General features: G+C 37.3%; 49 protein-coding genes and 3 pseudogenes (2 of these 52 running past the window's edge). 40 read left to right on the top strand and 12 right to left on the bottom strand.

Features of this window, described 5'->3' with window-relative positions; translation table 11 throughout:
* Positions 1 to 2,295 carry the 3' portion of an S-layer homology domain-containing protein gene (locus BAQ49_RS28105; RefSeq protein ID WP_071747971.1) on the top strand. It extends 291 nt beyond the left edge of the window, so the window shows 2,295 of its 2,586 coding nt (coding positions 292-2,586); its start codon lies off the left edge, out of view; the stop codon is at positions 2,293 to 2,295.
* A gap of 106 nt (positions 2,296 to 2,401) precedes the next feature.
* Here BAQ49_RS28105 and patB1 read toward each other — a convergent pair whose 3' ends face one another.
* Together patB1 and BAQ49_RS28095 are read right to left on the bottom strand one after the other, a co-directional pair.
* Positions 2,402 to 3,592, bottom strand: coding sequence for a secondary cell wall polysaccharide O-acetyltransferase PatB1 (gene patB1 / locus BAQ49_RS28100; protein ID WP_071747970.1), 1,191 nt, complete (start codon positions 3,590 to 3,592; stop codon positions 2,402 to 2,404).
* Positions 3,593 to 3,704: 112 nt separating this feature from the next.
* Complete coding sequence (locus BAQ49_RS28095) at positions 3,705 to 5,120, bottom strand: MBOAT family O-acyltransferase (protein WP_071747969.1); 1,416 nt, start codon at positions 5,118 to 5,120, stop codon at positions 3,705 to 3,707.
* Between the two features lie 227 nt (positions 5,121 to 5,347).
* On the opposite strand from BAQ49_RS28095, the gene BAQ49_RS28090 reads away from it, so the two are divergent.
* Complete coding sequence (locus BAQ49_RS28090; protein ID WP_071747968.1) at positions 5,348 to 6,805, top strand: MBOAT family O-acyltransferase; 1,458 nt, start codon at positions 5,348 to 5,350, stop codon at positions 6,803 to 6,805.
* 9 nt (positions 6,806 to 6,814) lie between these two features.
* Entirely contained in the window at positions 6,815 to 7,846 is a 1,032-nt protein-coding gene (locus BAQ49_RS28085) for a hypothetical protein (RefSeq protein WP_071747967.1), read from the top strand.
* A gap of 88 nt (positions 7,847 to 7,934) precedes the next feature.
* Here BAQ49_RS28085 and BAQ49_RS28080 read toward each other — a convergent pair whose 3' ends face one another.
* Positions 7,935 to 9,329 carry an O-antigen ligase family protein gene (locus BAQ49_RS28080; protein WP_071747966.1) on the bottom strand — a complete coding sequence of 465 codons (1,395 nt, stop codon included), beginning with the start codon at positions 9,327 to 9,329 and terminating at the stop codon, positions 7,935 to 7,937.
* 330 nt (positions 9,330 to 9,659) lie between these two features.
* Between BAQ49_RS28080 and BAQ49_RS28075 the strand changes: the two genes are divergently transcribed.
* From BAQ49_RS28075 to BAQ49_RS28065, 3 genes and pseudogenes are all read left to right on the top strand, one after another.
* A complete protein-coding gene (locus tag BAQ49_RS28075) occupies positions 9,660 to 10,448 on the top strand; it encodes an enoyl-CoA hydratase (RefSeq protein ID WP_071747965.1) in 789 nt (262 codons plus the stop codon).
* Positions 10,449 to 10,585: 137 nt separating this feature from the next.
* Positions 10,586 to 10,904, top strand: a pseudogene (locus tag BAQ49_RS28070) (hypothetical protein).
* Between the two features lie 17 nt (positions 10,905 to 10,921).
* Positions 10,922 to 11,248 (top strand): nucleoside triphosphate pyrophosphohydrolase, encoded by a 327-nt coding sequence (locus tag BAQ49_RS28065; RefSeq protein ID WP_002159106.1) that lies wholly within the window; start codon positions 10,922 to 10,924, stop codon positions 11,246 to 11,248.
* 20 nt (positions 11,249 to 11,268) lie between these two features.
* On the opposite strand, the gene BAQ49_RS28060 is transcribed toward BAQ49_RS28065, so the two are convergent.
* Positions 11,269 to 11,448, bottom strand: a complete 180-nt coding sequence (locus BAQ49_RS28060) for a hypothetical protein (protein WP_071747964.1) — start codon at positions 11,446 to 11,448, stop codon at positions 11,269 to 11,271.
* 127 nt (positions 11,449 to 11,575) lie between these two features.
* Between BAQ49_RS28060 and BAQ49_RS28055 the strand changes: the two genes are divergently transcribed.
* From BAQ49_RS28055 to BAQ49_RS28045, 3 genes are all read left to right on the top strand, one after another.
* Positions 11,576 to 12,625, top strand: coding sequence for a M42 family metallopeptidase (locus tag BAQ49_RS28055; protein WP_071747963.1), 1,050 nt, complete (start codon positions 11,576 to 11,578; stop codon positions 12,623 to 12,625).
* Between the two features lie 217 nt (positions 12,626 to 12,842).
* The gene (locus BAQ49_RS28050; RefSeq protein WP_071747962.1) at positions 12,843 to 14,432 is read left to right on the top strand and encodes an N-acetylmuramoyl-L-alanine amidase; all 1,590 of its coding nucleotides are present in this window, start codon (positions 12,843 to 12,845) and stop codon (positions 14,430 to 14,432) included.
* 160 nt (positions 14,433 to 14,592) lie between these two features.
* The gene (locus BAQ49_RS28045) at positions 14,593 to 15,546 is read left to right on the top strand and encodes a TRM11 family SAM-dependent methyltransferase (protein ID WP_002116583.1); all 954 of its coding nucleotides are present in this window, start codon (positions 14,593 to 14,595) and stop codon (positions 15,544 to 15,546) included.
* Positions 15,547 to 15,688: 142 nt separating this feature from the next.
* On the opposite strand, the pseudogene BAQ49_RS28040 reads toward BAQ49_RS28045, so the two are convergent.
* A pseudogene (locus BAQ49_RS28040) lies at positions 15,689 to 15,876 on the bottom strand (YflJ family protein); the annotation flags it as partial.
* Between the two features lie 313 nt (positions 15,877 to 16,189).
* On the opposite strand from BAQ49_RS28040, the gene BAQ49_RS28035 reads away from it, so the two are divergent.
* The 6 genes from BAQ49_RS28035 (at position 16,190) to lhgO (ending at position 23,655) form a co-directional block, all read left to right on the top strand.
* Complete coding sequence (locus tag BAQ49_RS28035) at positions 16,190 to 17,614, top strand: amino acid permease (protein WP_083596147.1); 1,425 nt, start codon at positions 16,190 to 16,192, stop codon at positions 17,612 to 17,614.
* Between the two features lie 17 nt (positions 17,615 to 17,631).
* Positions 17,632 to 18,960 (top strand): 4-aminobutyrate--2-oxoglutarate transaminase, encoded by a 1,329-nt coding sequence (gene gabT / locus BAQ49_RS28030; RefSeq protein WP_071747960.1) that lies wholly within the window; start codon positions 17,632 to 17,634, stop codon positions 18,958 to 18,960.
* Positions 18,961 to 18,979: 19 nt separating this feature from the next.
* Positions 18,980 to 20,422 carry an aldehyde dehydrogenase family protein gene (locus BAQ49_RS28025; RefSeq protein WP_071747959.1) on the top strand — a complete coding sequence of 481 codons (1,443 nt, stop codon included), beginning with the start codon at positions 18,980 to 18,982 and terminating at the stop codon, positions 20,420 to 20,422.
* Between the two features lie 32 nt (positions 20,423 to 20,454).
* Positions 20,455 to 20,808 carry a DUF3870 domain-containing protein gene (locus BAQ49_RS28020; protein WP_001225454.1) on the top strand — a complete coding sequence of 118 codons (354 nt, stop codon included), beginning with the start codon at positions 20,455 to 20,457 and terminating at the stop codon, positions 20,806 to 20,808.
* Positions 20,809 to 21,455: 647 nt separating this feature from the next.
* Complete coding sequence (gene glaH / locus BAQ49_RS28015) at positions 21,456 to 22,394, top strand: glutarate dioxygenase GlaH (protein WP_071747958.1); 939 nt, start codon at positions 21,456 to 21,458, stop codon at positions 22,392 to 22,394.
* 58 nt (positions 22,395 to 22,452) lie between these two features.
* A complete protein-coding gene (gene lhgO / locus BAQ49_RS28010) occupies positions 22,453 to 23,655 on the top strand; it encodes an L-2-hydroxyglutarate dehydrogenase (protein WP_071747957.1) in 1,203 nt (400 codons plus the stop codon).
* A gap of 73 nt (positions 23,656 to 23,728) precedes the next feature.
* On the opposite strand, the gene BAQ49_RS28005 is transcribed toward lhgO, so the two are convergent.
* Positions 23,729 to 25,108, bottom strand: coding sequence for a sigma-54 interaction domain-containing protein (locus BAQ49_RS28005; RefSeq protein WP_071747956.1), 1,380 nt, complete (start codon positions 25,106 to 25,108; stop codon positions 23,729 to 23,731).
* A 161-nt stretch (positions 25,109 to 25,269) separates the two neighbouring features.
* Between BAQ49_RS28005 and BAQ49_RS28000 the strand changes: the two genes are divergently transcribed.
* From BAQ49_RS28000 to BAQ49_RS27990, 3 genes are read left to right on the top strand one after another with little or no spacing between them, the layout of a single operon-like run.
* Positions 25,270 to 26,274, top strand: coding sequence for a proline racemase family protein (locus BAQ49_RS28000; RefSeq protein ID WP_071747955.1), 1,005 nt, complete (start codon positions 25,270 to 25,272; stop codon positions 26,272 to 26,274).
* 26 nt (positions 26,275 to 26,300) lie between these two features.
* On the top strand, positions 26,301 to 27,536 hold the full coding sequence (locus BAQ49_RS27995; protein ID WP_071747954.1) for a dicarboxylate/amino acid:cation symporter: 1,236 nt from the start codon (positions 26,301 to 26,303) through the stop codon (positions 27,534 to 27,536).
* A complete protein-coding gene (locus tag BAQ49_RS27990) occupies positions 27,530 to 28,507 on the top strand; it encodes an ornithine cyclodeaminase family protein (protein ID WP_071747953.1) in 978 nt (325 codons plus the stop codon). The genes BAQ49_RS27995 and BAQ49_RS27990 overlap by 7 nt, the downstream gene beginning before the upstream one ends.
* Before the next feature lie 139 nt (positions 28,508 to 28,646).
* Here the strand turns inward: BAQ49_RS27990 and BAQ49_RS27985 are convergent, their stop codons facing one another.
* Positions 28,647 to 29,405: an SDR family NAD(P)-dependent oxidoreductase gene (locus BAQ49_RS27985; RefSeq protein WP_071747952.1), complete on the bottom strand. Its 759-nt coding sequence runs from the start codon at positions 29,403 to 29,405 to the stop codon at positions 28,647 to 28,649.
* Between the two features lie 24 nt (positions 29,406 to 29,429).
* Complete coding sequence (locus BAQ49_RS27980) at positions 29,430 to 30,797, bottom strand: APC family permease (protein ID WP_071747951.1); 1,368 nt, start codon at positions 30,795 to 30,797, stop codon at positions 29,430 to 29,432.
* A 472-nt stretch (positions 30,798 to 31,269) separates the two neighbouring features.
* Between BAQ49_RS27980 and BAQ49_RS27975 the strand changes: the two genes are divergently transcribed.
* On the top strand, positions 31,270 to 31,524 hold the full coding sequence (locus tag BAQ49_RS27975) for a hypothetical protein (protein ID WP_071747950.1): 255 nt from the start codon (positions 31,270 to 31,272) through the stop codon (positions 31,522 to 31,524).
* A gap of 167 nt (positions 31,525 to 31,691) precedes the next feature.
* Here BAQ49_RS27975 and BAQ49_RS27970 read toward each other — a convergent pair whose 3' ends face one another.
* On the bottom strand, positions 31,692 to 32,030 hold the full coding sequence (locus BAQ49_RS27970; RefSeq protein ID WP_071747949.1) for a hypothetical protein: 339 nt from the start codon (positions 32,028 to 32,030) through the stop codon (positions 31,692 to 31,694).
* Positions 32,031 to 32,348: 318 nt separating this feature from the next.
* Here BAQ49_RS27970 and BAQ49_RS27965 point away from each other — a divergent pair, with 318 nt between their 5' ends.
* The 8 genes from BAQ49_RS27965 to BAQ49_RS33180 all read left to right on the top strand — a co-directional run bounded on the left by BAQ49_RS27965 (position 32,349) and on the right by BAQ49_RS33180 (position 39,807).
* Positions 32,349 to 33,938, top strand: a complete 1,590-nt coding sequence (locus BAQ49_RS27965) for an ABC transporter substrate-binding protein (RefSeq protein WP_071747948.1) — start codon at positions 32,349 to 32,351, stop codon at positions 33,936 to 33,938.
* A gap of 147 nt (positions 33,939 to 34,085) precedes the next feature.
* Entirely contained in the window at positions 34,086 to 35,036 is a 951-nt protein-coding gene (locus tag BAQ49_RS27960) for an ABC transporter permease (protein WP_071747947.1), read from the top strand.
* 6 nt (positions 35,037 to 35,042) lie between these two features.
* On the top strand, positions 35,043 to 35,894 hold the full coding sequence (locus BAQ49_RS27955; protein WP_071747946.1) for an ABC transporter permease: 852 nt from the start codon (positions 35,043 to 35,045) through the stop codon (positions 35,892 to 35,894).
* A gap of 26 nt (positions 35,895 to 35,920) precedes the next feature.
* Complete coding sequence (locus tag BAQ49_RS27950) at positions 35,921 to 36,913, top strand: ABC transporter ATP-binding protein (RefSeq protein WP_071747945.1); 993 nt, start codon at positions 35,921 to 35,923, stop codon at positions 36,911 to 36,913.
* Complete coding sequence (locus BAQ49_RS27945) at positions 36,906 to 37,877, top strand: ABC transporter ATP-binding protein (RefSeq protein ID WP_071747944.1); 972 nt, start codon at positions 36,906 to 36,908, stop codon at positions 37,875 to 37,877. The genes BAQ49_RS27950 and BAQ49_RS27945 overlap by 8 nt, the downstream gene beginning before the upstream one ends.
* A 646-nt stretch (positions 37,878 to 38,523) precedes the next feature.
* The gene (locus BAQ49_RS27940; protein WP_071747943.1) at positions 38,524 to 39,048 is read left to right on the top strand and encodes a hypothetical protein; all 525 of its coding nucleotides are present in this window, start codon (positions 38,524 to 38,526) and stop codon (positions 39,046 to 39,048) included.
* Positions 39,049 to 39,336: 288 nt separating this feature from the next.
* Entirely contained in the window at positions 39,337 to 39,498 is a 162-nt protein-coding gene (locus BAQ49_RS33185; RefSeq protein ID WP_165616085.1) for a hypothetical protein, read from the top strand.
* Between the two features lie 150 nt (positions 39,499 to 39,648).
* On the top strand, positions 39,649 to 39,807 hold the full coding sequence (locus BAQ49_RS33180) for a hypothetical protein (RefSeq protein ID WP_002087303.1): 159 nt from the start codon (positions 39,649 to 39,651) through the stop codon (positions 39,805 to 39,807).
* 217 nt (positions 39,808 to 40,024) lie between these two features.
* On the opposite strand, the gene blaIII is transcribed toward BAQ49_RS33180, so the two are convergent.
* Together blaIII and BAQ49_RS27920 are read right to left on the bottom strand one after the other, a co-directional pair.
* Positions 40,025 to 40,972 (bottom strand): class A beta-lactamase BlaIII, encoded by a 948-nt coding sequence (gene blaIII, locus BAQ49_RS27930; protein WP_071747941.1) that lies wholly within the window; start codon positions 40,970 to 40,972, stop codon positions 40,025 to 40,027.
* 716 nt (positions 40,973 to 41,688) lie between these two features.
* Entirely contained in the window at positions 41,689 to 43,011 is a 1,323-nt protein-coding gene (locus BAQ49_RS27920) for an MFS transporter (RefSeq protein WP_071747939.1), read from the bottom strand.
* Between the two features lie 225 nt (positions 43,012 to 43,236).
* On the opposite strand from BAQ49_RS27920, the gene BAQ49_RS27915 reads away from it, so the two are divergent.
* The 12 genes and pseudogenes from BAQ49_RS27915 to BAQ49_RS33175 all read left to right on the top strand — a co-directional run bounded on the left by BAQ49_RS27915 (position 43,237) and on the right by BAQ49_RS33175 (position 56,100).
* Positions 43,237 to 44,826 carry an ATP-binding protein gene (locus BAQ49_RS27915; RefSeq protein ID WP_071747938.1) on the top strand — a complete coding sequence of 530 codons (1,590 nt, stop codon included), beginning with the start codon at positions 43,237 to 43,239 and terminating at the stop codon, positions 44,824 to 44,826.
* 19 nt (positions 44,827 to 44,845) lie between these two features.
* On the top strand, positions 44,846 to 45,523 hold the full coding sequence (locus BAQ49_RS27910; protein ID WP_071747937.1) for a response regulator: 678 nt from the start codon (positions 44,846 to 44,848) through the stop codon (positions 45,521 to 45,523).
* Positions 45,520 to 46,491 carry a tripartite tricarboxylate transporter substrate binding protein gene (locus tag BAQ49_RS27905; RefSeq protein ID WP_071747936.1) on the top strand — a complete coding sequence of 324 codons (972 nt, stop codon included), beginning with the start codon at positions 45,520 to 45,522 and terminating at the stop codon, positions 46,489 to 46,491. The genes BAQ49_RS27910 and BAQ49_RS27905 overlap by 4 nt, the downstream gene beginning before the upstream one ends.
* Positions 46,492 to 46,582: 91 nt before the next feature.
* Positions 46,583 to 49,120 (top strand): MrcB family domain-containing protein, encoded by a 2,538-nt coding sequence (locus tag BAQ49_RS27900; RefSeq protein WP_071747935.1) that lies wholly within the window; start codon positions 46,583 to 46,585, stop codon positions 49,118 to 49,120.
* The gene (locus BAQ49_RS27895) at positions 49,095 to 51,539 is read left to right on the top strand and encodes a restriction endonuclease-like protein (protein ID WP_071747987.1); all 2,445 of its coding nucleotides are present in this window, start codon (positions 49,095 to 49,097) and stop codon (positions 51,537 to 51,539) included. Before BAQ49_RS27900 ends, BAQ49_RS27895 begins: the two co-directional genes overlap by 26 nt.
* Positions 51,540 to 51,836: 297 nt before the next feature.
* Positions 51,837 to 52,175 carry a magnetosome magnetite crystal formation protein family gene (locus tag BAQ49_RS27890; RefSeq protein ID WP_071747934.1) on the top strand — a complete coding sequence of 113 codons (339 nt, stop codon included), beginning with the start codon at positions 51,837 to 51,839 and terminating at the stop codon, positions 52,173 to 52,175.
* Positions 52,176 to 52,430 carry a hypothetical protein gene (locus BAQ49_RS27885; protein WP_071747933.1) on the top strand — a complete coding sequence of 85 codons (255 nt, stop codon included), beginning with the start codon at positions 52,176 to 52,178 and terminating at the stop codon, positions 52,428 to 52,430. It abuts the gene before it with no gap.
* Between the two features lie 8 nt (positions 52,431 to 52,438).
* Positions 52,439 to 53,182 carry a MerR family transcriptional regulator gene (locus BAQ49_RS27880; RefSeq protein WP_071747932.1) on the top strand — a complete coding sequence of 248 codons (744 nt, stop codon included), beginning with the start codon at positions 52,439 to 52,441 and terminating at the stop codon, positions 53,180 to 53,182.
* A 52-nt stretch (positions 53,183 to 53,234) separates the two neighbouring features.
* Positions 53,235 to 53,561 (top strand): nucleoside triphosphate pyrophosphohydrolase, encoded by a 327-nt coding sequence (locus tag BAQ49_RS27875; protein WP_071747931.1) that lies wholly within the window; start codon positions 53,235 to 53,237, stop codon positions 53,559 to 53,561.
* 185 nt (positions 53,562 to 53,746) lie between these two features.
* Positions 53,747 to 54,605: pseudogene (locus BAQ49_RS27870) on the top strand (DnaD domain-containing protein).
* Positions 54,602 to 55,888 (top strand): replicative DNA helicase, encoded by a 1,287-nt coding sequence (dnaB, locus tag BAQ49_RS27865; RefSeq protein WP_071747930.1) that lies wholly within the window; start codon positions 54,602 to 54,604, stop codon positions 55,886 to 55,888. The pseudogene BAQ49_RS27870 and the gene dnaB overlap by 4 nt, the downstream one beginning before the upstream one ends.
* Before the next feature lie 44 nt (positions 55,889 to 55,932).
* Entirely contained in the window at positions 55,933 to 56,100 is a 168-nt protein-coding gene (locus BAQ49_RS33175; RefSeq protein ID WP_084667595.1) for a hypothetical protein, read from the top strand.
* A gap of 195 nt (positions 56,101 to 56,295) precedes the next feature.
* On the opposite strand, the gene BAQ49_RS27860 is transcribed toward BAQ49_RS33175, so the two are convergent.
* A complete protein-coding gene (locus tag BAQ49_RS27860) occupies positions 56,296 to 57,081 on the bottom strand; it encodes a TrmB family transcriptional regulator (RefSeq protein WP_071747929.1) in 786 nt (261 codons plus the stop codon).
* Between the two features lie 110 nt (positions 57,082 to 57,191).
* Here BAQ49_RS27860 and BAQ49_RS27855 point away from each other — a divergent pair, with 110 nt between their 5' ends.
* Positions 57,192 to 57,671 carry the 5' portion of a TSUP family transporter gene (locus BAQ49_RS27855; protein WP_071747928.1) on the top strand. 288 nt of this gene lie beyond the right edge of the window, so 480 of the gene's 768 nt are visible here — the first part of the coding sequence; its start codon is at positions 57,192 to 57,194; its stop codon lies beyond the right edge, outside the window.

The following is a 57,671-nucleotide window of genomic DNA, read 5'->3' as shown; positions in this document are numbered from 1 at the left end:
GCTAAAAATATTTGGTCTTCAAAATATATCGCAGCAGTTGAAAAAGCAGGTATTGTTAAAGGTGATGGAAAAGAAAACTTCTATCCAAACGGCAAAATCGATCGTGCTTCTTTCGCTTCTATGCTAGTAAATGCTTATAACTTAAAAGATAAAGTTAACGGCGAGTTAGTTACAACATTTGATGACATAAGAGATCATTGGGGTGAAGAAAAAGCTAACATCCTAATTAATCTTGGAATCTCTGTAGGTACTGGCAGCAAATGGGAGCCAGATAAAGCTGTATCTCGTGCAGAAGCAGCTCAATTTATTGCATTAACAGATAAAAAATATGGAAAAAAAGATAATTCACAAGCATATGTAACTGATGTGAAAATTTCTGAACCAACGAAATTAACATTAACAGGAACTGGCTTAGATAAACTTTCTGCTGATGATGTAACTCTTGAAGGGGACAAAGCTGTTGCGATTGAAGCAAGTGCTGACGGTACTTCTGCAACTGTAACACTTGGTGGTAAAGTAGCTCCAAATAAAGATCTTACTGTAAAAGTGAAAAATCAATCATTCGTAGCGAAATTCGTATACGAAGTTAAAAAATTAGCTGTAGAAAAATTAACATTTGATGATGATCGTTCTGGTCAAGCAGTTGCCTTTAAATTAAATGACGAAAAAGGTAACGCTGATGTTGAATACTTAAACTTAGCAAATCATGACGTCAAATTTGTAGCAAATAACTTAGATGGTTCACCAGCATACATTTTTGAGAATGGAAAGGCAACTTCTTCTACAGGTAAACTTGGTGTTGGTCTTTCACACGGTGACTATAAAGTAGAAGTACAAGTTACAAAACGCGGTGGTTTAACAGTGTCTAACACTGGTATTATTACAGTGAAAAACCTTGATACACCAGCTTCTGCAATTAAAAATACTGCATTTGCGGTAGATGCGGATAAAAACGGTGTCGTATACGGTAATACACTTACTGGAAAAGACTTCAAGCTAAACAGCCAAACGTTAGTAGTTGGTGAAAAAGCACAAATCCATAATGTAGTTGCTACAATTGCTGGAGAAGATAAAGTAGTTGATCCAAACTCAATTAGCATTAAGTCTTCAAATCACGGTATTATCTCTGTAGTAAACAACTACATTACAGCTGAGGCTGCTGGTGAAGCTACACTTACTATTAAAGTAGGCGACGTTACGAAAGATGTTAAATTTAAAGTAACGACTGATTCTCGTAAATTAGTATCAGTAAAAGCTAATCCAGACAAATTACAAGTTGTTCAAAATAAAACATTACCTGTTACATTCGTAACAACTGACCAATATGGCGATCCATTTGGTGCTAACACAGCTGCAATTAAAGAAGCTCTTCCGAAAACAGGTGTAGTTGCAGAAGGTGGATTAGATGTAGTAACAACTGACTCTGGTTCAATCGGTACAAAAACTATTGGTGTTACAGGTAACGAAGTTGGCGAAGGCACAGTTCACTTCCAAAATGCTAACGGTGACACTTTAGGTTCATTATATGTGAACGTAACAGAAGGTAACGTTGCATTCAAAAACTTTGAACTTGTATCTAAAGTAGGTAACTACGGTGCATCACCTGACACAAAACTTGACCTAAATGTTTCTAACAAAGTTGAATATCAATTATCTAAGTACACTTCAGATCGCGTATACTCTGATCCTGAAAACTTAGAAGGTTATGTAGTTGAGTCTAAAAATTCAGCAGTAGCTGAAGCTAAAATTGTTGGAAATAAAGTTGTTGTTACGGGTAAAACTCCAGGTAAAGTTGATATCCACTTAACGAAAAATGGTGCAACTGCTGGTAAAGCGACAATCGAAATCGTTCAAGAGAAAATCGCTATTAAATCTGTAAACTTCAAACCAGTTCAAACAGTAAACTTCGTTGAGAAGAAAATTAACATCGGTACTGTGTTAGAACTTGAAGGAAGTAACTATGATGATATCGTTAAAGGTATTAACTTAACGAAAGAAACACAACATAAAGTACGTGTTGTAAAATCTGGTAACGACCAAGGTAAACTTTACCTTGATACAAATGGCAATGCTCACTTCGATATATTCGATCAAGAGCTTGGTCATGTAACAGTATCTCAAACAAGTGATTCTGCACTTCCAAACTTCAGTGCAGACATCTACAACACTTTAACTACTAAGTACACTGACAAAGGTACATTAGTATTCAAAGTATTAGGTGATAAAGACGTTGTAACAAGCGAAATCGGTTCACAAGCTGTACACGTGAACGTGCTTAACAACCCAAATCTATAATTCGATTATAGATAGAATGAAAAATCAGTGGGGATTCATCTCCACTGATTTTTTTATCATCTGTTTAATACAAAGAAGCCTCTTGTACATGTACAAGAGGCTTCTTTTAATTCTTAAACTTAAACATCTCACCACTCAAATTCGAATCACTATACACAAACAATACCATGTTAATGTTGTTGTCTTTAATGTATTGATATACATCCTTTTCGTGATAGTGACGAAGGTCGAGAATGGATGTGTGATTGAAGTTTTGTGCTAAATGAGGCACGATTGCGTTTGCGAATGAGTCTTTTAGGACTAAAGCTCGTACATCATTTGGTGCATTGTTATTTTCGATGACGATTTCTGGATAGTCGTTTGCGTAATAGCCGGCGTATGATGTTGTGTCTTTTTGTTTTTCTATGCCATATAGTTCATCTAATGTGCGATATACGGTGCCGTTTACATCTTTTGCGGCTACGCTTGTAAAGTTGAAGCCGTCTTTTGGTGTGTAGTAGCATAGTTTTTCTCCAGTTGCATCGATTAGTTGGTATAGCTGGTTGTTAAAGCTTCCGACTAGATGTTTATTTGGAGCGCACGTACGAGTATAATCTTCTTTTTTTATTTCTTTTCCTTTATATATAGAAGATTGTTGCGTGATTGTGTTCATTATATATTGATAGCCTAAGAATGCACCATCCATATTCCAGTGATGGTCTGTTTTGAAGTACATACTTTGTATTTCTTCATTTGTATAGTTTTGTTTAAAATAATCCATGAGTTTAATTGGTTTTACGTCCGCTGGAAGTTTCGTTAGAAAATAATTTAAATTTTCCTGTGCATATGTGTGAATATGGGAAGGTAATTTAAATGATAATGCATTCGTTTTTGACGGTGGTAAAGCAAAGTAAAACTCAACGTTTTGTTCTTTTAAAAACTGAGATAAGTCTGTTACAGCTGGCATAGCTTGGTCAATCTCATTATATTTTGTAGTCCAAGCAGGGTTTTTTAGAAGCCATTTATCATCAGTTAGAATAATATCGTTAATGAGAGACTTGCCCATTTTAATTTGGGTAAGTGTATAGTTTTTTATGAGATCATCTCTTCCGATTAATTGATCGTTTGTATATGTCTCAAAGTCTTTGAAGAAACTACCATTTGCTAGAGCTTCTTTTGTAAGAGCTGGTTTTTGAGCGAGCGGACGATTTTCAACGGGCGAAACTGCTCGGTCAGTTTTGAGAAGCGATAATATGCCAAATGAAAAGATAATGGTGAGAAAACCGATAAATAGGACGATGTTCCCCAATTTTTTCATAATAACTTTTCCTTCCTATATAAAGTGAAACTTTAATGAGTGGGGGTTTTGTTCATCCCCCACTCATTATCAGCCTTAACCAATCGGGTGGCCCGGCGAATAGCGGGATAAGTTAAAACCTGAAATAAATAAATGGATTATATGTCGAATTAATTAAATACATAATCGAAAGCATAAATAATGTTAGTAATAATATTGGACGTACAACTTGCATCCAGAACGTATATGTTTTTGGCGCGAGCTCTAATATGTTTTTAGCACGTGTCAAAATTGGTGTTGCTGCGATAAAGGCAATGATAAATATGACAATGTATTCATGTATATATAGCATTGTGTTATCATCGATGAAAGATTGCCCCCCTATGCCAAACATCGCCTTTAAATATTGGAACGAGTAAGCGAAGTTATCAGCCCGGAAGAAGACCCAACCGATCATAACGATAATTAGTACATATGCATGTTGCAATGGCTTCCATAGCTTATTTAATATTTTCTCGAATCCAGCTTTTTCAATGGAAATAATAAAGCCGTAATATAAGCCCCAAGCAATAAATGTCCAGCTTGCTCCGTGCCATAAACCGGTTAATCCCCATACGATGAAGAGGTTACGGTAATTTGCTAGTTTTGAAACACGATTTCCGCCGAGCGGAATGTATATATAGTCGCGGAACCAAGAGCCTAGTGTAATATGCCATCTTCTCCAAAATTCTGAAATAGATTTCGAGATGTACGGATAATTGAAGTTTTTCGGGAAATCAAATCCGAACATTTTTCCAAGTCCAATTGCCATATCGGAGTATCCTGAGAAATCGAAATAGATTTGAAGTGTATAGGCGATAATCCCGATCCAAGCTGTTCCAGCGCTTATTTCAGACGGCGGTAAGGCGAAGATTTTATCTGCGACAAATCCGACCTGGTTGGCGATTAATATTTTTTTCGCTAATCCTAGAATGAAAATTTGTAGACCTTCTGTAAATTTTTCGAAAGAATGGATACGCGTTTTAATTTGTTCAGCAACGATGTTGTAACGAACGATTGGTCCGGCAATAAGCTGCGGGAAAATAGAAATATATAGTGCTAAGTTAAGTGGATTCTTTTGAACATCCCCGTCTTTACGATATATATCGATGACATAGGACATCGCTTGGAATGTATAAAATGAAATCCCAATTGGTAGTGGAATAGGTTCCACCTGGATAGCTAAATGTAAAGCGTTGTTTAAAATGTCTGTGAAAAATGAAATATATTTAAAATAAGAAAGTAATAAAATATTCCCGACCACAGCCATAATTAAAAATGTGACTTTCATATTTTTTCGTTTATCATAATGATGCACGAGTAGGCCGAAGCAATAGTTTAATACAATAGAAAAGAGCATTAAAAGAACGAAACGTGGTTCTCCCCATGCATAGAAAATTAAACTAAATGCAAGTAATACGAAATTACGTAGCTCGGCACGCACTATAAAATAGAAAAATAATACGAGAGGTAAAAAGATAAATAAGAAAACAGAACTACTAAATACCAAAGGATTCTCCTCACTTTTTTCAAAGATACATTTCGTGCAAAAAACCGACATTTCTATTATATATTTTTTTGTATAAAAGTGCCTTTAATATTTTATCATGTTAATAATTCGATTAAAATGATTATTATATATAATAGAAGAAAAGCGGTGCGGAATCCTTTTGACACTCACTATTTGGATAAGATAAGATGAATAAGGTGTGATTTGTTTAGAAGGGAAGAGATGGTGTGTTATTTAACTCATTTGAGTTTATTTTTTTATTTTTACCGATAGCATTTCTTTTATATTTTCTATTAAATAAATTTGGACATGCTACATTAGCGAAAGCTTGGCTCGTTGCGGCCTCTTTATTTTTCTATAGTTATTGGAATGTGAAATATTTACCGCTTATGTTAGTGTCGCTCATTGTGAATTATTTTATCGGAATGAGGCTCGTGAAACAAAAGAGTAAACTTCTTTTAACGGTAGGATTAATATTTAATATAGGAATGCTTAGTTATTTTAAGTATTATGATTTCTTCTTACAAAATGTGAATTCATTATTTGGAACTCATTTTACATTATTATCTTTAACGTTACCACTTGCGATTAGTTTCTATACGTTTCAAAAGATCGCATTTTTAGTAGATACGTATCGCGGGGAAACGAAGGCATGTCATTTTCTTGATTACGCATTGTTTGTAACATTTTTCCCGCAGCTGATTGCAGGACCGATTGTGCATCATGCGCAAATTATGCCGCAGTTTGCTGATGATAGTAAAAAGAACTGGCAATCGAAGTATATCGTTCTTGGTATATTCGTATTTGCAGTTGGTATTTTCAAGAAGGTAGGTATTGCAGATGTATTATCACCCCTTGTACATGAAGGGTTTGATGTGCAGCAATCATTAACATTTGTTGAAGCATGGCTTACGTCGTTAGCGTTTACGTTCCAATTGTATTTTGATTTTAGTGGATATAGTGATATGGCAATTGGAATCGCTTTAATGTTTAATATTAAATTACCTCAAAACTTTAATTCACCGTATAAAGCAGTGAATATACAAGATTTTTGGCATCGTTGGCATATGACGCTTAGCCAGTTTTTAACGAAGTACGTATACATTTCTCTAGGAGGAAATCGAAAAGGGATTACGCGTACATACGTAAATATTATGATTGTATTTTTAATAAGTGGGCTTTGGCATGGAGCTGGTTGGACATTTATTTTTTGGGGATTCTTGCACGGTTTGGCATCTGTTATTCACCGCTTATGGAGTAAAGCAGGAGGGCGTATGCCAGCCTTTGCTGGTTGGCTCGTTACGTTTTTCTTCATTAATATAACGTGGGTATTCTTTAGGGCAACATCTATGCATGATGCGGTGAAAGTGTTAAAAGGAATGTTCGGACTAAATGGAATCGAATTAGCAAATAGTGTATTCCCATCATTTATAATAGAGAAGTTACAATTTTTAAAAGAGTACGGTGTTTCATTTACAGAAGGGTACCATATCTCTTTATTAGATCCGAAAATGGTAGCGTATATTTTCGGGGCGTTATGTATTAGTTTCTTCTTAAAAAATTCAATTCAGTTAAAAGATTCATTCCGTCCGAATGTATGGACCGCTTTATTTACTGCAATATTGCTCGTATATAGCGTGTTACATTTAACGAGTATTAGTGAGTTTTTATACTTTAATTTCTAGGTGGAGAATATGAAAAACAAACAGTGGCTTATTTTCGTCTTTGTATGTGTTTTTGTTCCTCTTGTAGGTGTCGGGATATTTAATAGCTATATAGATTCACTTTGGTTATTCCCGCATAAAAATAAGTGGAATGATGTTCAGTTTGGGTTTAACGAGAGACAGCAGAAAACGAATTATATAACGTACCGTCCGTTTACATATGATGGAGTTATACTTGGAAGTAGTAGAACAACTTTTATTAATGAGAATGACTTCACCGGGTTAAACGCATTTAATTATGCAGTAAGTAGTACAGACCCGCGTGAGTATGATGCATATATTGAATATGCAAAAGAACAAAAAGGTAGTGAACTCGCGTCTATTGTACTTGGTTTAGATTTCCTTGGAACGAACAAAAATAGGGAAATTGGTTTTGATAAACCAGAAGTGTATATTAATCAGGCGCAAAGTTTATTGTATCCGATTAAATCGTATGTAAGTATGGACGGGATTACTTATTCAAAGAATACAATTGAAAACTCTATCCATCATAATACGGCTATTGATCGGTACAATCGAGAGAATGTAAAGTCGATGCGTGATTATACGAAAGAAGAGCGTGATGCGCAAATAGCGGCGCAAGTAGATAAGTTTAGTAAAGAGATTTATGGCGGGAATTATGAGTATCAAAATATGAAAGAAATATTAGGAAGAGTAAAGGCTCATAATCCGAACACGAAGTTTTATATTTTTACAACGCCTGTTTCAGAGCCACTATTCCGTACGATGATTCAATCAGGGCGATGGGAAGATTATAAAAGATGGCTTCATGACGCTGTAGATGTATTTGGAGAAGTTCATCATTTCATGTATCTTAATTCCGTTACAACGAATTTAGACAACTATATGGATGGGCATCATTTCAGACCGGAAATAGGAAAGTTAATCGCGCATAAAGTTGTGAATGAAGAAGATAGCAACGTCCCGAAAGATTTCGGTATTGTTATTACGAAGGATAATATTGATGAGGTGTTAGAGCAGATTCGAGCGTCTATTCAATAAAAAATAGGTCATAAATGTGGTCTAGTCTTTGCTGAGTAAACTGTATAAAAAAGATGAAGCAGCCACCGAGATCTGATGGCTGCTTCTTTTATTCCGCTTCTAAATCAACAATTAAGTAAGCGAGTATAACAACGAAGAAAATACTAACGGACGGCGCTGTTAATACGTGGCCGGACATAAAGCCGATTCCAAGTGATAGTACAACGGTGCTAGCTAGTAGCATATATTTCACGGTTATTATTTTCTTAAAGTTTGTTATGACGCGAATGAATAATTTAATACCGAAGTATAGAAGCGGTATTAAGTAAATAAGGAAGCCGACGATTCCGAATGCAAAGAATAGATCGTGGAAGTCCATTTCGATTAATTTAATTTTAACCGTATAGTTACCAGCATAGCCCATTCCGAATAATTTTTGTGATAGTGGTGCGTCTTTATAGTATTGTTTGTATACTTTTAAAAACTTATCGCGATCACTGTAAATTAAACTTTTGACCTCAGAGTCTGTTAGCTCACCTTTTGCATGTTTTTTCTCTGCGTCTGTATCTTCTTTAATTATTTTTCCTTCTTTTCTATCTTTTTCTTCTTGTACTGATTTTTTGTATTCGTATATTTGCATGTGGATGCCCATATTTTTTGCGATAGGAGTATGTGGTGTAAGTGCAATTAAACCTCCCAAAACAATAGCGACAACAACTGTATTTACGAGATATGTGAATCCTTTACCTTCTTTTTTGCGATGAACCATATATTCAATGAATGAGAATAAAAGTGCCACGCCAAGCGTTAGAACAATTGCACCATATCCTACTTTCGTTCCGACCATAATACTTGCATACATCGCAAGTATTGTTGGAATCCAGTAATAGATTTTCGAGAAAGAAGTTGTTTTATGAATCGAATATAACACTACGATTGGGAACATAATTGCAAAAATAGAACTTAAATCATTTCCAGCAAAGAACCAACCTCTTGAACCAATCTTTGAGTGAGGATAGCTTGGGAAATCTGTACCAGTTTGCATTGCAACAATCAGTGTGATGCTGAAAATTAAAGTTGCATATAAGAAATATGTAATGATTTTATGAAACGTATATTCTTTATTTTTTAACTCTTTAAAGACGATAATATATCCAAACAGTAGCACAATTGGATATACGCTTTTTAAAATAAATTTCACTTCTTCGCCAAATGAAACTGGAGATTTGACCATCATATTATTTACAAGACCAATTGCTAGCACGATACCAAGTAGGCATAAATAGTGAATGTACTTTTTCGCCCCATGTTGTTTTCTATGAAGAAGTAGATAACCTAATGCAAGAAGCATAAAGGCGAAACGGACTACGATTCCAACTGTTGCGCTCATGTGTAATACATAGATTGAAAAAGATGTTAATAAATCTAAAATTGGTTGAAACACAATGAATAGCAATAGGAAATGCGGGAAGTAGTTATCCGTTTGTTTCAACTTAGTAACCATATGTTCCTCCATTTCTTCATTCCTTTATTTCAACACCCGAGAGATGGGTATAAAAGCCTTTTTTTGGCATAGTAAGGTGAATGAATTTCAATGTTTGTTTTTTGCATCAAACTTAAGAATACACCATTTCATTGCAATGGTAAATAGATGAAAAGCAATGATAAAACGACTTTAATTTCTATATTTTTTAACGAAATTGTATGTTTTATACGGATATATATACAAATTACGAGAATATTAGACAGAAAATTAAGAAAAAAGAAGGATTTTTAACATGCTTTCTATAATTATAGAAGTATAATCTTTATGTGGAAAAGAGGGGTATATATAATGGAAGTAACAAGTAAAACAGAATCTGTTGTTGTGAAATATGAAGGGCGCGTAGCAACGGTTATGGTCAATCGCCCAGAGGTTTTAAATGCATTAGATGAACCAACGTTAAAAGAGTTATTACAAAAGTTGAAAGAAGTGGCGGAAAGTTCTGTTCATGTTGTTGTGTTATGCGGCAGTGGCCGTGGTTTTTCTGCGGGTGGAGATATTAAATCAATGCTTTCAAGTAATGATGAAAGTAAGTTTGAAGGCATCATGAATACAATTTCTGAAATCGTTGTGACGTTATATACGATGCCAAAGCTTGTTATTAGTGCGATTCATGGACCAACTGCTGGACTTGGATTAAGTATTGCATTAACAGCTGATTATGTTATGGCAGATATATCATCAGTTATTGCGATGAACTTTATTGGAATCGCTTTAATTCCAGATGGCGGCGGCCATTTCTTCCTTCAAAAGCGCGTCGGTGAAAATATGACGAAGCAGATTATTTGGGAAGGGAAGAAATTATCAGCGACAGAAGCACTAGATATCGGTTTAATTGATGAAGTAATCGGTGAGGATTTCCAAACGGCTGTGAAGCAAAAAATTAATGAATGGTTACACAAACCAATCAAGGCGATGATTCAAACGAAACAAATTTTATGTGAAGTAAATCGTTCTAATTTAGAACAAACGCTTCAGCTCGAAAAACGTGGTCAATATGCGATGAGACAAACAGCAGATCATAAAGAAGGTATTGCTGCTTTTCTAGAAAAACGTTTACCAGCATTTAAAGGGGAATAAAGTGAAGCTGTGATCCGCGGGGATTTGTTTATCCCCCGCGGATTATTAGTTTTACTGCCCGTTAATTCGAGATAAAGGGAAGAAAGTGCTAACACATTTTAGTATAATTGTGTTAGCACTTTTTTTAGGAGTAATAACTGAAGAAAATTATCGGTGTTATCGTTATGATTTTACTTACATTATGCTTTGCATAGTACACCATCTCTTGCGGTACGGACTGCATTATTCTTTGAGGGACATCCAACTGTCGCTTTCTTAAGTGAAGTGAAGAAAGAACGGGATGTGAAAAAAGAGGCGATTCCTGATGAGTACCGGACCTTATACGGCGATAAGAAAGAAGAACCAGAGCATTGTTTCTTTCCGGTAGTAAGGGCGCACGGATCAGGGATTGATATGGTAAGTGCTTGTGTGAAAAAAGAGTGGTTTTTCTATAAAGCAGAGCTCGGGTGTTATTAAAAGTGGGAGGAAAAGTGATGTCAACTTATAACAGATTAGTAAGAGATCGTGTCCCAGAGAAAATTTTAATGTCTGGAAAAACATATACAGCGCAAAAATTAACAGGACAAGCTTACATACAAGCGTTAGCGAAAATTGGTACAGAAGAAATTCGTGAATTTGCTTCAATGAAAGAGCGTGAACATGCGCTAGATTCACTTGCAGATGCACTTGAAGTTATTGTTTCATTAGCGCGCGCAGAAGGTGCAACAATTGAAGATATAGAGCGTATTCGTAAGCAAAAAGAAGAAGAGCGCGGCGGATTTACAAGAGGGATTTATTTGATGGACGTTTCGGAAGAGTAGTTTTATAGAAAAAGCACAGCTTACTCGGTAGCGCTGTGCTTTTTTCCTGCAATTAGGCTAACGATTAAGAAGATAGCTGTTAATGTCCAACCGATTGCAATAGAAGTAGTAGTGTGAATGACATAAGAAACTTGTAAACATAGTAATGATGATAAAAACCAAATAAGTGCAATATGTACATGTTTTTTCGTTACATTCATTTTTTGTATCTCCTTTTCACTTGCTAAACTAAATTTTACTATAATTTAGAAAATTAAACTATATGAGTAGAGGTTTTATCGTAATTTCGCTATACTAAATAGTAGAGAAAATGAGGAGGAAACGACAATGGCACATCATGCAAAAGAAACGATGGAATTAATTAAAGAGCTTGTCTCTATTCCAAGTCCATCTGGAAACACGGCGAAAATTATTAATTTTATTGAAAACTATGTAAGTGAGTGGAATGTAGAGACGAAGCGTAATAATAAAGGTGCTCTTATTTTAACGGTTAAAGGAAAGAATGATGATCAGCATCGTTTATTAACTGCACACGTTGATACGTTAGGTGCGATGGTGAAAGAAATTAAGCCTGACGGTCGTCTTCGTCTATCTATGATTGGTGGATTTCGCTGGAACTCTGTAGAAGGGGAATATTGCGAAATTGAAACGTCAAGCGGTAAGACGTATACAGGTACAATTTTAATGCATCAAACTTCTGTTCATGTATATAAAGATGCAGGTGAAGCGAAACGTGATGAGCAAAATATTGAAGTACGTATTGATGAGCGTGTTTCTTCGGCAAATGAAGTACGCGAATTAGGAATTGAAGTAGGAGACTTCGTTTCATTTGATCCGCGCGTTCAAATTACAGAGAGTGGATACATAAAATCACGTCATTTAGACGATAAAGTAAGTGTAGCAATCCTATTAAAATTAATTAAAAGATTGCAAGATGAAAAGGTAACATTACCGTATACAACACACTTCTTAATTTCTAATAATGAAGAGATTGGGTACGGTGGTAACTCAAACATTCCAGAAGAAACTGTAGAATATTTAGCGGTTGATATGGGAGCGTTAGGTGACGGACAAGCATCTGATGAATATACAGTATCCATTTGTGCGAAAGACTCTAGCGGTCCATACCATTATGCTTTACGTAAGCATTTAGTTGAACTGGCGAAAGCGAACGCTATTGAATATAAAGTGGATATTTATCCATACTACGGATCAGATGCATCAGCTGCGATTCACGCTGGATTTGATGTGAAACATGCATTAATTGGAGCTGGTATTGATTCTTCTCACGCATTTGAGCGTACGCATGAAAGCTCGATTGTACATACAGAAGCACTTGTTTATGCATATGTGTTATCAGAAATGATAGTAGAATAGTGAGAGGGTGGTTGATTCTATGAATCAGCCACTTTTTTTTTGCATAAAAACTACTTAAATTGTATTGTACAATATTAAGAAAGTAGGTTTACTATAGAATTCTAGTATTATAAAATACTAGAGGCGCACTAATTTTTTTATTTTATTTTTGGTAAGATTTGTATATTAAGATTACACGTTTTAAAAATGTTAATTTTCGAGAGGAGTATTATTATTTATGAAGTATCGTGCAGTCGCGGCTGGTATTTTAGCCGCAAGTTTATTATCGTCTCCAGTTAGTAGTTTCGCAGCAGGGAAAAAGTTTTCGGATGTTCCTACATGGGCGCAGGAGTCGGTTGACTATTTAGTAGAGAAAAAAGCACTTGATGGAAAACCAGATGGAACGTTTTCTCCATCTGAAGCAGTAGATAAAGGATCAGCTGCAAAAATATTAGCGGTAGTTCTTGGTTTACCAATTGATCCAAAAGCGAAACCATCTTTTAAAGATTCGCAAGATCATTGGGCAGCACCATATATTGCTGCGGTAGAAAAAGCGGGTGTAATTAGTGGAGATGGTACTGGGAAATTCAATCCATCAAGCCAAATTAACCGTGCATCTATGGCATCTATGCTTGTACAAGCATATTCATTAGATAAGAAAATTATTGGAGAACTTCCAACACAGTTTAAAGATTTGGAACCTCATTGGGGTAAGAAACAAGCTAATATTTTAGTAGCTTTAGGGATTTCAATGGGTACAGGAAATGGCTGGAATCCTGACGGTACTGTGACTCGTGCTGAAGCAGCTCAGTTCATCGCGATGGCAGATAAAAATAAAACAAATACATCGAAAAGAATGTATATGAATAGAAACTTTATTACATATCATCAAGCATCATTATCATCTGGTATTACTGACACTCAACATAAACCACAAATGATTGAAGTGACAGAGCAAAGAGCGGATGGTTGGTTGAAGGTTGTAACAAGTAAAGGTGAGAAGTGGACACCATCACAAGAAAAAACAGAGTCTATTAATCAAGAATTCACTACATATCAAGAAGCTTCACATACGTCTACAGTGGCAGGGACACATAAAGCACAACAAGTAACTGTTATTGAAGAAAAAGATAGCTGGATTCGCATCCGCATGGGCGCTGGTTTCCAATGGGTTAATAAAAACCAATTAAATCCAGTGAAGCAAGGTAACTTCTTAGAAGGAAAAGCGATTATCATTGATCCAGGTCATGGTGGAGCGGATTCAGGTAATCCAGGTTATTATGAGAAAGAAAGTCAAACCGTATTAGATGTATCATTACGATTACAGAAAATATTTGAGAAAAAGACACCATTTACTGTGTTATTCACTCGTACAGATGATACACGTCCAGGAACAAGTGCTTCTGATTCTTTAAAGAAACGTGTAGAATTTGCTCAAAAAAATAATGGGGATATCTTTGTAAGTATCCATGGTAATGGTACGGAAAGTAAAAATGGACAAGGTACAGAAACGTTCTACTATGAATCAGCGACAGCAAGAGGAACAAATCCTAACGTATCAGAAAGTCGTTTACTAGCAGAAAAAATTCAAGAGCGTCTTGTAGATGCACTGGGAACAAAAGATCGTGGTGTGAAAAAAGGCGATTTATACGTAATTAGAGAAAATACAATGCCAGCTGTATTAGCAGAATTAGCATTTGTAGATAATAAAAGTGATGCAGATAAAATAGCTACACCAGCGCAAAGACAAAATGCAGCGGAAGCTATTTATCAAGGTATTTTAGATTACTATGAAGAAATGGGTAACAACGTGTCTTCTTTCCGTTAATAAATAAAAGAGATTGCCAATAGGCAGTCTCTTTTTATTTATAAAACAAATTATAAAGGTTTCTCTTTATTTCGGGCATGTGATATCATTTAATTTTATATAAATAGTATTCGAGTAATTGTAATCATAACAATTTAAAACGATAAAGGATGATAATAGATTGAGTAATTATAGTAAAACACCTGCATGTATATATACGTATGCGTTTCGAGAAGAGGAACGTGCTTTATGTTACTTGGAAATGCGCTCGTTCTTTGGGATGGAGTCTCACGTTAATATTTTGAAAAGTGAAGTCAAGATTGCTCCGAGTAGAAGTCCGTTTATTAAAGAGCGCGTTGAGGTTATGTATGAAGGGGACGACTTAGAAAGCATTTTAGAACAAGTGGAACAAATTGATTTGGCGGGAGCGACATTCAAAGTTATCTTCGTTAAAATCAATGATCTTGGTAAAGAAAATAAAATTGAATATGGGGAAAGACGCCTTATTGAACGAGACCTCGGCATGCATATTGAAGGAGAAGCTGATGTTCGTAATCCAGAGCGTGTATTCGGGATTGTTCCTCTTGGAGGACGCTGGTACTTCGGGCACTATGTAGAAAGTGATCCGGTTTGGTATCATCACATAAAAAAACCGCATAGCTATTCGACATCACTGAGCACACGTGTTGCTAGAGCTGTCGCAAATATCGCTGTACCAAACCCAGATGGAGTACGAGCAATTGACCCGTGCTGCGGAATTGGAACAGTAGTAGTAGAAGCACTTTCTATGGGAATTAACATCGTTGGTAGAGATATTAATCCACTTGTAGTTCTTGGAACGAGAAAAAACATCGCACATTTCGGATTTGAAGGAACAGTAACAAAAGGCCCAATTGAAGAAATTACTGAGAACTACGACGTCGCAATTATCGATATGCCGTACGACCTATTTACGCACGCTACACCAGAAGATCAACTCTCGATTCTTTCAAGTGCGCGCCGCATTGCAAAAAAAGTAGTCGTTGTCACGATGGAAACAATGGACGACATGATTCATGAAGCGGGATTTGAAATTACAGACCGCTGTATCACAAGAAAAGGATCATTTTCTAGACAAATTCTTGTTTGTGAATAAGAAAGAAAGGTCACCCATTTGGGTGACCTTTTTTGGTTTGCATTCTTGCAGCGTGATGTGTAATTGGTTGGTCGTTTAGAGCGGGCGTTTGCTGGAAGTAGTTGATAAGTCGATAGATTCCGGGAATCGTTTTGTTAGTATATTACTCTTCCTTCAACTTTTCCTGTTCTACAATTAGTAAATTGCGCAATACGTGTCCGCGGTAGCTTTCTAGCTTCCGTCCTTCCAAATAACGAACACCTAATTTCTTTAGTTCGGCTACGTACCAGCCTTTTGTTCCGTAATACATGAGACCACTTCCTTTTGCTTTTGAACAGTATATGTTGGGGTGGTTTGGAAATTTCATCTCAAATTAATATTGAATATTCAGTTTATTTGTATTATGATTAACTTATTATCGGATGACAGTGATTAGCCTCCCTGTAAGCCCGAATGCCTTTTTGAAAATGAATAGAGGAACAACTTCTTTCCACTTGAACTTCCTTAGCAGGAGGACGAGCCATAAGGATAGGGGCAGTAAAATTCAATGCAGTTGTATGCGTTGTTTTTCTGGCTCTTTTTATTTTTTACTTAAAGTAGGAGGGGATTTTTAGAAAGCGTTATCAATGGAATGTGGCGTACGTTCATGCTAATGGAGGGGCTGGTGAATTGTTTGGCTAAAGAGAAAAAAGAGTTACAGAAGGATTTAAAAACTCGGCATATAACAATGATTTCGATTGGCGGGGTTATCGGGGGCGGTTTGTTTGTAGGAAGTGGAACGATTATTCAATCGACGGGTCCAGCAGCGATTTTGTCCTATATTATTGGCGCTTTAATGGTTGTGCTCGTGATGCGGATGTTAGGAGAAATGGCAGCGGAAAATCCTGATAGCGGTTCTTTCGCAACGTATGCGAATAAAGCAATTGGGCCGTGGGCAGGGTATACGATTGGGTGGTTATATTGGTTTAACTGGGTCATTATTATCGCAATTGAAGCGGTGCTTTTAGGCGTGATGATTAACAATTGGTTCCCTTCAGTGCCAGCATGGATTGCGAGTTTATGTATGGTTCTTTTAATGACGATGACGAATGTATATTCAGTAAAACTGTACGGTGAGTTTGAATATTGGTTAGCGTTTATTAAAGTTATTGCGATTGTTGCGTTTTTAATTTTAGGCGTTTCGATGTTTTTTGGTCTTGTTCCAGGGGTGGATAGACCGAGTCTTTCTGTTATTACGGAACACGGTGGTTTCTTCCCGAATGGAATTCTCCCTGTTTTACTGAGCGTTGTGTTTATTTCTTTCTCGTTATCAGGAAGTGAAGTAGCAGCGATTGCAGCCGGGGAATCGGAAAATCCAGAGAAGAATGTTATACGAGCTATTAATAGTGTTGTATGGCGCCTTATGCTTTTCTTCGTAGGTTCGGTAACGATTTTAGTTATGTTTATTCCGTGGACGGATAAGGAGTTATTAAAACTTCCGTATGCAAGTTTATTTAATATGGCAGGAGTACCTGCAGCCGCAGAAATTATGAATGGTGTTGTCTTTCTATCACTACTTTCCGTTATGAACTCAGGTATATATACGAGTTCGCGTATGTTATTTTCACTTGCTAAAAAAGGAGATGCTCCGGCTAGTTTTTCACGATTAAATAGTAGAGGAACGCCGGTTGTAGCGATCTATGCAAGTATCGTATTTGCATTTATTTGCGCGATGTTGAAATTTATATCTCCTGATAAACTGTTTGCGTTTTTAGCGAATAGTTCAGGCGGGGTAACGATGCTTATGTATATGTTCGTTGCCGTTTCACATGTCATATTAAGACGAGAGAGGGAAAGAGAAGGGGCTGGCAAGCTGAAAGTGAAAATGTGGTTATTCCCTTATCTCACATATGCAACGCTTTTAATGATTGTTACAATCTTTGTTTCACAAGCATTTATAGCAGATATGCGTATGCAGTTTTACATGACGTTACTAGCTACGATCCTAGTAATAATAAGTTATTTCCTAAGAGTTAGAAAGTTAGATAAGCAAAAGTTGAATGATTTTACGATGATAAAAGATTCGGAAGTTAGTTTAGAAGAAAAATAAGAAAAGGGGTATGTACCATGTTGAAAGAGAAGAAGGATATTACAACTACAAAATCTAGCATATTACACGAAAGAAGAAAAAATGCGGTGCCAGAAGGGCCTTACAATATTACAGAGTTGTATGTGCAATCAGCAAAAGGCGCGATTATTACTGATGTTGATGGTAACGAATTAATAGACTTTGCGGGCGGAATTGGTATGCAAAATGTTGGGCATTGTCATCCGAAAGTAGTAAAGGCGATTCAAGATCAAGTGGAATCTTCTATTCATAGTTGTTTTCATGTAGCGCCGTATGAAAGTTATATTACATTGGCGGAAAGACTGAATGAGTTAACGCCAGGTGATTTCAAGAAAAAAACGATGTTTGCGAACAGCGGAGCTGAAGCAGTAGAAAATGCGGTGAAGATTGCTAGAAAAGCAACTGGAAGAAGTGCGATTGTTTCGTTTGAGCGTGCATATCACGGGCGTACACTTTTGACGATGTCACTGACAAGTAAGGTGAAACCGTACAAACATGGATTTGGACCGTTTGCATCAGAAGTATATAAATTACCATATCCGTATTATTACCGCGCTGACGAAGGGCTAACACAAGAAGAAGTAGATGCACAAATTTTAGCGTATTTCGAACGCTTTATGTTAGAGGAAGTAGCAAGTGATAATATTGCTGCGATTATTTTGGAGCCGCTTCAAGGAGAAGGCGGATTTATCGTTCCGACGACTACATTCATGCAAGGTGTCCGGAATATTTGTGATAAGTACGGAATCATTATGATTGCGGATGAAATTCAAACTGGTTTTGCTCGTACAGGTAGTTTATTTGCAATGGATCATTTCGGCGTAGCTCCTGATTTAATGACTTTCTCAAAATCAATCGCTGCTGGCATGCCGCTAAGCGCGATAACAGGAAGAGCGGATTTGATGGATGCACCTGGACCAGGTCAATTAGGTGGTACTTTCTCAGGAAGTCCGGCTGCTTGCGCGGCTGCATTAGCTGTTTTAGATGTAATCGAAGAAGAGAATTTAGTGAAGCGCGCTGTAGAAATTGGCGAGCGTATGATGGAAGTGTTTAATAGCTGGAAAGAGAAATATGAACTAGTTGGCGATGTTAGGGGCCTTGGTGCTATGACGGCAATTGAGCTTGTAAAAAATAAAGAGACGAAAGAGCCAGCAGCGGAAGAAGTTAAAGCGATTATGAAGGAAACGCATAGTAAAGGGGTCATTACGATAAGCGCCGGTATTTATAGTAACGTACTTCGCTTCTTGCCGCCTCTTGTTATAACGGATGAACAGCTTGAAGAAGGGCTTACTATTTTAGAAGCTGCTATTGCGAAACTATCAAAATAAAAACGGTGGGGGCAGGGGAATGAAGTTTTTCAATTATATAAACGGTGAGTGGAGAGAGCCTTCCACGAATGCACATGTGAAAAATTATAATCCGCATAACGGGGAAGTGTTAGGTGAATTCCCGTTTAGTTCAGTAGAAGATACACGAGTTGCAATTGCATCAGCGAAAGAGGCTTTTCATAAATGGCAAAAGTTATCGTTCCAAGAGAGAGCAAGTTATTTATGGAAAGCGGCAGCTATTTTAAAAGAAAAGGTAAATGAAGTTGGCCGGGATGTAACGAATGAAGAAGGAAAGACGATTGCAGAAGGAATAGGAGAGACGAAGCGAGCGATTAGCATTCTTGAATATTATGCCGGGGAAGCAAATCAGCCGATTGGAGAGATCATCCCGTCTGCTAATGAAAGTACGATGCTTTACAGTAAACGTGTAGCAGTAGGACCAGTCGGATTAATTACGCCGTGGAACTTCCCAATTGCGATTCCAGCGTGGAAAATGGCGCCGGCACTTATTTACGGAAATACGATTGTCATTAAGCCGGCTGAAGTTACGCCAAAATCGGTGTACCATCTTGTGAATGCTTTTCATGAGGCTGGTATTCCAGCGGGCGTTATAAATTGTGTATTCGGAAAAGGTTCTGAAGTTGGAGCAGAATTAACGGGAAACCCTGATATAAAAGCGGTATCTTTTACTGGCTCTAATCACGTTGGAAATATCATTCAGAAAGCAGCCGTTGAAACTAGGAAAAAAGTACAATTAGAGATGGGCGGAAAAAATCCGTTAGTTGTATTAAAAGATGCCGATATTGAAAAGGCGGTAAATATTGCGATAAAAGGTGCGTTTATGTCAACGGGGCAAAAATGTACCGCAACAAGTAGAGTAATAGTTGAAGAGGGCATTTATGAAGCATTCCGTGATCGACTGTTGCAGTGCACTGAAGCTCTTACAGTTGGGAATCCGCTATATAGTAATACATTTATGGGTCCATGTGTTTCAAAGGGGCAGCAGCAATCTGTTCTATCGATGATTGAAGTAGGAAAAGGAGAGGCTTCCTTACTGTATGGAGGTAGCGTGCCAGACGAAGCTGAGCTGCAGCGAGGGTGTTATGTTTTACCGACTATTTTTGAAAATGTAGACAAAGATGCACGCATTGCAAAAGAAGAGATTTTCGGCCCAGTTATATGTTTATTTAAAGTGAATAGTTATGAAGAAGCAGTTTCTGTAGCAAATGATACAGAATACGGATTAAGTGCATCGATTTGTACAAATAATTTAAGTTTGTCGCAAAGGTTTATTGATGATATGGAAGTTGGAATGGTTCATGTGAATTCAGAAACTGCAGGAGCAGAACCACAAGTTCCGTTTGGTGGAATGAAAAACTCTAGTGCTGGACCGCGTGAACAAGGAAAAGCAGCGAAAGAATTTTATACGAGAATAAAGACAGTATACGTAGATCAAGTATAAACAGTAAAAAACATAGTAACGGAGGATGAAATATGCGTAAAGGGACATTTTTTATGGCAGGACATTCGAGACTTCCGAAAGGGATGGCTGTTCGCAGTATGTACGAAACATTAACGATTACAATTGAGGCAGATCATAAATATCACGTCATTATTGAAGCGTCATGTACGCTTGCGACAGAGCATGGTAGGGACTTCGTCGCTCAAATGTTGAGAGGACATAGTTTGCAAGATGGTATTGAAGAAATAGTTCAAGATATTATGGACCATTATCAAGGAAAAGCGCAAAATGCTATTGTCAGTGCGGTAAAAGATTTGCATCGCCAATATGTAAGTTATTTAAATGATGAACAGCTAGAAGGAGAGTACGAGGAAACAACACCATAAAAACTGTCTAGTTTATCCCGCATTAACGCGCAGTAAGATCTCCACAGATCAACTGCCCGTAAATGCCCGATTGGTGAAACTAATGATCAGTGGGGATGAACTACGTCCCCACTGATCAAAGTTTCACTTTATATCGCCATAAACGAGAGCCAGTTGTATTTCCGTTAACGGGATACGACTGGCTTATTTTATTTGGGAGGTAAGAAAGATGAAAAAGTTAAATGAAGTTCAAGTGGTAAAACAAGAGACGAAAAAAAGAGGGTGCGCAGAAAGTAAGGGGATTTGTAAAATGTGTAAAGTTTGTCGAGGAAATAATAAAAAACGAATTGACAGTTATAATATTTTGAATTATTATTTAATTAATAAGATCCATACGAGAAATTAGCCTTCTCTATATCCGATCTTGCTTTCCTGTTTTACAAATATTTTCATACAAACTGTCTATTATTATTGTACTTTAAGAGATTAAAGAACATTCGTAATTATGAGCCAGTTGTACGTTTCTACGATTTTATGTCGTGGTATGCGTATAACTGGCTTTTTCGTTGTTAGGACAGTAAGACCGAATCTCAGCATAAGAAGATAAGGATAACTGTCTGTAAAAAGCGTCAATACGTTCTTCATATTTAAATTAGGGAGGAATTGAAATGTCGATTATTACAGAACAAAATACGAAGATGAAATTTGCAAAGAAATATGAGGGGTATGAAATTGCTCCTCATCCAGAGCATAAACGTTTATATCATATTACGCTAAACCAGCAATTGCTTAAGCAGTTTTTTGAAGAGGTAAAAGAGCATTCAGAGCAGTCACTGCAATACATTCCTTATTCTCGATTTAATCTTGCGGATGGAATGAGAAAGATTTTTGGGCAATCATTTATGGATAACATTCGCGGCATTATTCATGACCGTGAAACGGGCGGATTTACAATTGGGGTGCAAGGTGAAACATCAGATCCAGCAGACTATGTGAAATTTGCAACAGCATTAACACATTTAATCGGGGAGCCAAACTTTGATGCAATGACAGGAACGTATTATGCTAGATTTAATGTGAAAGATACGGATAGTAGTGATTCTTACCTTCGTCAAGCGTACCGATTGTTTACACTGCATACAGACGGTACATTCGTTGATGAGCCGACAGATTGGCTTCTTATGATGAAAATTGAAGAGCAAAATGCAGTAGGCGGAGAATCTCGTTTATTACATTTAGACGATTGGGAAGATCTTCAGAAATTTAGAGATCATTCACTCGCATCTGTTAAAATTACGTATAAAGCACCACCAAGTAAAAATTCGCAAGAAATCGTCTATCGTGAAACATTTTTTGACGTAAATAACGCACCGTGTATTTGCTTTATTGATCAGTTCGCTTATCCAGATAATATTGAACAAGCAAACTATTTGAAAGACTTATCATATTCTGTTGAAAATTCGCCAGCAACACATGCATTGAAATTACCAATTGGTGACTTAGTTCTTTTAAACAACTTATTTTGGATGCACGGAAGAGCTGCATTTGAGAAAAATAAAGATTTATATAGAGAACTAATGCGTCAACGTGGTTGTTTTTCTAAATAAGTTTGTACGGCGGGTCTTAAAAAAGGCCTGCCTTTCATCATATTAAGGGGGAAGTAGGATGTATGACTTTATAATTATTGGCGGAGGAATTGTTGGGCTTTCAACGGGAATGGCTTTAACGAAAAAATTCCCTCGTGCGAAAATCGCGATCATTGAAAAAGAAAAGGAACTTGCACATCATCAAACTGGACATAATAGCGGAGTAATTCATTCTGGAATTTATTATAAACCAGGGAGTTATAAAGCGAAGTTTGCCAAAGAAGGAAACGCAGCTATGGTTCAATTTTGTAAAGAAAATGACATCGCTTATGACATGTGCGGAAAAGTAATTGTCGCTACAGAAAAAGAAGAACTTCCTCTTTTACATAATTTATATGAGAGAGGCTTACAAAACGATTTACATATTTTAAAAATAGATAAGGAAGAATTAACTGAAATTGAACCTCATGTAAAAGGACTTGGGGCAATCCGTGTTCCGTCTTGCGGGATTGCTGATTATAAAGGAGTAAGTTATGCATTTGCCCGTTTGATTCAAGAAAGCGGTGGAGAAGTACATTTAGGAACAGCCGCAGAGCGTATTACTGAGAAGAAAGACGCCGTAACAATTGAGACGAACAAAGGCGCATTTAAAACGAAATTTCTCATTAATTGCGCTGGATTACATAGCGATCGTATTGCGAAAAAGACAGGCATATTAACGGACATGAAAATTGTTCCGTTTCGTGGTGAATATTATGAACTTGTCCCAGAAAAACGCCATCTCGTAAAACATTTAATCTATCCAGTTCCAAACCCAGAATTTCCGTTTTTAGGTGTTCATTTCACAAGAATGATAAACGGAGACGTACATGCAGGACCAAATGCCGTATTAAGTTTCAAACGCGAAGGCTATACGAAAACAGACTTCAACATAAAAGACTTCATGGAAACAATGACATACACAGGCTTCTGGAAAATGGCGATGCCAAATATGAAAGAAGGCATAAAAGAAATGGTGCGCTCATTCAGTAAACAATCATTCCTAAAAAGCTTACAGCGCTTAATACCAGAACTTACAGAGAAAGATATCGTGCCAACCCATGCAGGTGTAAGGGCACAAGCCATTTTATCAAACGGAAATATGGTTGATGACTTTTGTATTATCCCTGGCATCAATTCTCTGCACATTTGTAATGCGCCATCTCCAGCTGCGACGGCTAGTATAAAGATTGGTGAGGAGATTGCGAAGCAAGTGCCAGATGTTGTGGCGGTTAGGGTTTGATGGGTAATGGGTCCCCCGGGTTTCGGGGGATTTTTTTGTTTAGTGGTTGGCTGGTTGTAAGTCCCCACACTGCTTAACGCTCTACTTCATAAGTAATCCCATACTTCTTTAATTTCTTATATAAATTAGCCCGGGACATGCCTAACTTTTTCGCAGCGATGCTTTTATTTCCGTACGTGTCTTCGAGAGCTTGTATAATTCTAGTTTTCTCTAAGTTCTTTTTCTCATCAGTGAGTGAACGCTCTGTATGATGGACAGACTTTTGCGAAGGCAATAGTTGCAAAATATTTACTTCCCGTATTTCTTTCCCGTCATGAAGGACAATTAATCTTTCTATTATATTGCGCAGTTCGCGAATATTACCTGGCCAAAAATATGTGTGTAGTCGGTTCATTGCTTCTTGATGAACGAAAGGAGCGGGCTTGTTATATTTAAACGAAAATTCTTTTAAGAAATGATGAGTTAAAAAGGAAATATCGTCTGTGCGCTCTCTTAGCGGCGGGATGTGCGCTGTGAAAACATTTAATCTATAAAACAAATCAGATCGAAAAGTTCCGCTGAGCACCATATCTTCTAAAATACGATTCGTCGCGGCAATAATTCTTACGTTTATTTTTTTCGGCGTTTGTCCGCCAATTCGGTAAATCTCTTTTTCTTGTAAAGCGCGAAGTAGTTTCACTTGCATATCAAGGGGGAGTTCTCCCACTTCATCTAAAAATAAAGTACCGCCATTTGCTAATTCTAACTTTCCTGCTTTTCCGCCTTTAGCGGCTCCAGTATATGCCCCAGATTCATAACCGAATAACTCACTTTCAAAGAGAGCGGCAGGAATAGCGCCGCAATTAATCGGGATAAAGGGTTGCTTGTTTCTAAGGCTTGCTTCGTGAATGGCCTGGGCAAATAGCTCTTTCCCAACGCCGCTTTCTCCTGTAATTAAAATCGTCGCATCAGTTTTTGCTACCTTTTTCATGTTGTGGATAATGTGCTGAAGTGTTGCGTTATTACCTTTAATCGTGCTGAAGGGGTCATCTTGTTGATGCTGAATCATTTGCTTTAATTGCTGTAATTCTTCAGAAGTAGAGGATAATTTTTCATTTAACTTAATCGTCGCGGTAATATCCCTTTCTACAGACATAGAACCAATTAATTCATTGTTTTCATCATAAATAGGAGTCGTACTAATTAAGACGTGCTTATCTGGCCGAGGAAGATGATAAATATCCCGAACCGGTTGCCCGCTCTCAAGAACTTTCAAATTCATAATATCTTCCTTTGAAAAAAACTCTTGCACATTTCTACCGATAATATCTTCTTTCTTAATGTCATACATTTTTTCTGCTGCCTCATTCCAGTACAACATAACGCCCTTCGTATTTACGATAGAAATCGCTTCTTCTACGTAAGAGAGGAGTGTATGTAACGTTGGAACTGCAAAGCTATCGAATTGTTTCATAGTGTAGCCTCCGGAAATTTTATCAAAAAGTAGACAGTAGTATACAGATTTGTTGCCAAAAGGATACACCTTTTTCAGAAAAATGTAAACAAATTAACGATTGGTATGTTGGCATGATACTTGCAATGAAAAGAGTATAAAAGTATGAAGGAGAGATAGAAATGAAGGTTAGTAAAATATACACAACAATTGATGCTCACGTAGCTGGAGAACCACTCCGAATTATTACGGGGGGAGTGCCAGAGATAAAAGGAGAAACGCAATTAGAAAGACGCGCATACTGTATGGAACATTTGGATCATCTTCGTGAAGTTCTTATGTATGAACCGAGAGGACATCACGGCATGTACGGTTGTATCATTACTCCGCCTGCAAGTGCTCACGCTGATTTTGGTGTTTTATTTATGCACAATGAAGGCTGGAGTACGATGTGTGGTCACGGCATTATCGCTGTTATTACAGTCGGGATTGAAACGGGGATGTTTGAAGTGACAGGCGAAAAACAAAAATTCATTATTGATAGCCCTGCTGGGGAAGTTATTGCGTACGCAAAATTTAACGGGAGCGAAGTAGAGTCTGTATCATTTGAAAACGTTCCTTCTTTCGTATACAAAAAAGACGTTCCTATCAAAATAGATGACTATGAATTCCAAGTAGATATCGCATTTGGTGGAGCATTCTACGCTGTTGTAGATAGTAAAGAATTTGGTTTGAAAGTCGATTTCAAAGATTTAGCTGCAATTCAAACGTGGGGCGGTAAAATTAAACACTACATTGAAAGCCAAATGGAAGTAAAACATCCACTTGAAGAAGATTTAAAAGGAATATACGGCGTTATTTTCTCAGATGAACCGAAAGGAAAAGATGCCACTTTACGAAATGTAACGATCTTTGCTGACGGGCAAGTAGATCGTTCTCCTTGCGGCACAGGAACTTCCGCAAGAATCGCAACCCTTTTTGAAAAAGACGCTCTGCAAAAGGGAGAAACATTCATCCACGAATGCATTACTGACGGACAATTTGAAGGAGAAGTGTTATCCGTAACAGAGGTAGACAAATATGAAGCTGTCGTTCCGAAAGTAACGGGGAATGCGTTTATTACAGGATTTCATCAGTTTGTAGTAGATCCGAGAGATGATTTGAAGCGGGGGTTTTTGTTAGCTTAATGTTTTCTTAAGGGAGGGGCCTTTGGATGAAGTGGTGGCGAAAACAAAATTTACCTGTGAAAATTTTGATAGGGGCATTAATTGGTATTGCTTTAGGGGTAGTATTTGGACCGAAAGTAGCTGTTTTAAAGCCGATTGGGGATATATTTATTCGCTTATTACAAATGATTATCGTTCCTTTAACTTTTTTAAGTATCGTCTCAGGTATCGCGCAGCTTGAAAATCCGAAAATGTTAAGGGCAATTGGCGGGAGAATTTTTATTTACTATGCAATTACTGCTGTATTAGCGACTAGTATTGGCGTAGTGATCGCTTTTATTATCAACCCTGGTAAAGGAGTAGAAGGTCTTCTTGCGAATGGACAGAACTTTAAAGAAGAGAAGTTTAGTTTTGTAGATAATATCGTGCAATGGTTTCCTTCTAACGTCATTCAAGCAGCTTCAGAAACGAGTATGCTTCAAATTATAATCTTTGCTATTTTTGTCGGGGTGGCACTTATTCTTCTCGGGGATCAAGCGAAAGGAATTCGTAAATTAGTGCATGAAGGATCAGGAGTCATGATTAAAATTGCAGAGCTCGTTATCGGATTTGCACCATATGGGATTATGGCGTTAATTGCTCATGTAGTTGGCACATTTGGAGCTGACATGCTTACTGCGGTCGTTAGCTATGTAGTAGCTGATTATTTATCATTGCTACTCATTGTGTTCATTATGTACCCAATTGTACTGAAAGTTTTCGGGAAAATAAGCCCAATTCATTTCTACAAACAAGTGAGTCCAGCTATGCTCGTAGCTGCTAGTACGACATCAAGTAGCGCAACGCTTCCAGTAACGATGGAAGTTGCGCAAAAAAGACTTCGCATCCCTGAATCGGTAGCTGGTTTCACTATTCCGCTTGGAGCTACTGTTAATATGAACGGACTATCAGCGGCACTTGGTGTTTTAGCGGTTTTCGCATTAAACGTATACGGTATTCCGATTACATTTGGGCTTATTATGCAAACTGTATTTTTAGGAATCGTCCTTGCAGCGGGGTGTGCTGGAGTAAAAGGTGCGGACGTTATTACCGCGACCATTTTACTTTCCACACTCGGTCTGCCGCTAACAATTATCCCGATTATCGCAGCTGTTTCTCCGCTCGTTGATATGGGCCACACTGTTGTAAATATTACGGGTGATTTAGTAGGGGCGCAGGTCGTGAATGAAAATATCGCGTCTAGTGAAGAAAAGAATGTAGAAAAGGGTGAACAAATATGCTAGTCATAAGCGCGAACGAACAAAAAAACTTAGTAAATATGAATGAAGTCATTGAATACGCGGCGCTTGCTTTAAAAGAATTTTCAGCAGAAAGAACGATCACACCAATTCGCGGCTCATTACCATTTGCGAACGAGCAAAATACCGCATTAATTATGCCTTCAGTAGCGGAAGGGCTTGAAGCTCTCGGTTTAAAAGTAGTAACGGTAGCTCCTCATAATAAGAAGTTAGGAAAGAAAACGATAAACGGAATTGTTATGCTATCAGACTTTCAAACGGGAGAACCGCTCGCACTTTTAGAAGGATCGTACTTAACGATGATTCGAACAGGCGCCTTATCAGGAGTAGCGACAAAACATTTAGCTCGTCATAACGCAAAAACTTTATGCATCATCGGTACCGGTGAACAGGCGAAAGGAATTGCTGAAGCGGTGCTCGCAGTTAGGGATATTGAAAAAGTCATACTGTATAACCGAACGGAAGAAAAAGCGTATGTATTTGCACAATATATACAAGAAAAATTCAACAAACCAGCTTACGTCTACAGAGATCCAAATGAAGCAATAAGCGAAGCAGACATCATCGTCACAACAACGAATGCATCCACACCAGTCTTCTCAGAAAAACTACAAAAAGGCGTCCACATAAACGCCGTCGGTTCATTTAGACCGAGCATGCAAGAACTACCATCTCACGCCATCACAAGCGCAAACAAAGTAGTAGTCGAATCAAAAGAAGCAGCACTAGAAGAAACAGGCGACCTTCAAGTTCCAATAAAAGAAGGTCTATTCGAAGCTAGCAATCTTCACGCCGAACTTGGTCAAATTATAAGCGGAGAAAAAGTTGGTAGAGAGAACGATGAAGAGATTACTATTTTTAAATCGGTTGGTTTGGCGGTAGTGGATATCGTCGCTGCGAAGTATTTGTATGAGAAAGCGGTGGAGCGTGGAGTGGGTACTATGATTCAGTTGTGAGGCTGCCTTTTGGTGGTCTTTTTTTGCATGGTGGGGGAGAGGTTATATGTTTTCAAGTGTAGGTTTGAAATAAATTCGTACTGTTTAAAAATAAAAAGGTAATCACACATTAGTCATATCTAATATGTGATTACCTTTTTTATTTAGCTGTCATGGCGCCGTCTACAACGACAGCGCTACCGGTCATTGCTGATGATTCATCTGAGGCAAGGAATAAGGCTACATTCGCAATTTCGTCTGTATGAATGACACGACCAATCGGTTGGAAGTCATCAATACTATTTAGTACATTTTCAATGCCACCCATTAGATTTGCATGCGCATCGTTAATAGTAGTATTCACCCAACCTGGACAAATACAATTGGCGCGAATATTTTCCTTAGCATAATCCAACGCTATAGCCTTGGTAAGCATTAATATAGCGCCTTTGGAAGCTACATATGCAGATAACATAGGCTCTGCAACTAAGCTGTTTACAGATCCTAAATTAATGATAGATCCTCCACCACTTTTTCTCAGTTCAGGGATACCGAACTTGGTCGTAAGATACATGGATTTCACATTTACATCCATCGTTCGGTCCCACACTTCTTCCGTGATATTCTCAATTCTCCCAGGAACATTTATCCCCGCATTATTACAAATAACGTGTAAAGCGCCAAAATGTTCCACAGTATAATTGATTAAATTTTGAACTTGATTGGAATCTGAAACATCTATACGGAAAAATTCAGCATCGCCACCAGCATTTTGTATTTCTTCTGCCACCTCCGCTCCTTGGTCGATGATATCACTCACTACAACTTTCGCTCCTTCTTTAGCGAATCGTTTTGCAATAGCTGCACCAATTCCTCTTCCAGCTCCTGTTACAATTGCAACTTTTCCTAATAATCTCATACGCCAACCCTCCATTAAATTGTATTACTCTCGGAATGCCGGTGGTTTTATTTTATATCCTCCTGATTTAACTGCTCCCACCGTAATGCCGAGAATTAACCAGCAAGCTCCAAAAATAAAGGTCTTTAGGCCAAAGCCTGACCAAACAAAAGTAACAATGCCAAAGCCAATCAAAGGCATAACCAAATAATATATAAAAGATTTCAAACCACGATTTCTCTTTTTAAAGAAAAAGTACCAACAAACACATAAATTTAAAATCATAAATGAAGTAACGGCCCCAAAGTTAACAACCATTAAGATTGTTTCTGTTGGTAACGTGAGAACAGTAACGGCACATATGATTGCAGATAAATAAGTTGAATTTACAGGTGATTGATATTTTGGGTGAATCTTCTTAAATACATTCGAAAATGGTAGAAGATTGTCACGACTCATAGAATAGAGAATTCTAGAGGTCGCTGCCATACAGTTTAAATTTACAGCTCCGGCTATAGCAACTACGTTGATAAGGATTATGACTACGTAAAAGGCGGTACCACCAGCTTCTTTCAAAATATTAAAGTACCCTAAATCTGGATCAAGGTTGGCATAGTTTGGATGGATCAAATGTGCGATATACGCTTGAGCCACAAAGAAAAAGCCGATAAATACAATAGAAAGAACCGTTGCTTTTCCAACAGTTTTTCTTGGTTCTGTTGCCTCTTCCGACAGCGTGCTAATCCCATCAAAACCTAAGAAACCAAGGACGGCGATTGTAGTTGAAGTGGCAATCAATCCAAAATTGAAATGTTGAGATTGGAAAAATGGATCAAGGGTAAATCCACCAGTGCCGTGACCTCCTATAAACACATAGTTAATACCAACTATCAATACGGCTGCAATGACGACGACTTGTACATAAAACATAATCATGTTCATTCGAGAAGTAACTGTGATTCCGCGGATATTAATATACGTATTAATAGCAATAAACAGCAACGCCCATACAGAAGAAGGGACAGTAGGAAAAATCCCGGTCATCCAGTTTCCAGTCATCGAATACAACAATGCAGGCAGTAGAACATAATCAGCAAGGATAATCCAGCCTGCTACGAATCCAACATGTGGATTTACTGCACGTTGAATGTACGAATATACAGATCCAGATATAGGAAATTCTTTTGCCATATGGCTATAGCTGTAGGCAGTAAACAACATGGCAATTACCCCTACGATATACACTAAACATGACATGCCAAAACTTTGCTGTGCTACCATTCCATACACTTGCATCGGCGCCAATGGAGCCATAAAGACCATGCCATAAATGGTCAGCTCTTTTAAACCAAGGCTTCGCTTTAATTCTTGTTTGTATCCAAATTGACTTATTTCAGTTTCAATCTGAGACATAGATTCACCCCTTTTTTAATATATTAAGAGTATTATAGTGAAAATTCTGAATATTTTCAATAATGTTTTTCGAAGCTATTATCTAAAATATTACTGATGGGATTAGTGCAAAATTAGATCTGTTCGCTGATAGAATTGTAGATAAATATCTGCAAGAAATTGTTGGATATTATTGGAGATAATTAACAAGACCGGTAGGCGTGGGGCGGGGGTTCTGATGTGGTATTGGTTGTGGGGAAATACAGGTTTATTTTAATTTAAATGTATATATATAAATTCCAAAAAAGTGGTATATAATCGATAAGGATGAAAATGGTTTATGAACAATTATGATCCTGTTGATGAGAGCAAAGCGTATATAGGACAAAGTGATAAACGTGAACAATCTAATCGTACAAATACGAAAATACCATTCTCACAAATAGAAGCTAGCTGAATTAATACAAGTGGAGGACCAAATATATCAATTATCTTGCAAGAAGGCGAGCGAAGCGGTGAAATTATTATTGAAGAAGCACAACCGGGTGGTGGCAGGTTCCCTCAGCATAAATTCTATATAAGTTCTGAACCGAAGAATGGAGATAATACATATATTCTTTCAGTACAACAAAATTCAGGTGAATATAGATATGTAGAGTTGACGTTGACGGAAGATCGATTACGGATGGATAGGAGAGTTTTTATCGGAGAGGATAGAAGCGATGTTGTCTCAAAAGGTGTAAATTAGTCTTTACTATAATATATATAAGGGAATCGTTCCTTGATCCAGAGGAATTTGATTTAGAAGATGTTAATGATATGTTGGAACATGCGAATCCTATGCAGATATCAAATCATTAATTCAATTGACGTATGAAAAAAGCTGTACCTCTAATTATTAGAGGTGCAGCTTTTTTACCATTCTCGCCATTCTTCTGTTATGTCTTCTTCGGATTCTAAGCCAGCTATTCGTGCTGCTGTATCGATAAATTCATAGAGATCTTCTCTTTCCATTGTTTCGATAAAATAGTCATGTTCGTCATTTAATTCATTTATGTTAACAACGACTTCTTTAACGACTTGCATTATTTCGACTTCGGTTGGATTCTCACCCAATTGCTCTAAATTGTTAATGTAAGTATCGAGAACTTTATTTGTTGCACTTATATTTTCTTCAGTGAAAAACTCCCCATCTTCATCATTCTCAATCCATGGGGTTGTTGGTTTGTTTTTTTTCAATTCATCAAATGTCATGATAACCTCCTAAAAATGTTTTTTATCTTTAATCCCATTCTACATTTTCAATTATATATAACAACCATTTCAGAGAAATTTCTTGTAGGCTGCTAGTTTTTTAACTCATTTTACGAGGCCATCTATTCGTGGTCTTTTTATTTTACCCTCCGCATAAATATAGTTTATCGCAAGGATTCATTGATAGATTTCAAACTTTCTATCTTTGCGAAAAAGTTTGACAATACATACGGGTAGTGGTAATTTAAAACCTATAAGAAAACTCGGTATTAATTCCGAGTTTTCTTATAGGTGTAAATAGTCGAGAGGGGTCGAAATATGAAGAAGAAGTTGTTTGCATTACCATTTGTCCTACTATTACTTATTGCATTAGCGGCTTGCTCAGGAGAGAAAGATTCTTCGAAGCAAGCGAACACTAGTAAATCAGGGACTCCGAAAGATGGAGGAACGTTAACAGTTGGTGTTAGTGATAATCCAGATACGATGAACCCGCTTTATGCGAATGATCGTGTGTCGTTAACGATACAGCAAGCTTTATATGCACCGCTGTATCATATGGAAGACGGTAAGAAAAAGTTTGTTCTTGCTGAGAGCTTTACGCCTTCAGAGGATCAATTAACATGGACTTTAAAACTAAAAGATAATTTGAAATGGCATGATGGTAAGAAAATTACATCAGACGATATTGTATTTACATTCCAATCTATTTTAGATGAGAAGCAAAATAGTTCAAGCCGTGAAAACTTTATTTTTAAAGGAAAGCTGCTTGAGGTGAAAAAAGTGGATGAGCTAACGACTCAATTTGTATTACCACAAGTAAGTGCGTCTTTCGAAGGGGTTATGAACGATTTCTTCCCAATTCCGAAACATGTATTTGAAGGTGAAGCAGATTTAGTGAAGAGTAAGAAAAACTTACAACCTGTTGGATCAGGCCCATTTAAATTAAAAGAGTTTAAATCAGATGAATATGTTGCGTTAGAGCGATTCGATGATTATTTTGCTGGTAAAGCGAAATTAGATTCTATCGTATACCGCGTTGTAAAAGATCGTAATACAGCAAATGTTTCACTTCAAAATGGTCAAATTAATATGAAGATGATTGAGCCGCAAGACTTTAAGAAATTAGATAGCACTGGGAACTTCTCAATGGTGACATTCCCTGAAGGTAGACTATTCTACTTAGCTTATAACTTTAATACAGATCTTATGAAGAAAAAAGAAGTGCGCCAAGCAATTGCGCATGCATTAGATAAGAAAGAAATGATTAACTCAGCATTCGTTTCTAGTCAATTTGCAGAACCGGCAAATTCAATCTTAACACCAGACGCTATGTATTATGCGAAAGATATAAAAGAGTATAAGTATGATCAAAAAGAAGCGAAAGATTTATTAGCAAAAGCTGGTGTAAAAGATAAAGAAAAAATACGCGTTATGTATGTAACGAATAATAAAATTATGGAAAGTTTAGCACTTTATACACAGCAAAAATTACAAGAAGTTGGCTTGCAAGTTGAACTAAATGCATTAGATGCTAGTGCAGCAAGCGAAAAAGGCTTAGATAAAGAAAATAAAGAATATGACATTACATTCGGTGGTTACATAATGGGACCAGAGCCAGATTCATATAAGAGCTTATTCTTAAGTAATGCAGAATACAATTATGCACGTTATAAAAATGCTGACTTTGATAAGTTATGGGAAGAAGCTGCAGTTGAAACAGATAAAACGAAACGCGCAGATCTATACCATAAAATTCAAGATACAGCGAGAGAAGACTTACCTTATCTTCCAATCGCATATCCGAAAGCAGTTATTGCAGTAGATAAAAAGTTTGATGGATTAAAAGAAGCAAAAGCAATTCCAGTTACAATGTTTGAAGATCTATCGAAAATTTATGAAGTGAAATAAGAAACTATGAAGAAGCTGGTGGAAATCAGCTTCTTTATCCCGCTTTAATGGGCAGTAAGACTCACACCTCAAAACTTGGCGAATGCGAGGAAGTTAGGTGGAAGTCCTGCTGATTAAAGTTTCACTTTATCTTGAGGGGGGAAGTTTGTGTATAAAGTAATTGCAAAGAGGCTTTTAAATGCAATTCCGCTTTTATTTGTTATTTCTATTATTTCTTTTCTATTAATAAAACTGGCACCGGGCGATCCCGTTCGAAACTTTGTAACGCCGAATATGAGTCCAATTGATGTCGAGCGTATTCGCAAAAGTTTAGGACTAGATCAACCGATTTACATGCAATATATTTTATGGTTAAAAAATATTTTAACAGGGAATTTTGGATACTCACTTCAAAATCACCGTCCTGTTTTAGAACTTATCACAGAAAGATTACCTGCAACAATCGGGTTAATGGGATCATCTTTACTCGTCTCATTTGTAATCGCAATACCACTTGGACTATTTACAGGTGTGAAAAAGAATTCTATCTTTGATCGCATTGTGAACTTTATCTCCTATGTGGGAATCTCAATGCCAGTCTTTTGGTTCGCGATACTATTAATCTACCTATTCTCTTTAAAGTTGAACATGCTTCCGAGTATGGGTATGCGCACAGTCGGTCAAGATTCCTTATGGGATATTGTCCAGCACGGCATTTTACCTTGCGCGGTGCTTGCGTTCCAAAACGTCTCTGTTTATATGAGATATATTCGTTCAAGTACCATCCAGCAATTAGAAGAAGATTACGTACAAATTCAATATGCGTACGGCGCTTCGAAGAAAACAGTTTTATTTAATCACGTACTTCGAAACGTATTAATACCGATCATTACAATTTTCGGATTATCCATTCCAAGTTTAGTAGGCGGAGCGTTCATTACGGAAACAGTATTCTCATGGCCAGGACTTGGGTCACTCGGGGTGAATGCTATTTTTAGATTTGATTATCCAATTATTATGGCAATCACATTATCATCATCGTTCATGTTAATTCTCGGTAATTTAATTGCTGATATTTTATATGGCGTAGTAGATCCGCGCATTCGAATGAGGGGGTGATTTGGAATGAACAATAGGAGATTTCAAACGATAAAAAATAATTTTACAAAAAATAAGTTTGTACTAATGGGAGTTATTATACTTAGTGTTTTAACAATAGCGTCTCTTTTCGCATTCGTATCACCGTACGATCCTAGCAAAATGTCGATTCCAGATCGTTTACAAGAACCGAGTATAAGTCATCCTTTCGGCACAGATGATTACGGAAGGGATTACTTAACGAGAGCGTTATATGGCGGAAGAGTTTCTCTTGCTGTTGGTTTTCTAGCGATGGTCGTTTCCATTACAATCGGTACGGCAGTTGGAACAATTAGCGGATATTTTGGTGGAAAGTTAGACAACATCTTAATGCGAGTTGTTGAAGTTTTAATGTCAATTCCTTCGTTCTTTTTAATGTTGTTATTAAATGCGTATTTAAAACCAGGAATTACAACGCTTGTTCTTATTATCGGACTATTAACGTGGATGGACACCGCACGTATCGTAAGGGCAGAAACATTATCTGTAAAAGAGCGTGAGTACGTGTTATACGCAAAAGTATCGGGACAAAAATCACTCATGATTATTGTAAGACATATCATTCCTAACATTTTATCGACCATTATAATCGCTGCGACATTAACAATTGCGACATCTATTTTAATGGAATCATCCCTTAGCTTCTTAGGATTAGGTATTAGAGAACCAGATTCTTCTTGGGGCAGCATGCTGAACAATGCGCAAGGATACATAGGTGAAGCTTGGTATTTAACACTCTTCCCTGGGTTCCTTATTTTATTAACAGTACTAAGTTTTAACGTAATTGGTGAAGCGCTCAAGAAAGCTTTCGCACCAAAAGGAGCTGGGAATGAGAACTAAAGTGTTAAGTGAAAGGAGTGAGAAGAGTGTCTGAAAAACTATTAGAAGTAAAAAACTTAAAGACTTCTTTTTTCATAGAAGACGGCGAAGTAGAAGCTGTTCGCGGCGTTTCATTTAGTTTGAAAAAGGGTGAAGTCGTGGGGATTGTTGGCGAATCGGGAAGCGGAAAGAGCGTTATGGCGAAATCTGTTATGGCCCTCGTTACGTCGCCAGGGAAAGTGAAAGAAGGAGAAATTCTATTTCACAATGAAAACGTGCTTTCTAAATCGGAGAAAGAATTGCGTTCTATGAGAGGGAATCAAATTTCACTCATATCCCAAGATCCAATGTCGGCATTAAACCCAGTCGTGAAAATTGGAAAGCAGATGACGGAAGTAATTATTCGGCATCAAAAAGTGAAAAAGAAAGAAGCAGAGCACATCGCAGTCAACTTGTTAAAACAAGTCGGTCTTTCTTCACCGGAAGAAAGGGTAAAACAATATCCGCATGAACTAAGCGGTGGTATGAAGCAACGGGTTATGATCGCAATGGCGATGTCTTGTAACCCAGACATTCTCATTGCGGACGAACCGACGACAGCGCTTGATGTAACGATACAAGCACAAATACTAGACTTAATGAAAAACTTAAAAAACGAAACGAATATGTCGTTGCTTCTCATTACGCATGATCTTGGAATTGTTGCGCAAAACTGTACACGCGTCATCGTTATGTACGGCGGGCTTATTATGGAAGAAGGACCTGTACTTAATATATTCCAATCGCCGAATCATCCATATACGAAAGGGCTATTAAACTCTCTACCAAAAATATCGAACGGCGTAAAAGAAAGACTCGCGCCAATTCAAGGTGTAACACCAAACTTATTACACCCGCCGAAAGGATGCCCATACGCAGAGCGTTGCCCACATAAAATGGACATTTGTGAAAAAGAACGTCCGCCATATTTTGAAATCGGAAACGGAAGGCGCTCTATGTGCTGGCTAAATGATAGGGCGGTAGGTGATTCCCATGCATGAAGAAAACTTAATTGAAGTTCGGAACTTAAAAAAGTATTTTCCTATTAAAAAAGGACTATTCGGCAGAAAAACAGAGCAATTAAAAGCAGTCGATGACTTAAGCTTCACAATTAAAAAGGGTGAAACATTCGGGCTAGTAGGAGAATCCGGCTGCGGAAAATCAACGACAGGAAGAAGCATCATTCGTTTACACGACGTCACTTCAGGTAACATCCTATTCGACGGAAAAGATATCGCAGATCTAAAAGAAAGTGAACTAAAAGAATATCGAAAACGAATGCAAATCATTTTCCAAGACCCATACGCATCATTAAACCCGACAATGAACGTATTCCAAATTATTAGCGAACCGATGAACATTCACGGATCTTACGAAGAGGAAGAAAGAAAAGAAATCATTTTAGACCTGCTCAAAAAAGTAGGCCTAAAAGAAGAACACCTATATCGCTACCCGCACGAATTTAGCGGAGGCCAAAGACAGCGCATAAGCATCGCGCGCGCACTATCTGTAAAACCAGACTTCATCCTATGTGACGAACCAATCTCAGCATTAGATGTCTCAGTCCAAGCACAAGTCGTAAACATGCTGCAGGATATTCAAGAAGAAACAGGCGTCACATACTTATTCATCGCACATGACCTATCCATGGTAAGACATATATCAGATAGAATCGGAGTTATGTACTTAGGAAACATAGTAGAAATTGCCGACAGCGAAGACCTATACACAAAACCGGCACATCCATACACACAAGCACTACTCTCATCCATGCCAGAACCAGATCCAACAAACACAGGCAAAGAACGGATCATCCTAGAGGGAGAAGTACCAAGCCCACTAAACTCACCATCCGGCTGCAAATTCAGAACAAGGTGCAAATTCGCCACTGAAAAATGCGCACAAGAAGTACCGAAGATGGTTGAGATTGCGAAGGGGCATGAGGTGGCTTGTCATTTGTTTTAGAGGGGGAGCATCGGGGGGACCTGGTGGTATTTCAGTTGGTAATATGATAGTTGGTATGGCTTGTAGCGTTAAATAATTTATATAATAAACATAAAAAAGAGCTAAGGTTCTCATACAGCCTTAGCTCTTTTTTATGTTTGTTAAACAATATCCTTTCAAAAAATATTTAAGTCTATATTTATAATTTTTTCTATCTTAATGCATAAAGACAGGGGAGGATTATATTTAATTTCCGTCCATACTTCTGATGGGATGGACATCAATGAGATGTGGTTTTTTGTTCGCGGATTTTTAACATCTTTATTTACAGTGTTTTGAATGTAAACTAATAATAAAAAGTTTGCTTTCAAATTAGAAAAGGTTAGTCCCTCACTCCACTCCGGCTAAAAACCTCACACCCAAAAACAAAGGGGAACTCAATTGTTCAAACTCATATAAAGTTTCAATCTTGTCTAAGCATCCATTAGGATATACAATTGATCATCTATTTTTCTTTACATAATCTCCAGATACAGTCCATATCAACTATAGATTCTTGTCTTATGCTAAATGTAATCAAAAAGCAAGTAGATAAAGATAATGACTAAAACATTAACTCTAGATACTTTTTTGATGAATATTACAAATAAACAGGAGGTAATGAAAAATGATTAAAACATTATTAGCAGGAGCACTTTTAAGTACAGGATTGGTAGCGGGAGGTGCAGTAGGTGCAGATGATGCGAAAATGGACAATTTAAAGTCAAATGAAGATAGTTCCAATCAAGTAATTACACAAAGTGCAGATGGAACAACGTCTTTCTCACAAAACTTTGATTTACCTAAAGATGCAGTGCCAGCAACTCCTAAAGGAGACGCAAAAACTGTTGAAAGAACAGAAGGTACAGGTTCTCAAGAAGGAAAAATGGTACCAGCAAAAGAAGGTACAGATTCTCAATCTGGATTTGAAATGGGAGCCCCTGAAAAACCAGAACATGCAAAAACTGTTGAAAGAACAGAAGGTACAGATTCTCAAGAAGGAAAAATGGTACCAACAAAAGAAGGTACAGATTCTCAATCTGGATTTGAAATGGGAGCCCCTGAAAAACCAGAGCATGCAAAAACTGTTGAAAGAACAGAGGGCACAGACTCTCAAGAAGGAAAAATGGTACCAACAAAAGAAGGAAATTAAATAATATATAGTTATAACGAAGAGCATCCAAAAAGTGGTGCTCTTTTTATATTATAGGAATCAACCGGTTTTACTCAATATAGAACTGTGGCGGGAATTCAAGCTAGAATATGGGTTACTGTCTCTTCAAATCATGGTGTTTGAAGCACTAGTTTTGGTGGTAACGTTACAACATAAACATTTTATTAGAGATTTTTTAAATTTACATACACTCTAGATAAACTACATATCAACTTCAGATACGTGTTTTATGATACAAGTAATCAAACAAAAGGAGGGCAATACAAAATGATTACAACAGTATTAACAGGGCGCTCTTTTAAGTACAGGAGATTATTAACAGGTGGAGAAAATGTTGAAGATGTACAGACAGATAAACATATTCCATATGAACAAAATGAATTGCAGCAAACTCTAGAAAAGTACGATTCGAAGAAATTTGAGTTATAAAAAGAAAGTAGATAAATATAGTGAAAATAGATAAATTGACAAGAGAAAAGCACTTTGTGTATATCACAGGTGCTTTTTATTTTCATTTTGATATAGGGCTTGAATTAAATTTTTAAACTAAAATATATACGGCAAAAAGGGGGGAGTTCATTGCACAAAGTTATTTATGGAATATTAATTTTAATTTATACTTTGTATTCATTTTTTGTAAGTGATGGAAGTGAAGTAAGGTTTATTATGGTGTTAACTATAGTACTTATCTTTTCTGTGGTTTTAGAAAAAGGAAATGCAAACAAAACGACTGATTAAAGGTCTTTTTGTTTGCATTTTTTAGTTGGCTATTAAAGTCCAGATGTTTTAGAGGTAGCACCAAATCGCCATCAAGCTTAAAGAACGATTTATCCCCAAACAATAAAAATGAGCTTTTTATTACAAGTTAGCACCAAATTTCGTTTTTGGGACACTATTAAATTTTTAGTTGATGAAAACACTCACCTAAAATAGAAAACTTTTAACCTATTATCATTTATTCCGTGGCTTTTAAGGTATTTAACACGACTTTGGTTGCGTCTGCAATAAGTTTATCATCGTATTTAGCATCTTCTTTATCATGATTAGAAAGTATAGCAAGAACAATCGGCTTTTTATTTGGTGGCCAAATAATTGCGATATCATTTCTTGTTCCGTAAGATCCCGCGCCTGTTTTATCAGCTACTTCCCATCCTTTTGGTACGCCCGCACGAATCAATTTATCTCCAGTTGTATTTCTCTTCATCCAATCTACTAATAGTTCACGTTTTTCTATTGGAAGTGCAGTTCCTAATGTAAATGATTGGAGTGTCTTAGCTATCGCTTCTGGTGTACTGGTATCATGTGTTTCTCCTGGATGCACTTCATTTAATTCAGGTTCAAATCGTTCTGAAGTAGTAACAGTATCTCCCATTTCTCTCAAGATTTTTTCAAATTCAGAGGGCCCCCCTAACTGTTTAAGAATCAAATTATGTGCTGTGCTGTCACTATATCGAACAGAAGCATCTGCAAGTTCTTTTAACGTCATTCCTGTATCAACATGCTTTTCAGTAATTGGATTATAATTAGAAAGATCTTCATGAGTATACGTAATCCTTTGATCAAGAGCTTCTAATGAGTTCTTGCGTAAAAGAGCGCCCACAGCTAATGATTTAGATGTGGATGCAAATGCAAAACGATCGTCTGAATGATAAGCAACAGTTTGATTCGTACCTGTGTCCAGTGCATAAATACCAAGCTTAGCATCATATTCTTTTTCAAGTTTAGCGAAAGATTGATTACCTGTATTTTCTTGTTTAATTTGATTAGCTTGATTCGCTTGTTTAGGTGGTTCAGATTGAGTGCTACTATTGGAACAGCCTATAAGTGATACACATGAAAGTAATACTACAGGCACAATCTTTTTGTAATGTAAAATGTTAAAGAACTTGTTTAAAACGAACATAAATTTTCAACCTCTTTCAAGAATATATGGATTTTGTCTAGGTATTCTAAATACCAATGCAATTAAAGATGGCATATGGTAACAATACTACTGCAGCTAAAATTTCACAGGTTAAATGACATCCAAAACGTTTATCCCGCATTAACGGGCAGTAAGACCCCCACCTCAAAATTCAGCGGAAGCAAAGAAGTTAGGTGGGGGTCGGGCTGCCCGTAAAAGCCCGATTGGTGAGGGCTGATAATCAGCTGGGGATGAACAAAACCCCCACTGATTAAAGTTTCACTTTATATGATTGATAAGTCACGGTTTGGGTTGTTTCTTTTTTGTTTCCACTTGTAATGGTTCACCTGTGAAAGTATTAAACTTGTAATACTTAACCGTAGTATTACGATGCATATTTTCCACTTTTTGGGATAATAACTCCTTTCTTTTTTTTGTAATACATAAAAATAGATGTCAAACGGGATATGTTGTATCCAATCTGGACAACTAATGTTAGAAATACACTTATTAGACACTCTAAGGGATAAATTTGTTCCACTTTAAGATGAGGAAGAATTTGGGGTTTGTAAAATAACAATGGAACTACGTGTTTTTTCGTCATACAAAAACCTCTACATATAAGTAGAGGTTTTTAAATTGTATATTAATGAATTATGCTTTTTTAGATAAAGAAAATCGAGTTCAGGTAAACGAAGAACATAGCATACGTAATTTTAACTAGATTTATTATTAGCTAGTTTATCCCCACCACCAAGCTCCGCCTCAATCTGCGAAGTCTTCGATGACTCATCCATACGCCAATACGTAATAAAGCTGATCGCGATACATCCAGCTACGTAGAAGTAGAATAGTGATTCCATTCCGATACTCTTTAGCCATAATGCGATGAACTCAGCTGTTCCGCCGAATATCGCAACTGTTAGTGCATATGGTAAACCTACGCCAAGTGCGCGAATTTCAGTTGGGAAGAGTTCTGCTTTTACAATTGCGTTAATCGATGTGTAACCAGTAACGATAATGAGACCGACCATCATGAGTAAAAATGCTACGATTGGCTCTGTCGTTTTTTCCATGAAGAAGAAGATCGGTGCTGTTAGTAACGTTCCAAGAATACCGAATGCCATTAATAGTGGGCGGCGTCCGATTTTATCAGATAATAGCCCAGCAATCGGTTGAAGTACGACGAATATAAGTAGTGCGACAAAGTTAATCCAGCTTACAACTTCTTTCGGAAGACCGACTGTGTTTACCATGAATTTTTGTAAATATGTTGTGTACGTATAAAATGCAACAGTGCCTCCTAAAGTTAGGCCGACTACTGTTAATACTGCTTTCGGATGTTTCATAAGAGCGCGAACGGTTCCTGCGCTTTCGCGGTTTTTCGATTCCATATTTGAGAACTGCTCTGATTCATCCATTGTACGTCGAAGCCATAATACAGCTACTGCGCCCATCGCTCCAATAATGAATGGAATACGCCATCCCAAAGCTTTCATATCTGGTTCGCTTAGTAATTGCTGAAGAACAATTTGAACGCCTAACGCAACCATCTGTCCAGCAACGAGCGTTACATATTGAAAACTTGAATAAAAACCGCGGCGTCCACTACTAGCCATCTCAGATAAATATGTTGCGGAAGTTCCATACTCTCCGCCAAGTGATAACCCTTGAAGTAAACGGGCGAGAACTAAAATAATTGGCGCCATAATACCGATGCTTTCGTAACTCGGTGTACAGGCAATAATTAAAGAACCACCGGCCATAACGGTAATGGAAAGCGTTAATGCTGCCCGGCGTCCGTGACGATCCGCATATCGTCCCATTAATAAACTGCCGATAGGGCGCATTAAAAATCCAACTGCGAAAATAGCTGCCGTGTTCAGTAATTGACTAGTTGGATCGCCTTTAGGAAAGAACTCTGCTGAAAAATAAACAGCAAATGCAGAGTAAACGTACCAGTCGTACCATTCAATTAAATTGCCGACGGAACCTTTAAAGATATTGCCGGCGACTCGGTTAGATTTTGCTTGAGCCATACTAATTCCTCCTCTTGCTTATAAATAAAATGATAATTATGAAAGCGCGTTCAATATAGTTGAATTGTACGGTCCACGAATTAAAATCTCAATATTATGACAATTTTATTCTTTTTGTACTTTATGTACATGGAGAGTTTTAATAGTTGCTTCATTATTAGTTTTGTCATAATAATAGAAAAAGGAGATTGATAGTTTTGAATATTTTATCAAAGGATATGGAGTATGAAGAAATCACGCAAAGTGTCATTACAAACGAAAATAGTAAGCTTAATTATTACGTTAATTTTATTTGTCGTTCTCCTATTAGCCGGAATATTTGTTTATATTCAGTCCGTTGATACGAAGCGCCAAGTGGAACAACTAGCTCTGCAAACGGCGAAGTCACTTTCTTTTATGCCAGCTATAAAAGATGCTTTTCAGTATAACGAGCATAAAAGTACCATTCAATCCATTGCGGAACAAGTTCGCGAGCAAGCTGGTGCAGATTATGTCATTATAGAAGATCGTTATGGGGTTATGTATTCACATTCTAATTCAGAGTTGATTGGTACAAAAAGTAACAATCCATATAACTATGAAGCACTCACTTTTGGTGGCTATTATACACTTGAAGGAAATGGTGCAAGTGGCCCGGCTTTAATGGCGAAGGCACCCATTATTGTTCATAACGGAGACTACGATCAAGTCGTAGGTGTTGTGACAGTGGAGTTTTTAATAAAAGGTATTGAATCAAACATATTGAGCAGAACGAAAGAAATTATCCTCTTCTCTTTAGCTGTATTACTAGTTGGAATTGTGGGCGGCATTCTTTTAGCACGTAGTATTCGTAAAGATACACTCGGTTTAGAACCGAATGAAATCGCAGCGCTATACCGGGAACGAAGCGCGATACTACTATCTATAAAAGAGGGTATTATCGCTCTTGATCAAAACGGTTGTATTACGATGATGAATACGTCGGCAGAAGAGATGCTGCATGTAAGTGATGATTATATGCAGCAGAACATTTCAAGAGTTTTACCGAATTTTAATACGGAAAGAGTGCTAGAAAACGATCAAGAAATCGCGTTTCAAGATAAAGTGTTTATTTTAAACATGACACCAATACTCGAAAATAACAGTACGGTAGGCATTGTATGTAGTTTTAGAGATAAAACAGAACTGCAAAACCTTGTGAACACAATATCTGAGGTAAGAAAGTATTCAGAGGACTTGCGTGCTCAAACGCATGAATTTACAAATAAGCTGTTCGTCTTATCTGGCTTATTGCAGTTAGGGCATTACAAAGAAGCAATTGAATTTATCCAGCAAGAATCTAATATTCATCAAAGCCAAAACCATATTTTATTCCATCAAATTCATGATGCGAAAGTACAAGCTATTTTATTAGGAAAACTAGCAACAGCGTCTGAGAAGAAAATTGATTTTCATATTGAAGGAGATAGTGCACTTCATCCATTACCAAACCATATCAAAGTTTCACATCTTATTACGATCCTTGGGAACATAATCGATAATGCGTTTGATGCGGTGAGTGGGCAAGAGGAGAAGAATGTTTCCTTCTTTGTTACGGATATTGGGCACGATATTGTGTTTGAAGTGATAGATAGTGGAGTAGGAATACCAGCAGAAAAAATCGCGACCATTTTTCAAAAAGGATTTTCAACGAAAGGAATCGATCGTGGTTACGGACTAGCAAACGTGAAAGAAATGGTAGATGTACTAGAAGGAACAATTGAAATTCAAAACGAGAAAAATGGGGGAGCTATTTTTACAATTTACCTTCCGAAAACATTGAGAGAAAGTACATAACAAACAGGGGGATGGGCATATGTTGAAGATTGCAATTGCAGAAGATGATTTCCGTGTCGCGCAAATTCAAGAAGAGTTTTTATCAAAAATAAAGGACGTAAAAGTGATCGGAAAAGCATTGAACGCAAAAGAAACGATGGAACTACTACAAAAGGAAGAAATCGATTTGCTGCTATTAGATATTTACTTACCAGATGGAATTGGCACAGACTTATTGCCGAAAATCCATGCTGACTTTCCGAACGTTGACGTCATCATGGTTACTGCGGCAAATGAAAATCATATGTTAGAAAAAGCAATTCGAAACGGCGTAAGCAACTACCTTATAAAACCGGTCACGTTAGAAAAATTCGTTCGCACAATTGAAGACTATAAAAGAAAGAAGCAACTGTTACATAGTAACAATGAAGTAAATCAAGCACTAATCGATAATTTTTTCGGCACTTCGCAAATACAAGACATGAAAAACTTACCGACAGGTGTGGATCCGTTAACATTGCAAAAAGTGAAAGGGATTATAAAAGGGTTCGAAGATGGGATTACAATAGAAGAAATGGGAGAACAAATGGGGGCCTCCAGAACAACCGCAAGAAGATATTTAGAATACTTAGTAGCGACAAACGAATGCACAGTAGAATACACATACGGCATTATCGGACGACCAGAACGAAAATATCGAATAGGACGAGGACTATGAAAAAACGATTATTACTATGTATATGGATCATGACAGGAGTAATAGCTGGTTGTTCCTCGGAGAAATCCCATACGAATAAAGTGAGCATCAACAAAGTAGAAATCGTTGCGCCAAATGTTCAAGGAGCGGGATGGGACTTAACAGCACGAGCGATGCAAAAAACGCTGACAGAAGAAAAAATCTTCACAAAACCAATTACTGTCACAAACAAAGTAGGTGGCAGCGGTGACGTTGGATGGAAATATATGGAACAAAAAGGCGGTCACGTACTAGCGATTAACTCAAGCTTACTCATAACGAATAACCTACTAGGCCACAGTAAACTAACATATAAAGACTTCACGCCGCTCGCAACACTCGCATCGGACTGGGAAGTTGTTGTCGTGTCAAAAGACTCAAACATAGACAACGCAAACCAACTAATGGAACAACTAAAACAAGATAAGAAAAACTTCAAAATCGGCGTTGCCCCAGGCCTAGGAAACGACGATCACCTATCCTTCGTACAAGTAAGCAAAGCCTTCGGCATAAACCCTGCCGAACTACAATTCTTCGTCTACGAAAACAAAGAAAAAATCATAAACGCCCTAACGAACAAACAAATAGGCGCCGCAACCATGACCCTATCCGAAGCCGAAAAACAATACAAAGCCGGCAAAATAAAAATACTAGCCGTATCCGCACCAAAACGCCTAGACCGACTACCAGAAATCCCAACATGGAAAGAACAAGGAGTCGACGTTGTATTCCAGCATTGGAAAGGGATTATGGGACCGAAAGATATGACGGAGGAAGAGGTTGCTTATTGGGATAGTGTTATTAAGAAGATGGTTGAGAGTGATAGTTGGAAGGGGATTTTGAGGGAGCGGGGTTGGGAGAGTTTTTATAAGGGTAGTGGGGAGAGTAGGATTTTTCTTGAGGAGAGTAGTCAGGAGTATGGGGAGCTAGTGGGGAATAATAGGGATTAGTAAATCATACGGTATGGCGTATGATTTTTCTTTTATACATAGTTTGGTAAAATGGTAGTAATTGTAATTTATTGTAACGGTGGGGATAAAAATGTTGGATCAACTCATAATTGAATTGGCTAAATCAACGAAGCAGGTTGAAGATATAAATGGTGATAAAACTTATTTGATTAGAAATAAGGATAATGGAGAATTAGAAATTGAAATTAAATTTTCACGTGAGCGATATGAAAAAGAAGAAGCATCGTCTTATTTTAACGTGGGCTTTGAACTTCTTAAGGATGCTTGGCAAAAAATTATTGATATGCGCACGGTAAAGAGTGAGGATTTCGGACAAGCAAGTGAATGTAATACTTTCTTGGTAGCTTTCTTTTCACAGCTTCCATTTGTGAATGTAATGGAAGCAGGAGCTATTGAATTTAAAGAATTCAAAACAGATAACCTACCAAGTGAAAAATATGATAAAGTTATACTCTTTTTAGAAGAGACAATGAATGGTACATATAATCCAAGTACGTTACGTGAACAAACGGATGAAAATTTATATAGAGTGAAATCTAATGCACGCCAGGATTTAAGATTGTTGGGCTTTTTGAATGAATCTCATGAAATGAATCAGCTTTTATTAAATGAATATGTTCAATCAGAAGATAAGAATGCTTACATTGCACAGCTAGTTTTAAGACAGGAATATTTCTGTCATGCTTTATTTGTTCTTGGATTGTTAGAGAAGTATTCAAAGGATGAAAAGAAAGAAGCTTTAGTAGGTTTGGGAATGACGACTGTCCGAAATTCATTAGGGGCTAATTTGATGGTTGAATCAGTAGCGAAGCGGCGTACGAATAACTTACTAGATTGGCTGGAACAAGTAGGGCTGATTAATAATGAGTGGATTCCTATTGAACAATACGTAAAAGATGATAGAGAAAAGGGCGGTAGTATGAACAGTAATTTACGTGAAAAGTTTTTAACGGTTATGGATGAATATTTACAGGCAAGAACAGAAAGATTTGCAGGTCATAAAATGGGAGCGGTTGTTAGGCATGAAATGACAACGGAAATAACGAGGTTACCATTTATTAATCATAATCAATATGTTGTCACAGGTTCAATTGGACAAGGGAATTGGGCTGCTGTTCCGTGGCTTGCGATTATGGATAAAGATATTACGACATCCACGCAGAGAGGTTATTATATCGTTTATTTGTTTAGTGAAGATATGGAGCGATTATATTTAACGTTGGCGCAAGGTGTGACGGAAACGTCTAGAGAAGAGATGCAAAAAATTAAAGAAGAGATCCGTGAGCAAATACATATGTCCCAAAAGGTGAAAAAAGATGATGAGATTTTCCTAGGGACAAGCTCAAAAGCGAAAGGATATGCGAATTCAACAGCGGCTTATATTGCGTATGATGTTAATAAAATGCCAAGTGAAAAAGAGTTAGTAGAGGATCTAGAAGAAATGCTTCGCTATTATGAGGGGTTTATTGCTTACAAAGAGGAAGGAACGAAATATGAAATGATTTATGAGAGGAAAGAAGTGTATTTAGATCAGCAATCAATTATCGATCATGTGTCTTCTTATATTCAAAGTAAAGGTTTCTTTTATGAGAAAAAAGATCTTATTAATTTCTTCCTTTCGTTAAAGACGAAGCCATTTGTAATTTTATCAGGTATTTCAGGTACAGGGAAAACGAAAATTGTTCAGTGGTTTGCGGAGAGTTTAGGGGCTACGGAAGAGAATGGACAATTTACACTCATTCCGGTTCGACCTGATTGGAGTGATAGTTCTGATTTGCTTGGTTATGTGAATCTTCAAGGGGAGTTTCAAGAAAGACCGTTAATTAAAGTTCTTGAAAATGCAGATGCAAATCCAAATAGGCTGTATTTTGTAGTGTTGGACGAGATGAACTTAGCTCGAGTGGAATACTACTTTAGTGATTTTTTAAGTGTAATTGAAAGTCGTAAATGGAAAGATGGAAAAATTGTTACGTCACCAGTGCTTCCAGAATCAATTACGAATAAGCGCGTTATAATTCCATCAAATGTATATATTATCGGAACGGTAAATATGGATGAAACGACACATCCGTTAAGTAAAAAAGTATTAGATCGTGCGAATACAATTGAATTTAATACCGTTAACTTAGATTATTTTAATTTCTTAATGGATGTAGAAGAGAAGGAAGCTGAAATTGCTTCAAATCGCTCTTTAGAAACCGAGTATCTTCATTTGAAAGAATGTTTTAAAGAAAATGAAGATCTTGTGAGAAATATATCGACTATTTTAATAGAGATAAATAAAACACTTGAATCAGTTGGAGCTCAAGTTGGGTATCGTATAAGAGACGAAATTTGTTTCTATATGGCATACAACGAACAAGGAAAGTTATTGTCATTCGATGAAGCACTTGATTATCAAATATATCAAAAGATTTTACCGCGTCTTGCAGGGAGCGATGGACGAACCGAAGAGGTATTAAAGCAGTTGTATGTCTTATGTGCAAATGAAGAATATGATAGTGGCAATAATGATGCTTCCTATGCTAAGTATCCTCGTTCAGCTAACAAGCTGTCTCATATGTTAAGGAGGTTCGAGTATGATGGTTTCACCTCTTTCTGGATCTAATAATGAGATAGAGCTAGTTAAGATTGAAACAGAGGAGCTATCATTGACGATTAAGGGAAATCCTTATCATGAAAAATACGAGAGTTTAAAAGAATATCACGCTATGAACGCGGATGAAATGATGTATTTTCATGTAGATGGGGAGACGGAATCCGTTTCTGTATTTGATGCGAGATTACAGAGGCTAGATGAATGGAATGAACACCCGCCAATCTTTTTTGAAAATAGAAGTTATCAGCTTGTTGTTGTTCCGAAAAATAATAGGCAGCTCTCTTTTTATCATGAACATCCGGGTTTTCGAAAACAAGTTAGTTCTATTCAAATGGGGTCACTTCATGTGTTAATGGGGAATCTTTCGTTTCCAAATGAAGTAGGAAATACCACGTTTGAAATTAAAGATGCTAACGGAACTTTATTAACCGTTACATTTGAAGTTTTTCCGGCAAAACTTAATTATAAGGATGATTACAGAGCCTTATTAGATGAAGTAAATGATGAAATTTATAATTTAGCGTTTCATTTACTAAAGAGAACTTATTTAGGAGCATCTGTAATTTACGCTAAAAATCCATCAAAGAGTGAATTTTATCGTATTTTAAATGATTCCTTTGAGCGTTTTATGAAGTCAATCTCTCACATTAAAAGGCAACCGCATCATACGCTTATGACTAGACATCAACTTGTAAGAGGAGAAAAAATTCGTAAATTGGATTCTGTCGGAATGAACTATTTGCGAAAGCGACCACACTTGCTGCAAGGAGAAAACAGCATACCGACTAAAGGGATTACAGCTTATAAGGAAGTGTCATATGACACGCTGGAAAATCGATTTGTTAAATGGATGATTCAAAGAGTCGTACATAAAATAGAGGATTTACTTAAGGCGCTAGAGCCAAAGTCTAGATATACACGTGGTGAAACTGATGAAGATTTACTACAACGTGTAAAAAATATGAAGTATCGAATGAAAAATGAATTGAACGATCCATTTTGGCGAGGAATAGGAAAATTAGATCGCTCAGTCTTTTCGCTCGTAATCCAAATGGCTGCAGGATATAGAGATGCGTATCAAATCTTTTTAATGCTATCGCGAGGTTTAACATTACGAGGACAAATTTTCAAAATGTCGGTAAAAGATGTCGCAAGGTTATACGAATACTGGACGTATTTAAAACTCGGACAAATTCTATCTAAAAAATATATACCGCTCCATCAAGACGTTATTCAAGTTAAACAAGATGGTTTATACGTAACGCTTGATGAAAGTAAAACTGCAAAAAGAACGTTCAAGCATCCAGTCACTGATGAAGTAATAGAACTTTATTTCCAGAAAAGAAACGGTAGACTACCAACAGTTACACAAAAGCCAGATACGATGCTTGCTATTGAGAAAAAGGGAAAGAACTATCAATATCAATACATTTTTGATGCGAAATACCGAATTGATTTTGCTGAAAGATCTCATTATAAAAGGAAGTATGGCACCCCTGGTCCAATGGAAGAAGATATTAATACAATGCACCGTTACAGAGATGCATTAGTTGTAGAACAAGAGGGACCTTTTGAGCGGACAGCTTACGGGGCGTACGTACTATTCCCGTGGAACCAAGAGGAAGCATATGAGAATCATCCATTTTATAAAAGTATCGAAAAAGTAAATATCGGTGGATTCCCATTTTTACCAAACGCAACAAGACTAGTCGAACAGTTTTTAGATCATCTCATTGAAAAGAGCCCAGAAGAAATTATAAGAGAAGGCATTCTTCCAAGAGGAACAAAAGAAGAATGGCACTCTTCACTCGAAGAAAAAGTATTAGTGGGCAGCGTAAAAACTGAAGTCGACTATGAAACATATAGGAAAGAAGGCTTATATCAGCTACCAGTCACACAGCTAAAACCAGGATGGCAAGATGCGAAGTACATTGCATTATATGCACCGAAAAAATGGCACGGAGAAAAAGGTGGCATTCAATACTTCGCAAAAATTAAACATATTCAAATGCAACAAAACGATGAGTATGTAAATTTCGAACTAGAACCATGGAAAAAACTAGACCACCTCATCCGCCCAGTAGGGTATGGTATTCAAACATACACAATAACAACGATGTCATTATTAAAAGAAGTACAAGAGCTTCCGGAACTCCTCATGAAATCAAAAGAAGAACGAACTCTTTGGAAAACGCTGCGTCGTTTTACGAAGCAAGTTAAGGTTGAGTTGGATCATCACAATTTAGATGAAGCATCTTCTATTAAGAGCTATTATGTGCAGGATGTTCAGATTTGGGTTGATTATGAGAATGGGGTTATTGTGGTGGGGAGAGATGGGCGAGTTAAAGAGGTTGCTTTGGAGTTGGTTGTTGGGCGGGGATCGGTGTTGTTTAAAGAAGTTATAGAAGTACTAAATGTTAGGGAATAGCACTTAGATACAAGGTTGATTAAGTCATGAATAAGGGGCCAAAAGATAAATATTAGTTGAATAAAGCGTATTGTTGATTATGGGAAGAAGAGCATATGGGATATATGCTCTTCTTTTTATTTGTAAATAAAGTGGATGTGAAATTTAAATGATGACCTCCACCCTGTCAAGGTAAAGGTCTTATTTTACCTCTATATTAGTGATACCAAATTTTTTCTGTATATTCCCCTTGCACCTCCCCCAACGTCACCCCCTAACCTAAAGAAGACAAATCAAAAAGGGGGGACAAAACCACTCATGAAAACCACCACAAAAGAAAAAAGGAACACCATCATCATGCTACTACTCTCAGCCGCAATAGGAATCTTTTCATCACCCCTCATGTACATCACACTGGCACGTAAAAATGAGGTGTACAAATACCATTGCCGAAAAGCATTCAACTTTCATTTGTTAATCTTTTTTCTATTTAATATTAGTTCGTGTATTAGTGATGTTTTATTTTGGATTGTATTTGCCTTTGAGGTAGTTCAAGTGATCATTGTTGCTTGGAAAGTAATACGCGACGAACCATATCGTTATTTCATTCGAATTCTGTTATTTAAAGAAGATAAGTATGCAGTGGAAGGAGAATAGATGATGAAACAAGAAGTGGAGATAAAAGGAAAGCGATTTTTCGTTATGATTGCCGTGTTGTTTATTGCGACTTATATTGTTTTACGAAAAAGAAAGTATGAGCACTTTTATGATGGTATTAGTGAGTATGAAAATCGTTATAGCGGGAAGGTTCCTTTTTTATTACTTGTTGTAGGTTTGTTTCAATATTGTAGGCAGAATGAGATGAATTTTTCTCATATGCTTCAGTATGTGAAAGAGAAGTTATCGAAGTAGGTGATGATATGGCGTGGATGATTAGTGAGTTTGCAAGTGTTGGGGATGTTACGGTGCGGACGCTTCGTTATTATGACAAGATTAATTTATTAAAGCCGAGCGATTATACTGAGGGTGGGCATCGGTTATATACGAAAGATGATTTGTATGTGCTGCAACAAATTCAATCGTTTAAGCATCTTGGTTTTTCGCTTGGGGAAATTCAAAATATTATATTGCAGCGTGATATTGAGACTGAAGAATTTTTAAGACAAATGAATTTTCAAAGAGAGATGCTTTTGGCAGAGCAAGAAAGAATTGCGAAGGTGCTTTCGCATATGGATGAGATGACAAAGAAGTTTCAAAAGGGAGAACGAGTGGATATCGCTTTGTTTTCTTCGTTTTTGCAAACTTTTATATGGGAGAAAGAAAATAAAGAATGGTTAGAGGAACACTTTTCAGAGGAGAGTGTTCAAGCGGTTTATAATAATAAGGAACTCAAAGAAAAGTTTGATCGGCGATTTATGGATGTGATAGGGAAGTTGAAAAAGTATAAGGAAGAAGATAAGGATCCGAGTCATCATGACGTTCAAGTTACTTTGAAGGAATTTTTCAATTTAATAGAAGAGGTAACGAAATATCTTGATACACCTCAAAGTGATGTGGAGGATATAATCCAAAAATCCAACCTCCCACTATCCGAATTCCCAACCCTCTTCACAACCGAAGAAGAAAACTATATAAAAGAAGCAATCCAGCAGTTTAACCCCTAGTTAAACTGCTTTTCCATTATAATAGAAGAAAAACCAAACGGAGGGAAATCCCATGCCAACCTACAACAAACTAATCAGAAACAAAATCCCACAAATAATAAAAACCAACGGAAAAACACCCACAACAAGAATCCTACCTAAAGACGAATACATAAAAGAAATCTGCAAAAAAACAGAAGAAGAACTAACCGAATACCTAGAAGCAACAACAAAAGAACATAAACTCGAAGAACTATCCGACATACTAGAACTAATAAACGCCCTAGCCGAACATGAAGGCACAACACTAGAAGAAATCAATAATATCCGTAAAAAGAAAGCAGAAGAACGAGGTGGCTTTTCAGATCGAGTCTTCCTAATCGAAGTAACCGACAACTAGCCCCTCATAAGCCCCTCCCAAGTAATAAATCACTAAGAAAAAACACAACAAAACAAAAACACCAACAAACACCGTAGTAGTAGTCAAAAAAAATTTGAAATAACACGCCAAAAACCCACCCCTCCTTCCTATATATAGTACAAAGAGGAATTTTTCATTTTTGAATGAGGACGGGAGGAACTTTGATGGTGGTGTATCGTAATGTGCAGGTGAATTTTTGGCAGGATGATTTTGTTTTGGATTTGACGCCGGAGGAGCGGTATTTTTTATGTATACTTGTTAACTTGTTCGAAGACGACGCAGTGCGGGATTTTTCCTTTTCCGAAGCGGTTAGCTGAGATGGAGACGGGTTATAACCGGGAGACGGTTGATAAGCTTGTGCAGCGCTTCATTGATTATGGAAAGATTCTTTATGATGCGGAGACGAGGGAGTTATTTATTTTAAATTGGCTTCGTTATAATCCTGTGACGAATACGAATGTGGAGAAGTGTGTGCTTCGTGAGCTTAAGGGTGTGAAGAATAAGGAGTTTGTACATATGTTTCTTCGTAAGTGCGTAGAGGAGGAGCTGAATGTTCCGATGCTTTTAGCACATTTCGGTATGCCTAGTGATTTGGCCGTTCATGATGTTGATCCGGTCTGTGATGAGGCGGAAGAAGAGGTTATAGAGGAAGAGACGGGGAGTCGTGTGTTTTCTTTTTACGAGCAACATTTTGGTAGTTTGTCTCCTTATACAGTAGAGGAATTGAATGCGTGGATGAATGATTTGTCAGAGGAGCTTGTGCTGAAGGCTCTTCAAATTTCGTATGAGAATAAAAACCGGAAGATGGCTTATGTGAAGGGGATTTTGAGGGGATGGCACGGGAAAGGATTTACGAAAGTGTCTGAGGTTGAGGCGGATACGGCAAGGTTTCGAAAGAAGGAGTCGTCTGTTAGTAGCGGGGAGACGGCAAATTTTTTGGCGAAGTGTGAGGAGTGGGAGAAGAATGTGCCGTCTGAGGAAGAGTTGCAGCGCTTTTTAGCGGAGCGCGGGTGGCGTCCATGAGCATTCAAAATGTGGAGGCGGAAAAGACGGTGTTAGGTTCTCTATTACTTGATGGAGAGCTTATTAAGGAGTGCCGTTTGACGGAGCAGTATTTTTCTATGCCAGTGCATAAGTCTATATTTCAGTTACTGCGAAAAATGGAAGAGGAAGGGCAACCGATTGATCTTGTGACATTCATTTCTAGAGTAGATCCAAATTTTTTGAAGGGGATCGGGGGAATGGAGTATTTTATAGGGTTAATGGATGGTGTGCCTGCGACTAGCAATTTCTCTTATTATGAGGGGCTTGTTCGAGGTGCATGGAAAATGTATCAGGCTGGCGTTCTTGGGCACAAGATGGGAGAGCGTCTTATTGCGGAGAAGAATGAGAAAATTATTGGTGAGACGATTACGGAACTTTGTGAGTTAGAGGAAAAGGACTGTGTATGTGAGTTTGATTTGAAGGATGCGTTAGTTGGTTTGTATGAAGAGCTTCATCAAGATGCGAAAGAGATTACTGGTATTGAGACTGGTTATATATCGCTAAATAAAATGACGTGCGGATTGCAGGAAGGTGATTTTGTCGTTCTTGGTGCACGTCCTTCTATGGGGAAAACTGCGTTTGCGTTAAATGTTGGACTGCATGCGGCGAAGTCTGGAGCGGCAGTTGGATTGTTTTCATTAGAGATGAGTAGTAAGCAATTGTTAAAAAGGATGGCGTCTTGCGTAGGTGAAGTGTCAGGAGGCAGATTGAAAAATCCGAAGCACCGTTTTGCGATGGAAGACTGGGAAAAGGTGAGTAAGGCGTTTGCGGAGATCGGGGAGTTACCACTTGAGATTTACGATAATGCAGGCGTTACAGTGCAAGATATTTGGATGCAAACTCGTAAGTTAAAGAGGAAGCACGGCGATAAAAAGCTTTTAGTTATTGTAGATTATTTGCAGCTTATTACGGGGGATCCGAAGCATAAGGGCAATCGATTTCAGGAGATTAGTGAAATTTCGCGTAAGCTTAAGTTATTAGCGCGTGATTTGAATGTTTGTGTAGTAGCGTTGTCGCAATTGTCTCGTTCAGTAGAGTCACGTCAAGATAAGCGCCCGCTTTTATCTGATTTAAGAGAGACGGGACAAATTGAGCAAGATGCGGATGTCATTATGCTTATGTATCGTGAAGATTATTACGATAAGGAAACGAAGCAGAAAGAGATGACGGAGATTCATGTGGCGAAGCATCGAAATGGACCTGTGGGCAGTTTTAACCTAAGATTCTTGAAGGAGTTTGGGCGGTTTGTGGAGATTGGATGATAAAATAGAAGAAGGCATATAAAAAAGTAAAGGAGTGGTTACGGATGACAAAAGTAGGTCGTTTATATGAGCAAGAGAAGCAAGAAGAAATAGATAAAGCACTTTCGGCAGCTGGAATGCTCTTTAAAGGAATGAGTATAGAAGAAATAGCTAAAAAATTAGATGTAACAATTGAAAAGGTGAAAGAGTGGGAGAAGCGTTTATCTCATTAATCGCTGGGTTAATGGGAATATTCCACAAAGCGAAAATGATAGCGTCTGTATAAATCAATATACTAAAAATAGCCGACTGTTTACTATATAATAGTCGGCTATTTTTATATGGAGAAGTTATTAGGTTTAATACGTAAATTTTTGATTTGCTCTTGTAAATGTTTATTAACTGGCGAAACCCTTTGAATATGTTTCTTATTTTTCCATAAAGAAGGATTTTCTCTCTGTAGTAATCCATTGCTCTAAATCATCTTGGCTACGTCGTACAAGTCGATTCACTAAAACATCATGCCATACATAATCCTCTAATAAGTATATATGAACGGGATCATCTGTATAAAAAGCAATATTACGCTCCTCAAGTGATGGTCCATAAATCATCTCTTTAGAATCTATCGATAAAATAAACCAATGTTCTGTAGACCGGATTTCTGTATAAGGTGTTATACGATGGGCTTCTAGATTTTTAATTGGGTTTTCGACATGCAGGGTAATACCTTGTACTGTAACTTTATCAGCTACCTCAGATAGTTCCTCTTTTAATGCTTCGTACATCTCATCCCACATCGAAATGACAATACGTTTTTCTGCTTTTTTGATTAATGCCTGACAATAGCTAATTATTGTTTTATTGTCTTTTAAAGTAATCACTCGATTATCCGTTTTTTCCTCGAAAGTTTCTAGTTTTTTTAATGAATCACTGATTCCTTCATAAGTAGACTGCCATTCTGATTGAGCCTTCTGTAAAAAGACTTCAACAGGTAGAGGTGAATAGCGAGTAGTGTCATTTATTTCTTCCTTCATGACAATTCCTTTTTCTACAAGGTTACCTAAAATCTCGTAAATTCGCGCTCTCGGGACACCTGAATCCTTACTCACTTGGTAGGCTGTGACAGGCCCCTGTTTAACAAGAGATACATAAGATTTAGCTTCATATTCATTGAAACCAATTTTTTTAAGCTGTTGCACTATGTAGTCCACTTTTTTCGTCCTCCGATGTTTGCTTTTATATTTCAACGTTACAATAACTGTTTACATTTAGCAAATTATTAGTTACTATTCAAATAGTGACTAAATGGGAGGTTAATAGTATGGATTTTTATTTAGACCCATCAGTATTAATTATTTTGATTGCTTTTGGATTTTTAGCTGCATTTATTGATTCAGTTGTAGGTGGTGGAGGACTGATTGCTTTACCAGCTTTATTATTTACAGGACTGAACCCAGCAAGTGCAGTAGCTACGAATAAACTAGCGTCGACAATGGGGTGTGCAACTAGTAATATTGTGTTTTATCGTTCTGGTAATCTTGATTTGAAATCGGCGTTTAAATTAGTTCCACTAACTTTCATAGGTTCCGTAATAGGTGCATGGACCGTTCATTTAATGAACCCAGAACTACTGAAGCCATTGATGCTAATCATGCTTGGTGCGGTTGCTATTTATACGATATTCAAAAAGGATTGGGGTAGTATTTCCACTCATAAAAAATTGTCTGGTCGACACGTCATTATCTTTACTTTTTTTGTTTTTGCTATTGGTTTTTATGATGGATTTCTAGGTCCTGGCACA

It is taken from the genome of Bacillus proteolyticus, assembly GCF_001884065.1.
GTDB lineage: Bacteria > Bacillota > Bacilli > Bacillales > Bacillaceae_G > Bacillus_A > Bacillus_A proteolyticus.
This window is presented reverse-complemented; position numbering and strand designations above follow the sequence as displayed.

Excerpts from the sequence above, each read along its gene's own strand:
- BAQ49_RS27995 (WP_071747954.1), top strand. The coding sequence starts at position 26,301 with ATGAAGTGGTGGCGAAAACAAAATTTACCTGTGAAAATTTTGATAGGG.
- lhgO (WP_071747957.1), top strand. The coding sequence starts at position 22,453 with ATGTATGACTTTATAATTATTGGCGGAGGAATTGTTGGGCTTTCAACG.
- BAQ49_RS27965 (WP_071747948.1), top strand. The coding sequence starts at position 32,349 with ATGAAGAAGAAGTTGTTTGCATTACCATTTGTCCTACTATTACTTATT.
- BAQ49_RS27905 (WP_071747936.1), top strand. The coding sequence starts at position 45,520 with ATGAAAAAACGATTATTACTATGTATATGGATCATGACAGGAGTAATA.
- BAQ49_RS33185 (WP_165616085.1), top strand. The coding sequence starts at position 39,337 with ATGATTACAACAGTATTAACAGGGCGCTCTTTTAAGTACAGGAGATTA.
- gabT (WP_071747960.1), top strand. The coding sequence starts at position 17,632 with ATGTTGAAAGAGAAGAAGGATATTACAACTACAAAATCTAGCATATTA.
- BAQ49_RS28085 (WP_071747967.1), top strand. The coding sequence starts at position 6,815 with ATGAAAAACAAACAGTGGCTTATTTTCGTCTTTGTATGTGTTTTTGTT.
- BAQ49_RS27940 (WP_071747943.1), top strand. The coding sequence starts at position 38,524 with ATGATTAAAACATTATTAGCAGGAGCACTTTTAAGTACAGGATTGGTA.
- BAQ49_RS28060 (WP_071747964.1), bottom strand. The coding sequence starts at position 11,448 with ATGAATGTAACGAAAAAACATGTACATATTGCACTTATTTGGTTTTTA.
- BAQ49_RS27885 (WP_071747933.1), top strand. The coding sequence starts at position 52,176 with ATGATGAAACAAGAAGTGGAGATAAAAGGAAAGCGATTTTTCGTTATG.
- BAQ49_RS27915 (WP_071747938.1), top strand. The coding sequence starts at position 43,237 with ATGAAGAAATCACGCAAAGTGTCATTACAAACGAAAATAGTAAGCTTA.
- BAQ49_RS27945 (WP_071747944.1), top strand. The coding sequence starts at position 36,906 with ATGCATGAAGAAAACTTAATTGAAGTTCGGAACTTAAAAAAGTATTTT.
- BAQ49_RS27990 (WP_071747953.1), top strand. The coding sequence starts at position 27,530 with ATGCTAGTCATAAGCGCGAACGAACAAAAAAACTTAGTAAATATGAAT.
- BAQ49_RS27980 (WP_071747951.1), bottom strand. The coding sequence starts at position 30,797 with ATGTCTCAGATTGAAACTGAAATAAGTCAATTTGGATACAAACAAGAA.
- BAQ49_RS28065 (WP_002159106.1), top strand. The coding sequence starts at position 10,922 with ATGTCAACTTATAACAGATTAGTAAGAGATCGTGTCCCAGAGAAAATT.
- BAQ49_RS27875 (WP_071747931.1), top strand. The coding sequence starts at position 53,235 with ATGCCAACCTACAACAAACTAATCAGAAACAAAATCCCACAAATAATA.
- BAQ49_RS27900 (WP_071747935.1), top strand. The coding sequence starts at position 46,583 with ATGTTGGATCAACTCATAATTGAATTGGCTAAATCAACGAAGCAGGTT.
- BAQ49_RS33175 (WP_084667595.1), top strand. The coding sequence starts at position 55,933 with ATGACAAAAGTAGGTCGTTTATATGAGCAAGAGAAGCAAGAAGAAATA.
- dnaB (WP_071747930.1), top strand. The coding sequence starts at position 54,602 with ATGAGCATTCAAAATGTGGAGGCGGAAAAGACGGTGTTAGGTTCTCTA.
- BAQ49_RS27985 (WP_071747952.1), bottom strand. The coding sequence starts at position 29,405 with ATGAGATTATTAGGAAAAGTTGCAATTGTAACAGGAGCTGGAAGAGGA.
- patB1 (WP_071747970.1), bottom strand. The coding sequence starts at position 3,592 with ATGAAAAAATTGGGGAACATCGTCCTATTTATCGGTTTTCTCACCATT.
- BAQ49_RS28000 (WP_071747955.1), top strand. The coding sequence starts at position 25,270 with ATGAAGGTTAGTAAAATATACACAACAATTGATGCTCACGTAGCTGGA.
- BAQ49_RS28055 (WP_071747963.1), top strand. The coding sequence starts at position 11,576 with ATGGCACATCATGCAAAAGAAACGATGGAATTAATTAAAGAGCTTGTC.
- BAQ49_RS28020 (WP_001225454.1), top strand. The coding sequence starts at position 20,455 with ATGCGTAAAGGGACATTTTTTATGGCAGGACATTCGAGACTTCCGAAA.
- BAQ49_RS27955 (WP_071747946.1), top strand. The coding sequence starts at position 35,043 with ATGAACAATAGGAGATTTCAAACGATAAAAAATAATTTTACAAAAAAT.
- BAQ49_RS28005 (WP_071747956.1), bottom strand. The coding sequence starts at position 25,108 with ATGAAACAATTCGATAGCTTTGCAGTTCCAACGTTACATACACTCCTC.
- blaIII (WP_071747941.1), bottom strand. The coding sequence starts at position 40,972 with ATGTTCGTTTTAAACAAGTTCTTTAACATTTTACATTACAAAAAGATT.
- BAQ49_RS28025 (WP_071747959.1), top strand. The coding sequence starts at position 18,980 with ATGAAGTTTTTCAATTATATAAACGGTGAGTGGAGAGAGCCTTCCACG.
- BAQ49_RS27895 (WP_071747987.1), top strand. The coding sequence starts at position 49,095 with ATGGTTTCACCTCTTTCTGGATCTAATAATGAGATAGAGCTAGTTAAG.
- BAQ49_RS28050 (WP_071747962.1), top strand. The coding sequence starts at position 12,843 with ATGAAGTATCGTGCAGTCGCGGCTGGTATTTTAGCCGCAAGTTTATTA.
- BAQ49_RS27920 (WP_071747939.1), bottom strand. The coding sequence starts at position 43,011 with ATGGCTCAAGCAAAATCTAACCGAGTCGCCGGCAATATCTTTAAAGGT.
- BAQ49_RS27970 (WP_071747949.1), bottom strand. The coding sequence starts at position 32,030 with ATGACATTTGATGAATTGAAAAAAAACAAACCAACAACCCCATGGATT.
- BAQ49_RS27910 (WP_071747937.1), top strand. The coding sequence starts at position 44,846 with ATGTTGAAGATTGCAATTGCAGAAGATGATTTCCGTGTCGCGCAAATT.
- BAQ49_RS27880 (WP_071747932.1), top strand. The coding sequence starts at position 52,439 with ATGGCGTGGATGATTAGTGAGTTTGCAAGTGTTGGGGATGTTACGGTG.
- glaH (WP_071747958.1), top strand. The coding sequence starts at position 21,456 with ATGTCGATTATTACAGAACAAAATACGAAGATGAAATTTGCAAAGAAA.
- BAQ49_RS27890 (WP_071747934.1), top strand. The coding sequence starts at position 51,837 with ATGAAAACCACCACAAAAGAAAAAAGGAACACCATCATCATGCTACTA.
- BAQ49_RS28075 (WP_071747965.1), top strand. The coding sequence starts at position 9,660 with ATGGAAGTAACAAGTAAAACAGAATCTGTTGTTGTGAAATATGAAGGG.
- BAQ49_RS28080 (WP_071747966.1), bottom strand. The coding sequence starts at position 9,329 with ATGGTTACTAAGTTGAAACAAACGGATAACTACTTCCCGCATTTCCTA.